A 57,671-nucleotide genomic window follows, 5' to 3' on the forward strand; every position below is an offset into this window, starting at 1 on the left:
CAGCGGTTAGTAACGGATCACGATAGTTATAGTAAGACGAGCGTTTAAATCAGTGTGGACGTTTATAAAAGGGTGCGGCTACCACCTCGGCGCGCAGGCGCTTGCCACGAATCTCGACCTCCAGCGGCGTGGATAGGGAACTAAAACGACTGTCCACCAGAGCCAAACCCAGATTACGTTTTAAGGTGGGCGACTGGGTTCCCGTTGTGACCTCGCCGATGTGCTGTCCTTCCGCGAACACGGGGTAATGGGCACGCGGTATGCCACGGTCAAGCATTTCCAGCCCGATCAGCTTGCGCGGAATGCCTTGTTCTTTCTGGCGTTGCAGAGCCTCTCTGCCGATAAAATCTCCCTTATTCAGCTTGACGAAGAAGCCTAAACCAGCTTCCAGCGGTGAAATCGTGGCGGACAGCTCCTGTCCGTACAGCGGCAGCCGCGCCTCGAAACGCAGTGTATCCCGGGCTCCAAGTCCGGCGGGAACCAGACCATACGGCTCACCGATGCGAAGCAATCCGTCCCACACTGCCGGTGCATTCGCAGCAGGTACGTAAAATTCAAAGCCGTCTTCCCCCGTGTATCCGGTGCGGGAGACGAGCGCTTTTGCTCCGAATAATTGCACATCCTCGCTGAATCGGAAGGAAGCCAGCTTTGTAATGTCCGTGTCTGTCACGGCTGCGGCAATACGTGCAGCTTCAGGTCCTTGCAACGCCAGCAGTGCCACCGCATCTGATATGTTTTCCAGATGAACGGATGCAGGCGCATGGCGAAGCAGCCAATCCCAATCCTTATCGATGTTGGAGGCATTCACAACGAGCATGTAACGCTCCGGCCCTTTGTAGTAGACAAGGAGGTCGTCTACTACACCTCCATCCGGGTAACACAGGAGCGAATATTGGGCCTGGCCCGGCTCCAATTGGCTGACATCGTTCGTCGTCACCTGTTGCAGAAATGCTTCGGCTTCCTGGCCCTCGACCAAGAATTCACCCATATGCGATACATCGAATAATCCTGCACGTTGCCGGACGGCCTCATGTTCCTTTTGAATGCCACTGAACTGTACAGGCAGCTCCCAGCCGCCAAAATCAATGCAACGAACCCCCGACAGCGTGCTGTAGGATGAATGCAGCGGCGTTTTTCGCAAGTTAGTCATTTTTCCACTCCTATCCGGTGTGATCGGCTAAACAAAAAAGACAGGCCGAAAAAAACGTATGGACGGCAGTCCACACACTTTTTTTCAGCTCTGTCCTTGATACCTGAGAGTTACCCCGGTGTGTACCGGGTTTCCCCTTGGGTGATCCGCCTGTATGGCGAATGCTCTCCAGAGATGCGTCCGGCAGAGGTCCTTTTGCCTGAGAGATTCACCTGCGGTGCAGGTTTACTCCTTCGGCGCTGCCTCTGGATCAGCTATACGTTATCCGGTCCTGCCGGTTGGTTACAGCTAGATCCGACTCGCTTGCTGCCTTGTTTTACAGGTGGCAACAGCGATGCGAGTGTTGACAGTCTCTCCCTCCACGTTCATCCGCGTTTACAATTATCGGGTGTTTCCAAAAGCACTTGTTATAACCCATTAATACGCAAATTTATTCGAAATGTCAACAAAAATGTCATGAAAAACATTATTAAAAACATTTTATTCATAAATAAGGATATGTAAGCGTTTGTTATAATCTGTCGTATTTTTAGTTAGAAAGATATATGGAGTAATGTGAAATATTTTTGTTAGTATTATTGACATGATAGTTCTAGTTGTCATAATCTTAACCTGTCATAGACGGGTAGGCAAAACGATGTAATCCATATGAAAGCGAGGCGGAGCAGGATGAGTGAAGTGAAGCAGCAATTGTGGTACACGGAAGAACATGAATGGGTTCAGCGCACAGAGGATGGAACGGTACGAATCGGTATTACGGACTTTGCACAGCATCAACTGGGCGATATCGTTTTTGTGGAGCTGCCTGGGGAGGGAGCAACGATTGAGCAGGGGGCGGAGATTGGTACTATTGAATCGGTAAAGACAGTATCCGACCTGTTCGCTCCAGTAACGGGAACGGTGTTGAAGGTGAATGAAGCGCTGGAAGGTACGCCTGAGCTGGTAAACGAATCGCCCTACGAAAAAGGCTGGATGATCGAAGTGAAGATTGGGGAAGATCTGGAGGGAGCATTAAGCAAGCTGCTGTCTGCGGATCAGTACGAGCAGTTGACTGCCAATGAGTAATAATGGGGCAATGTAGATTGGATAATTGAATAAGGGCGGCGTTTGTCCGCTCGATTTTGTATAAAAATAGTCGCGATGAATTGGCATAGCGGCTATTTTTTGCTGTCTTTTTTGGCAAGCGTAATTACGTTCTTTTCTCTTTTTTAGAGGATAGATCTCATACATAAATTGTACCGATGACAGGATGGTTTTTCGACTAAATACTCATGTTACAGACCAAATTAAGAGGAATTATGCAGAATGATTTCGCGCCTGTTTATCTTAAATTTAAATGTTGTCATCAACGTTCATGACGAAAGTACGTTTTCATTTCGTTGATGAAGATAGCGTTGTCATTTAGTATGAATTTTAAGAAAAGGTAGTGATGCTTTTTACCTATAAGGAGGATATGAATATGAGCACAGTGGACACAAAGTCCAGTTCAAACGGAGGAGCGCGCGTTGCCGTACAGCGTTTTGGCCGTTTTCTCAGTGGTATGGTTATGCCCAATATGGGGGCCTTTATCGCATGGGGATTGATCACGGCACTCTTTATTCCGACCGGATGGTTCCCAAATGAGGGGTTTGCACAACTGGTTGATCCGATGAAAAATTATTTGCTGCCGCTGCTGATCGGTTATACAGGTGGCACAATGATTCACGGACAGCGCGGAGGTGTGATCGGGGCCATTATGACGATGGGTGTCATTGTCGGGGCGGACATTCCGATGTTTCTCGGCGCGATGATAGCTGGTCCGCTGGCTGCATGGATATTGAAGAAATTCGACAAAGCGATTGACGGCAAAGTTAAATCAGGCTTTGAAATGCTGGTCAATAACTTCTCGGCAGGGATTATCGGGGCGATTTTAGCGTTGCTTGCCCATGTGGCAATCGGCCCGGTAGTACAAATCATCAGTCAAGTGTTGTCAGCAGGGGTACAGTTCCTCGTGAACGCAGGGCTGTTGCCGCTCGTCAATCTCATTATTGAGCCCGGAAAAGTATTGTTTTTAAACAACGCGCTGAACCACGGAGTATTGAGTCCGATTGCGCTGGAGGAAGCTTCAAGAACAGGCAAATCCGTTTTGTTCATGCTGGAATCCAACCCTGGACCGGGGCTCGGTATTTTGCTGGCCTACTGCCTGTTTGGTAAAGGTTCTGCGAAGTCGTCGGCTCCCGGTGCGGTCATCATTCACTTTTTCGGCGGGATTCATGAAATTTATTTCCCTTATATTTTGATGAAGCCGATTCTGATTCTTGCTGCTATAGCAGGGGGCGTAGTGGGAACGTTCTGTTTCATGCTGACAGGTGCCGGACTGGTTGCAGCTCCTTCACCGGGTAGTATCATTGCTTATTTCCTGATGACGCCAAAAGGTGGATATTTGCCAATGCTGAGCGGTGTGATCGCTGCTGCGGTCGTATCGTTTGCTGTTGCTGCTGTGTTACTCAAGACAGGTAAGCAAAAAGAAGAGGATCTTGAGGAAGCGGCATCCCGCATGAAGGATATGAAAACTCAAAGCAAGGGTGCAAGCGAAAACGCTACTGTAACGGAAGATAACGGCGAAGCTGATCGTGCTGCGGAGATTGCCGAAGTTCAAACGGTCAAGGATAAATCAGATGTGAACAAGATCGTCTTTTCCTGTGATGCAGGTATGGGCTCAAGCGCTATGGGCGCCTCGATTTTACGCAAAAAAATGAAGCAGGCGGGTGTGGACGTTACGGTAACGAACACGGCAATCAGTGAGATTCCGCAGGATGCAGATATTGTCATTACGCAAAAAACGTTGACAGACCGGGCTAAAACGGTAGCTCCGAATGCCGAGCACATTTCCATTGACAATTTCCTGAAGAGCCCTGAATACGAAGCGCTGGTGGAACGTCTGAAATCCGATTCTTAATCCACCGTAGTAGTCAGGCCGCCTGTGTGCAGTAGGTATTCTGCGGAGGGGATGAGCTTGGGAAGGAACGGTATGCGCTTATGAATATTACGAAACGACAACGTGACATCGTGGAATATCTTCTGGAGCAGTCCAAAGAGGTAACTGCCGGGGAAATTGCCGAGAAGATCAATGTCAGCACAAGGACGGTTCACCGGGAACTCAGTGCAGTCGAGCATTGGTTAGCGGCTCATGAGGTAAAGCTGGAGAAAAAATCAGGGATTGGAATCTATGTGGATGCCGACTCAGATCAGCTTGTATGTCTGCGGGAGCAATTGATGCATACGAAGTCGGACGAATATTCGGCTGAGGAAAGAAAGATCGTGGTTCTCTGTATGCTGCTGGATACACAGGAGCCGATCAAGCTGTTGGCGCTGGCTTCTGATTTGAAGGTCACGGTAACTACTGTCAGTCATGATCTGGACGAATTGCAAGACTGGATCGGGGAACGGGGACTCGTGCTTGTGCGCAGACGCGGGTACGGCGTCGAGATTACAGGCAGGGAGACAGACAAAAGACGGGCGATTTCCGAGCTGGCTCTCGAAAATTTGGACGAATCGGATCTGTTTTCCGGCCGGGAAGAACCCCGCCCCTTTACGCGTGTCGCCGATAAGCTGCTGGAGATGATTGGCAGAGAGAACCTGCTGACCGTGGAAAATGCCCTCTGGCAGCCCCATGAGAAATGGCTGGAAAACATGGTGGAAAGCAAATATATGGAGCTGCTGATTCAAATTTGCGTTTCGTTGGCACGTTTGCGACTCGGATACGTTGTGGATCATCGTCTCTCGTATTCGAAAACGGATTCGGATGAGAATGTCGTGCTGCGTACAGCTATGGTGAAACGCATATGCACAGAGTTGTCAGAGGCGCTGGATATTGATTTTCCGGAGCCGGAACGATCTTATTTCAGACTGCTGTTCCGTGATGCCGAGGATCATTCTACCCGGCTGCTGCCGTTGGATGATCTCGTACTGCTGGAGTCGGTTCATGAGTTGATTCGTCGTGTAGAGGAAGAGACAGACACGCCATTGGCAGAGGATCGTGTTCTGCGTGAAGGGCTGATTGCCCATATGGCTCCGGTACTCAAACGCTTGAAGGAAGGCAGATCCATCCGTAATCCCCTGCTCCAGCAAATCCGCAAGGATTACGGCAGCTTGTTCGACTCGGTGAAGAAGGCTGCGGCGGACATGACAGAAATGGAAGTGCCGGATGAAGAGATCGGATTTCTCGTCATGCATTTCGGCGCTTCGCTGGAGCGGCTGCGACAATTGCGGCGGGAGGTGCGGGCCATCGTCGTCTGCACGAGCGGCATTGGATCATCCAGGCTACTGGCAACAAGGCTCGCCAAGGAGCTGCCACAGATCAAAATCGTGGATAGGGCCTCATGGTACGAGGCGGCGCGGATTCCGAAAGAGGATTATGATCTGATCATTTCGACGGTGGAGCTACCGCTTGAACCGGATCGTTACCTCAAGATCAGCCCGTTGCTGACGCAGGAGGAGAGTGACCGCCTGCGTCATTTTATCCAGCATATTACACTCAAGCATCCCCATAATCAGCAGCAGGAGCAGGCCGTTCAGCCCGGTCAGGGCATGGAGTGGCTTACCGGGCTGCGGAAAAGTCTCGAGGAAATTGTACACATTGTGCAGCAATTTCAAGTGTATCCGCTGGAAAATCAGAGGATGGATATGCGGGCTACCGTACAGGCTATCTGCATGCTGGAGGCGGGGCGGGGGAACGTCACAGAGCCTACTGCCATTGCTGCACAGCTCATGGAAAGAGAGCGCCAGGGGAGTCAGGTTATCCCTGATACCTCCATTGCTTTAGTCCATACGCGTAGCCGCTATATCCGCCAGCCTTCGCTTACCTTGTATAAGCTGGCAGAGCCACTGCTGGGGGATGCAGGCGAACAGGTAGATTGCGTGCTGCTTATGCTGGGACCTCGCGAGCTGCCGAGAGAAAGCTTGGAGGTATTGAGCGAGATTAGTGCATTACTGTTGCAGGAAGACATGGTTACGCTACTGGAACACGGCAGCCGTGAGCATATTGTCAATTATATATCAAGTGAACTGGCTGAATTTTTTCACAGTAAATTAGGGACAGGGAGGAACCTACCGTGAGCATTATGACGATAGATAAAGTAAAAATGAACGCAACCGCCAAAGACAAATACGAGGCGATTCGCATGGCCGGACAAATCCTGCTGGATGCCGGACATATTACAAGTGAGTACATTGACAAGATGCTGGAACGCGAGGAGATCGTGTCTACCTATATCGGGAACGGGCTGGCTATTCCACACGGCACGAAGGAATCCAAGACGTTCATTCAATCGACTGGCATCTCGATCATTCAGTTCCCGCAAGGTGTAGATTTTGGGGAAGAAAAAGCATACATGGTGATCGGCATCGCAGCACAAGGCGGCGATCATATGGAGATTTTGACGAGTATCGCTGTGGTGTGTGCGGAGGAAGAAAATATGGAGAAACTTCGCAACGCGGTGACCCCTCAGAAAATTATGGATCTGTTCGAAAGCGAGATGGAACTATGAGAGCCGTTCACTTTGGAGCAGGAAATATCGGTCGCGGCTTTATCGGATTGATTCTGTCGCGTGCAGGCTATGAGGTTGTCTTTTCGGATGTTAACGACACCCTTGTATCCGAGTTACGCCGCCGCAAGCAATACACTGTAGAGCTGGCGAATGATACCAAGGATACGGAGATGGTCACGAATGTAACCGCGATTGACGGCAAAGATGCAGGGGCTGTAGCAGACGCGGTAGACCACGCTGATTTGGTAACGACCGCAGTGGGTGTCAGCATCCTCAAGCATATCGCGGCAGGCATTGCCGAGGGGATTAAGAGGCGGATAGAGCGCGGCGCAGCGCCGCTACATGTGATCGCCTGCGAAAATGCAATCGGAGGCAGCGCTCAACTGAAAGAGCATGTTTTTGCGCTACTGGATGAGGCGACTTGTGCCAAGGCAGAGGCTTCGGTGTATTTTCCAAATGCTGCTGTAGACCGGATTGTGCCGATCCAGCATCATGAGGACCCGTTGCATGTGCAGGTAGAGCCCTTTTACGAGTGGGTGGTGGATCGTTCGCAAATGGCCCCTGACCATGAAGAGATTGAAGGTATCCTATACGTACAGGATCTGGAGCCTTATATTGAACGCAAGCTGTTCACGGTGAATACGGGGCATTGTGTGGCGGCCTATCTTGGCTATAACGCGGGTTATGCTACCATTCAGGAAGCCATGAAGGATAACAAGGTGGTGGATTCGATACAAGGGGCACTGGAGGAAACAGGGGCGGTGCTTGTAAAGCGCTTCGGTTTGGATCAGGGGGAGCATAAGAAGTACATCTCCAAAATTTTGGATCGCTTCCGCAACCCTAATCTGACAGACGAGGTCACTCGGGTCGGACGTTCGCCGTTACGGAAACTGTCTCCCAATGACCGTCTTGTACGTCCGGCACTGCAAGCGGAGGAGTATGGCATCCCGACGGATCATCTGGCGTTAGGAATGGCTGCTGCCTGTAAATTTGATATTGCGGAGGACCCCGAGGCAGTCGAGCTCCGGAAGGTGATCCGCAGCGAAGGACTGGGTGTGGCGCTGACACGCTATACATCCATACCGGCAGATCACCCGCTACACCGGCAGGTAATGGAGCAATATGATATTATAAGTTCATAAAACAACGAAATAACGCGCGTTATTTTCGATAATCCTCTTGAAGACAAACATCCACATCCACATTAACGTGTTCTGTAGGGATGTGCTTCAAGAGGATTTTTATATGCGTGATTTACATCACATAACAACCTGTCTAAATTGGTTATATTGATAATGATTATCATTATCTACAAAATGGAGTCATCATCATATCTATTTAGGGAGGATTACAGTGAAACCGATCTATGTTACCTTAGGGTTTCTATTTTTGGCGCTTGGAGTGATTGGTGTGGTAGTACCGTTGCTGCCGACTACGCCGTTTTTGCTGCTGGCAGCCTTTTTCTTTATGCGGGGGTCTGAACGGATTCACCAATGGTTTTCGAATACCTCTTTGTATCATAAGTATCTGGAAAGCTTCGTCCAAACGAGATCGTTGAAGCTGTCCACGAAAATCACCACTCTGGGATTGGCGTCAGCCATGCTCATTACCGGCTTTATTTTAACCCCCCCAGTGTGGGCCAAAGTGATTATCGCGTTGGTCATCCTCTTCAAATATTATTACTTTATATTCCGGGTCGGAACGGTGAGAGGCACTACAGGGGAAACTCCATCCCCAACTCCATCTGTAGCTGCACTTGCTGATACCACGAAGAAAAGGACTAAAATGGTCGACAGCCGTCTGCTCGGTCTGGTGGAGCATTCCCGAAAATATATCGTTTTGGGTGTGCTTGTGCAGTGGATCGGTCTTTTGGGCAGTATAGCCGCTGTTTTGTCCATGTCCTTTGTTTTGCAACAGGCATGGACGGGACAAGTTACCCGTAAGCTGATTCTATCTGTGACGGCCATTGTCATTGCTGCGATTGCAGTCCGATGCTTGTGCAATTATGCAGCCAGTATGCTGTCCTATCGGGCCTCCGTGAATGCCAAAAAAACGCTGCGCTCGCAAATTTACGGCAAGCTGCTGAAGCTGGGGCCGGCGTATACGGATCATACCTCCACGTCGGGGGTTATTCAGGTTGCTGTAGAAGGAGTGGAGCAGCTTGAAACCTATTTTGGCAGATACATGCCCCAGCTATTTTACAGTCTGCTTGCACCCGTAACGTTGTTCATCACACTATCCTTTGTCAGCTTCAAGGCTGCCATTATTCTGTTGATCTGCGTTCCGCTGATTCCGGTGTCGATTATAGTCATTATGAGAATGGCTAAAAAGCTGTTTCGAAAATATTGGGGCAGCTATGTCAATCTGGGCCACAGCTTTTTGGAAAATGTACAGGGCCTGACCACGCTTAAAATATACGGGACAGACCAGGAGAAACATCAGGAAATGAACACGGCTGCCGAGGATTTTCGCAAAATGACAATGAAAGTACTGACCATGCAACTTAACTCGGTGGCAGTCATGGACCTTATCGCATTTGGCGGTGCCGCTGCTGGTGTTCTGGTCGCAGTGAGCGAATATTCGGCTGGTCATATCGGCTTGGCGGGAGCGCTGATTATTGTGCTGCTATCGGCGGAGTTTTTCATCCCGTTGCGCCTGCTGGGCTCTTACTTTCATATCGCCATGAACGGGATGGCAGCGAGTGACAAAATATTTCAAATTCTGAGTACAGAGGAACTGGTACAAGGAAAAGAAAGCATCAAGACTACCGATATTCGACTGGATCAGGTGAATTTTGCCTACGACGAAAGGGACACCCTGCGAAATATATCTATGGAAATTCCTCAGGGCAGTTTTGTTTCCATTGTCGGGGAATCTGGCTCTGGTAAAAGTACAGTAGCCGGATTAATCGTTGGTCATCATGAGGGTTATCAAGGAAGTCTGACCGTTGGAGGAACCGAGCTTGCCGCCATTTCAGAAGAAAGCCGCATGCGGCATATGACCTGGATCGGTTTCAACAGCTATATTTTCAAGGGCACGGTCGAAGCTAATTTGAAAATGGGCAATGAGCACGCGAATGAGGAACAAATGCTGGAAGCCTTGCGGCAGGTGAAGCTGTATGACTTTGTTCTCTCGCAAGGAGGACTGGAAGTAGAACTGGAGGAGCAGGGAGCGAACCTGTCAGGGGGACAGCGCCAACGGCTAGCGCTGGCAAGAGCGCTGCTGCATGATAGTAGCGTGTACATTTTTGATGAGGCTACCTCTAACATAGACAGTGAGAGCGAGGAAGGTATTATGGAGGTTATACATGCGTTGGCAGGCAGAAAAACCATTATTCTCATCTCGCATAGACTGGAAAATGTTGTCCAATCCGACCGTATTTATGTGCTGCAAAACGGCTTGGTGGCAGAATCGGGAACGCATCATGAGCTGTTGAGCCAGCAGGGACATTATGCGGAGTTGTATCTCAGTCAACACCGGGTAGAGCAGTTTGTAAAAGGGGGTGCTGTATATGCGTAGACACGGATTACGGATCATGGCCCAATTACTGGTACTGGCCGGGCCTCTTTTACCAGTGCTACTCATAACGATTGTTACAGGAGTGCTTGGATTTGCTTGTGCTATTGGCATTATTGTCTATGGAGCCCTTGCCCTGCTTACAGCAACGGGCATCACGACAGGCTACAGCATGACGTTTCTGCTCACGGCCATCGTGATTTGTGCTGTACTGCGTGGGGTGTTCCGTTATGGCGAGCAAATGAGTGGTCATTACCTCGCCTTCAAACTGCTGGCTGTGCTGCGTGACAAGGTGCTTCAAGCCCTGCGCAGACTGGCGCCAGCCAAGCTCGAAGGCAAGGACGAAGGAAATCTGATCTCGCTGATTACGAGTGATATTGAGCTGTTGGAAGTGTTTTATGCACACACGATAGCGCCTGTTATGATCGGCATCATCACTTCACTGCTAATGGTATTCTTTATCGGTTCTTATGAGCCTCTATTAGGCTGGCTCGCTGCGCTTGCTTACATAACAGTCGGCCTGTTCATTCCCTTGTTAACGTCACGTATGGGCAGACGTCAGGGTATGGAATACCGGAGCAGCTTCGGCAAGCTGAGCAGTTATTTTCTGGATAGTCTGCGTGGTATGAAGGAAATCGTACAATACGGGCGCGGAGAACAACGGCTGGCGGAGATTAACCGTCGCACGGATCAATTGGATGCCAAGCAGAAGAGCTTGAAGCATCATGAAGGCATCACAAGAGCGATAACGGATGCGGCGGTCGTGGGATTTTCATTTCTGATGCTGCTGGCTGGATTGTATGGTATGTCCAAGTTGCAGGTCAGCTTTACAGGGATGCTTGTTTCCGTCATTGCCCTGTTTAGCTCGTTTGGCCCAGTAGTTGCGCTTAGCAATTTATCCAACAATCTGCTTCAAACGCTGGCGAGCGGGGAACGAGTGCTGAGTCTGCTGGAGGAAACCCCGGAGGTCGAGGAAAATTTCGGGGGAATGAGCGTTGCCTTTACCGGGGCGCAGGTGGACAAGATAACTTTTGCGTATGAGGATCAGACGGTGCTGGATAATGTAAGTCTTACCATCCCGCACAAGCGGATTACAGGTATTCAAGGGAAAAGCGGCTCCGGCAAGTCCACTTTGCTCAAGCTGCTGCTGCGATTCAGGGACCCGCAGCAGGGCGGGATTTTGCTGTCTGGACATGATTTGAAGGAAATTGGAACGAAGCATTTGAGAGGTCTGCAAAGCTATGTGGATCAGGATACGTTCCTGTTTGATGATACGATTGCGGCCAATATTAAAATTGGAAAACCTGATGCTACGCATAAGCAGGTTGTGGAAGCAGCCCGCAGGGCGTCGGTGCATGATTTTATTATGACCTTGCCTCAAGGATATGACAGCCGTGTCGGAGAATTGGGGGACAGGCTGTCCGGTGGTGAACGTCAGCGGCTGGGGCTGGCCAGAGCCTTTGTTCATGATGCTCCGCTCCTGCTGCTCGATGAGCCTACCAGCAATTTGGACAGCCTGAACGAAGCGATCATTTTAAAATCGTTAAAGGAACAGCAGCAGGATAAAACAATTGTCCTTGTTTCCCACCGAAGCTCCACCATGCGGATCGCAGACGATCTGTTTCAGATGGATAACCGCAGGCTGTCCTGATTTTTTGGCCGTTTTTAACGTGTATGTGAAGGGTTAAAGGGAATTATTTATGGTGCTTGGAGGGCTGCTGCTGTAGCCTGTTCATAGTTTTGTCATAAAATGGAGTGTGCGTGTGAAATGAAAGCAGCATCCGTATTTGAAATCATCCGACTTTTCAAGCTTGTCTTATTTTGATAGCCTAGTAGGTAAGGATTTTCGCAAAATCCTGAGGTATATTGACAAGTCGTAAACATCATAAATGATGGATGAACAGAGGCTGAAAGCCGATGTACAGAAATGGGTGGTGAACAGGAATGTCTGATTTCAATCAACTCAAGGAGCTTGAGCACACAACATATCCCACATATGAAGGCCATGATTTGGGTCTTACTTATACGCCTGCGGGCAGCATGTTTAAAGTATGGGCACCGACTGCGAAGCAGGTCCATGTAGCGCTGTATGACAACGCTGGATTGTACGACCAAGAAGGTAACGTTCAGGACCATAGCGGTGGCCGGGAATTTCCGATGAGCCGTGATGAGCGTGGTGTATGGTCCGTAGAGCTGGAAGGCGACTGGAACAAGTATTATTACATGTACAGGCTGGAATGGGCAGACCGCACACTTCATTATGCAGCCGACCCTTATGCGACAGCGGTATCAGCCAATGGACAGCGTACGGCAATCGTTGATTTGGCTCAAACCCATCCCGATGGATGGAAAGAGGATGCCGGCCCCACACTTGCCCGGGCTACGGATGCCATTATATATGAGCTTCATGTACGTGATTTTTCAATGGATACACATTTTAATACTGGAGAAAAAGGCTTATCTGCCGCACAAGGACGGTTTGCAGCCTTTACGTATACGGGATTAAAAGATTCGGTGGGCAACAGCATCGGACTGGATCATTTGCTGGAGCTGGGCATTACACATGTCCATCTGCTTCCGGCAGCTGATTTCCATACGGTAAATGATTTTGCGGAACAGGGCACGGAATATAACTGGGGCTATGATCCGCAGCATTATAATGTGCCGGAGGGATCTTATTCTTCCAATCCGGCTGACCCGGAGGCACGAATACGGGAGTTGAAGCAACTGGTGCAATCCCTGCATACTGCTGGCATCGGTGTCATTATGGACGTCGTGTACAACCATACTTTCTCGGTGGAAAAAGGGCCGTTCGACCCTGTTGTACCGGGTTACTATTACCGTACGGATGAGCATGGTCAGCTTTCCAACGGCTCGGGTGTGGGTAATGAGGTGGCAAGCGAACGCCCCATGGTTCGCAAGTATATCAAGGATTCACTGCGCTATTGGGCAGAAGAATATCATATAGACGGCTTCCGTTTTGATCTGATGGCACTGATTGATACGCCGACTATGGAGCAGCTTACACAGGAGCTTCGCTCTGAGGTTCGTCCTGATCTGCTTATCTATGGAGAGCCTTGGACGGGGGGAGAATCCCCGCAGCCTTTGCTGACGTTAAAAGGAACACAACGGGACAAAGGCTTTGCCGTCTTCAATGACAACTATCGTTCTGCTATTAAGGGTGACAGTGATGGTACCGCAAGTGGCTTTGCCACGGGGGCATGGGATCAGGAGGAACTGGTGCTTAAAGGTGTTTTTGGAGCTATTCATGATTTTACAGCCCAACCTTCGGAAACGGTCAATTATGTCACGGCTCACGATAATCTCAATCTGTGGGATAAAATTTTGACGGTGCGACATTTGCGGGAACACTGCGGTTTTCCTCAATGGGAGCAGGGTCAGCCGCAGGATGGGAGAGCGGCCGAACAAGCCGTGGCGGAAGCAGACCCGTACCGGGAAGTGAATGAGCATGACTTGCTGGAGAATGAAACCGTACGCAAATCCTTGCTGGCAAACGGCATGGTGCTGACCTCCCAGGGCATTCCCTTTATCCATGCAGGTGATGAACTGTTGCGCTCCAAATATGGAGACCATAATAGCTACCGTAGTGTGGATGTGGTGAATGCTATTCGCTGGGAGAACAAGGCGAGATTTCGTCCCGTATTTGATTACTATCAGGGATTAATTGCTTTACGGCGCAGTCATCCGGCATTCCGGATGGATCATCGGGAGCTGGTGGAGCAGCATATGGAAGTGCTGCACAGCAGCGGGCATGTGGTAGCTTTTGCATTGAGGCACCATGCTAACGGCGATGCCTGGAATCAGATTGTGGTGATTTATAACGGCTCGGATACGGAGCAGACGATACTGCTGCCTGCGGAATCGGATCGCTGGCATGTCGTTGTGGATGCTCACGGGGCTGGAAATGAGATACGGTATGAAGTAGCAGGCCATCGTGTGACCGTTTCGCGCTGGTCGATGATGGTACTCTATGATCAGGAGGAACCCGCTCAGCCATCCTTTTTGACCGGACAGGATCAGACTAACGAGCTGGCGGAGAACGGATTGGAAGGTTCGGATAAGGGAACAGACCAAGAAATCGCAGGTCACTACGAAGAAGCGGCGTTGTATCGCACCATTGAGTTGATTTACGAGCGTGCGGATCGACAATATTCCGGTTGGAATGTGTGGGTATGGGGCACCGGATGCCGGGACGGACATGTAGAATTGAGTGAATTGGATGACGGTCGCGCAGTAGCGCGTATTCAAGTGGCTCCTCATGTGCGGCGGATCGGCTACATCATCCGTCTCAATCAGTGGGATGCCAAGGATATTGAGGCCGATCGGTATATTGATGTAGACCTGAACCGATCTGTGATGCAGGTATTGATTCACAGTGGCAGAGAAGAATATTTGCTGTTGGTCAACGACAACCGGGCAGGATAGCTTTCTAGGGTTGGTTGTCTTTCGTACATTGAATAGCATTTTTCGATTATTTCGAGAGATGCTATTTTTTTATGCAAACGTGTGTCATTTTCAGAAAAAAGGGGTAATATAGAATTATGGACTTGTTTGATTTTGCCAGCTTGCTGGCTTACACCTTGTAGTACGACTGGTAAACAGGCAAGATTCTTGAGGAATAATCATTTGTAAGGTAACCTGAAGGAGGTTGTATATCATGAGTTCTAATGGAGGAAGTATTCAACTGACCGCCCAGCCGAGAACAGAGAAGAAGGGTTCGGCACTTCGTGGATTGAGGTTAAAAGGACGGATTCCAGCTGTGGTTTACGGCTCTGAGCTTGAAGGAACCCCTGTACATGTCGATACCAAAGAATTTAATAAAGTAGTCAGAACCGGACGTTCGGAGGTGTTCAACCTCACCGTAGAGGGTGGAGAAACCATTCCGGTCATCATTAAGGATTATCAGCAACGTGACAACCAGTGGTTGCATGCCGATTTTTTGAAAATTTCCAAAAACAAGCCGCTTCGCGTGCGTGTTTCTATTGATTATCAGGGTACACCTGTAGGTACAAAAACGGGCGGTATTCTGCAAATTCAGGAAAACGAAGTCGAAGTCGAGGGTCTTCCTGCTGACCTGCCATCTACCATTGAGGTGGATGTATCCGCACTGGATGTCGGTGACAAGCTGAGCGCGAGCGACCTGAAACTTCCTAAAGGAGTAACGTTGCACGTTCCTGAGGAAGAGTTGCTTGCTTCCATTATCGTTCCGCGTGCGGTTGAGGTGGAAAATGCTGCTGTGGCAGGTGATGCAACTGCAACAGAAGGTACAGAACAGGCTTCCGAAAACAAGGAATCCTGATGCTGTAGGTCATCGGATAGATGAGTGTCTTCCTGCTGAAGACGGCTATTTAAAGATAAATCTAAAATCGCTCCCTGATCAGGGGGGCGATTTTTTGCGTTTAAATATGTCCCGGCACTATCTAATCCCTCGATGTGTGTGTCTAATGGAGTAGGTTTTGTCGTTGCAGCAGTTATGACGATTTTGAATATTAAAAGCTTTATCATCAGGCTAATGAGCCAGGGAATATCGCTATCAAGCGGTAATCCCCGGTTTTTTACTGCTGTATGAAGGAGAGGGGAAATGGAGAGCGTATTTCTAAAAGCTATAATTTGATGGAAGTTGATGGTATAATTTGTGGCAGTTTAAATGCTTCGTATATAGGGGGGAATGACCATGATCATAGGAAAGCAAGCGCCCAAACTAAAGGCTGGAGACGAGATACGCATTCTTTCGCCGTCCAGAAGTTTGTCTATCGTTTCTGAGAAAAATCGTCTAATTGCCCAGCAAAAGCTGGAGCAACTCGGATTTACGGTGAGCTTTTCGCAACATGTGCTGGAAAGCGACGATTTTACATCTTCCTCAATAGAATCCAGAGTGGCAGATTTGCACGAAGCTTTTGCCGATCCGAAGGTGAAGGGCATTTTGACTGCCATTGGAGGGTATAATGCTAATCAGCTCCTTGCCCACCTTGACTATGAACTGATTGGCGCTCATCCTAAACGGTTATGTGGTTATTCGGATATTACTGCTTTAAGTCATGCTATATATGCAAAAACGGGACTTATCACGTATGCAGGGCCTCATTTTTTGACATTTGGCATGCAGCAAGGGAATGAATATACGACAGCGTATTTTCAAAGGATGATGTTGGAAGAGGGCAGTATTCAAATCCAGTCTTCGCCAGAGTGGAGTGACGATACATGGTATTTGGATCAGGATCAACGAATCTTTCACCGCAATGTCGGGCCTTATGCGATTCACGAAGGAGAAGCATACGGTACGATTGTGGGTGGAAACCTGTGTACCCTGAATTTATTGCAGGGAACCCCGTATATGCCGAGTCTGGAAGGAACGATTCTATTGGTTGAGGATGATTATGAAAGCTCTCCTGCTACGTTTGATCGAGATTTGCAATCATTGCTGCACCAGCCGGGATTCGATCAGGTGAGAGGAATCATCATCGGACGTTTTCAGCAGGCATCTCATATGACGGAAAAATTGCTGAGGCAAATCATTAGCTCGAAAAAGGAACTGGCCTCTATTCCGGTGATCGCAGATGCCGATTTCGGACACACCACACCGCAATTTACATATCCGATTGGCGGGAAGGCGAGTATTCGTGCCCGGAATGGCATGATTGATCTTGAAATATGTGAATAGTGAGAGTGGTACAAGGCTTGATGAATGGGTTTATATTTGGGAGGAACGCATGTGAACGGCTTTTTGGAAATGCTGATGCAGCTATTTGAACGCGCAGCGTTGTTGCTGATTTGTCTATTTTTTATTACCCGTATTCCCCGGTTTAAGGAGACCTTGCAAAAGAACAGTCATTCCCCGGCAGAGCTGACGCTATTAACGATGATTTTTTGCATGTTTGCGCTGTTTGGCACGTATACCGGGATCGAAGTGGAAGGATCGCTCGTCAATGTCCGGATTATTGCGATTATGGCGGGTGGCATCTTATTTGGACCGTGGGTCGGGATTATTACGGGTATTGTATCGGGTATTCACCGTTATCTGATTGATATCGGGGGAGTGACCTCAATTCCGTGTCTAATTACGAGTATTCTGGCAGGTGTGGTATCAGGGTACATTGGTCGCCGGGTCGACCGTTCCAAGAGATGGCTGGTCGGCATTGCCGCCGGGATGATCTGCGAAACATTAACGATGCTCCTTATTCTGGTGATGGCAGAACCGTATGAGCTTGGTTTGGATATCGTTTCGAAGATTGGTCTGCCCATGATTATCGGGCAAGTCAGCGTCGGTCTGATCGTTCTGCTGATTCAGAGTGTCGAGGGGGAAAAGGAAAATATCGCAGCCAGACAGGCCAAGCTGGCACTGGATATTGCCAACAAGACGCTGCCTTATTTTCGCTCCATTAATGCCGAATCGCTGCATACCATTTGTTCGATCATTAAGGAGGATATCAAGGCGGACGCAGTGGCGATTACGGATACCAGAGATGTCTTGGCCTACGTCGGTTTTGGCGAGGAACGTTATCACATCGGCGACGAGATCATCAGTGATGTGACCAAATCGACAATACGCAGCGGTAAAATTACCATTCGCAACCATATTGCCGACGATAAAACACCTCAAATCCAGTCTCTGCTCATTATCCCGCTGGAGGAACGGGGAGAGGTGACCGGAACCCTGAAAATTTACTACCGCAAAGCTTATAAAATCACGTATCCGTTGCAAACAATGGCGATTGGCTTGTCCCAAATTATTTCCACATTAATGGAAGTATCGCGTGTGGAGCAAATTAAGGAAGCGGCGAATAAAGCCGAGTTGAAGGCGCTCCAGACTAAAATCAATCCGCATTTTCTGTTCAACGCGCTGAACGCCATTGCCTCTACGACGCGCACCAAGCCGGATAAGGCACGAGAGCTGATTATTAATTTGTCGGGATATCTGCGTTATAATTTGGAGCTGAATGATGATTTGATCGAAATTCATAAGGAGCTTCAGCAGGTGTCTGATTACGTGGAAATTGAAAAAGCCCGCTTCGGCAACCGGCTTCAGGTGGTGTATGTGATGGACGAGGTGTCCGTGCGCATTCCAAGCCTTATCATTCAGCCGCTGGTTGAGAATGCGATTAATCATGGAATTCTCAAGAAAAAGGGACCGGGTACAGTTACCATTTCTGTAAAGGATCGGGGAGAAAAGGTGCGGATTTCTGTGGCAGATACAGGAGTAGGCATACGGGATGATGTCGTGGATAACCTGTATCATGATCGGGTTCCAGCCAAACAAATTGGCTTGTATAATGTGCATAGACGACTCAAGCTCATGTATGGAGAAGGGGTTATTATTCTCAAGCATGAGCAAGGCACCGAAGTTTATTTTGACATACCAAAGGAGCAGTCATGAAGGCCATCATTGTAGAAGATGAAATTCCGGCGCGTGAAGAGCTGGAGTATCTTATTCAGACCCACAGCCATATTGAAGTGACGGACAGCTTTGAGGACGGGCTGGACGTGTTCCGTTTTTTGCAGGACCATGAGACGGACGCTATTTTTCTCGATATTAACATTCCTTCTCTGGACGGGATGCTGCTGGCGCAGAACATTAGCAAATTTGCCAAAAAGCCTTATATTATTTTTACGACCGCCTATAAAGAGCATGCCGCGCAGGCTTTCGAACTGGAGGCATTTGATTACATCCTCAAGCCGTATGATGAAAAACGGATCGCCGCCATGCTGCACAAGCTGGAAAATGCATACGAGCAGCGGAACGTTCAGGTACAGGAGAATGCCCAGCCTGCGCAGCCCCGACCTGCTGAAACCAGCATCGTTAGCGCCCCGGGCCGTATCAATCTGCTGAAAAACGACAAAATCATTGTAACGGATGCCAACGATATTTATTATGCGTGCGCACAGGAAAAGGTCACCCTTGTCTTTACAAGACATGAGGAATACACGATGCCGATGAGCATTTCGGAATTTCATGCCCGACTGCCGCAGCAGGACTTTTTCCGCTGTCACCGATCCTACACGGTTAATCTGTCACAGATCCGTGAAATTGTACCTTGGTTCAATCATACGTACCTCCTGCGCTTGCGCGGTGTGGACGCGGAGATTCCGGTAAGCCGCAGCAAGGCCAAGGAATTTCGGCAAATTATGCGGCTATAAAGGCATTTCATTCCGCTATAGGTGCATTTCATTCCTCAAACGATTTCTGGCTAACATGCAGCGTTATAATGATCCATGTAGAGAGAATCCTTACAGACTTGCTTCTCCCGAGGCGCAAAGCGTACTGGATTCCCGGTCATCATGATAACGAATTGAAGCTATAGAGCCGGAATGAAAAGAGGAGATTCATATGAAAACAAACAGCGGAAACCGTTGGCTGGTCGTGCTTGGAACGATCATCGTCCAAATGGGATTAGGAACGATTTACACATGGAGTTTATTCAATCAACCGTTGGTGGACCGCTTTGGCTGGAATCTCAGCTCGGTTGCCATTACATTTTCGATTACCAGCTTTGCGCTGGCGTTTGCTACATTGTTCGCAGGTAAGCTACAGGATAAATGGGGATTACGTCGTCTGATTTTGTGCGCGGGCGTTGTGTTGGGCGCAGGACTTATACTCAGCTCACAGGTAACTTCCCTGTCCCTGTTGTACATTTTGGCGGGTATTGTTGTAGGATTTGCGGATGGTACGGCTTATATTACATCACTGTCGAATCTGATTAAATGGTTCCCCGAGAGAAAAGGACTCATTTCCGGTATCTCGGTTGGGGCATACGGAACAGGCAGTCTTATATTTAAGTATATCAATGGTTCGTTAATTCAGTCGGTTGGCGTATCGCAGGCGTTTCTGTATTGGGGAATGATCGTGCTGATCATGATTGTGGGCGGTTCCTTCTTGGTACGGGAAGCAGCAGTCGTGAACAAGCCTTCGGTACAAAATGGAGTTGTGCAGCGTGATTACACTGTAAAAGAAATGCTGCGCACCAAGCAGGCTTATCTGTTATTCGTCATGTTCTTTACGGCTTGTATGAGTGGCTTGTATCTGATTGGAGTTGTAAAGGATATCGGCGTACGGATGGCGGGGCTGGATGTAGCCACAGCCGCCAATGCGGTTGCTATGGTCGCTATTTTCAACACGGCGGGTCGGATCATATTAGGTGCGCTGTCGGATAAAGTCGGTCGCCTGAAAGTGGTAGCGGGTGCGCTGTTAACAACAGCGGTCGCAGTTACAGTGCTGAGTCTGGTGCCGCTGAATTACGGTTTGTTCTTTGCCTGTGTAGCAGGGATTGCCTTTTGCTTCGGCGGTAACATTACAGTCTTTCCTGCCATCGTGGCGGATTTCTTCGGTCTAAAAAACCAAAGTAAGAACTACGGTATCGTGTATCAGGGCTTTGGCCTCGGTGCGCTGGCGGGTTCCTTTATCGCAGCCTTGCTTGGCGGATTCATCCCGACCTTTACCACGATTGCTGTACTGTGTGTCGTATCGTTCTTGATTGCACTCACCATCCGTACCCCGGATCAAGGCAATTTACGCAGCCAACGGAAGAAAAATACCAACAGCATGCGCAGCATGAAGCCTGAAACGAAACTGGGTTAAAAGGGATTAAGAACAAAGTACCAGATGAATGCCAAAAGACCTGTCATCATTTCTCTGAGGGAGATTATGGCAGGTTATTTGTTTTTCCATTATTCGATTTTACGGTATAATGAAAAGATATGTAATAAGCCGATATATACAAAAGACATAAGCTAAGAACCTGACAGGAGGACGAGTCATGATCGTGGATACAAGCGGGAGCCTGCTTGCCCGCAATACGAAGCTGCGAAATACATATCAAATTCGAAGCGCCTTGTCCCGCAGTGAGCTGGCCATCGTGTATACGGCAAGGCTGTTGGATAATCGAGAAAAGGTCATTGTTAAGGAGTTTTTTCCGAATGCGCTTGCTTTACGGGGATCGGATCGAAAAACGGTGACTTGCAGTGCATCTATGCAATTCAAATATGTGGAGTTTATGCATTATTTCTTGCGTGAAGGGCAGATGCTCAAGGAATTAAGCCATCCGGGTATTGTCGGTTATATAGATCACTTTGAAGAAAATGGAACCGCTTATCTGGTCATGGAATACTGTGCCGGCAAGACGCTGGACCTGGTGATGAAGGAAGAGGATGCTCCAACGTCTGATCCTGCTTTTTTATATCATTCACTGCTGCCTTTAATTGATGCCATGGAGTATATTCACGACAAAGGCATTATTCATCGGGATATTAAGCCGGGCAACATTATGATCGGGGAGAATGGCAACATCAAGCTGCTTGATTTTGGATCGGCTGTGCATTTTGAAGGCAAAGAGCATCCGATCTTCACCACGGCGGGCTACTCTCCGCTGGAGTTCTACTCTAACCGCTCGCAGCAAGGACCCGTGTCGGATATCTACAGTCTAGCCGCCACGCTGTATTATTGCCGAAAAGGATCACCTCCACCGGATGTGCCGGGCAGATTGTTTGCAGATCAGGCTGACCGGATTCAGATCGAAAATGCAGGTCTTTCCCTGCTGCCGTATGTGATTCGGCGTGGTCTGGAAGTACAGGCGAACAAGCGTTGCCGCTCGCTTAGATGGTTTAAGGCCGCACTGCGTGCGGAATATTGGATAAAAAAAGGGAAGCGCCCTACTCTTACGGTTCGTTAATCGTAAGAGATGGTGCTTCCCTTTTTTTGTTTCCGACGGACGTTATCCATTATCCTGTCGGAGCTTGAATATGATCGGTGTACACGGAGGTATTGGGCTTGATCGCCTTGTACCGCAGCTCGATTTCAGTTACACCGTCCTCGAACGTAATGTAGAGCTTGTCGCTGTACTCCAGCACGGCCTTTTTATTGCGCCCAATTCTGACTTTCCCGTGCTGCAAGGCGCAGCGTGTATCATGTTTGACCACCAGAGTCCCTTTTTTACCTGCGGAAAAGACAATCCGCTCCGCTTCCGGCAGCGGTTCGTGAACGTCAAGCGTACGGAACAACTCCTGCAAGCTGACCTTCCGTCCCGGAAAGGAGGTAAGCGGCCAGGATTTTACCGGAATCTCCTGTCCACTTGCTGTCGCGAGGAAATATCCTTCGATTCTTCCCGCAAACTGCGGTTTTGGCCGCAAGAACCAGTACAGAAGTGCTGCTACTACGATACTAACAGCTACCGTCCATTTGATGGCTGTATACCGGGACTGTACGGAAACGGTCAGCGTAGCGCTACTGGATGCTCCTTCCGAATCGGTAGCGGTAATTTTCAGCTCGGAGTCGCCCGTGTGAAGCCCGGATAACAGCAGATCTGTGCCGTTAATCTCAGCATTCGCCGCATCCCCGGAGGCTCCTGAATCCAACTTATAGATGAGCTTGTCATGATTAGGATCAGCAAAAAATTCGCTTAAACTCCGGCGGGCATCCCCGTCTTCCTTCACCAGACGAATCGTCAGGTCCTTTAAAGCCTGCGGTGCTGCATTCGCCGCATGGACGGTATGGACTGCTCCCTTGCGATACCATTGCGGGCTGTCCAAAGACAACTGCCACGTATAATCTCCCGTTAGAGGGAACGCGTATTCGGTCTGGAAGAATCCTGACTTGTAGGTCATAGGTACCTTTTTGCTTGTACCACCCTTTACGGGTGTAACCATGATATTGGCTTGAAGCGATTTGTATACGGCTTCGTCTGTAAGCTTTTGACCGTCCGGCAGCAACAACTGGGCCTTGAACGGTATGGCTTGTCCTTTAAGTAGCTGCACGGGTTTGTTTCCACTGGCTTGTGTTTCCTTGTTTCCCGTCATGGTAGCCTCGGCTTCCAGTCGATAGCTGCCAAGCAAATTGATTTTGACCAAATCTCCGCGTATGCCCCTCAGTTTCAGCTTGACTTTGCCTGCCTGTGGATGCTCAATTTTTAAAATCGCATATCGACTCGATTTGTACCTGCGGACATTTTCTGAATTGGAATAGAGCTGTGTTTCCTGAAGAGGATGCTCCGACAAAAGCACCAGATTAGCTTCTTCCATGCTGGAGTCCGGTATATCTACTGTTAATTCTTGCATTTCGCCGGTGGTCGTAATCGCCGCGACTGGAACGAGCTTGGAACGAATCTGGCTGGCAAAAATACGGTTCAAAATTTCCGGCAGATCCTCGGCGCTGCTCGTTATAAAAGAGGCTCCTCCCGTTTGCGAAGCGATTCGCTCCAGTTCTTGTCGGTTCACCGTGCCGTCATGATTCAGTCCAATGGTATACACAGGGTATCCTTTGGTCTGTGCAGACTTAATGACGGAGGACACGTCATTACTTGAGTCCCCTTTGGATCGGGAACCGGAAGAGGCTCCAAAATCAGTCTCTCCATCTGATAACAGGATCATAAAAGGCTGACGTCCTTTGGAAGTCCCTGCGGCAAGCAGTTCCGAGCCTTTACGCAATCCAAGTCCCAAATCTGTATAACCGGAACGGTTCAGCGTTCTGATTTCCTGCTGAATTTGTGATTTTTGCGCTGCTACCGCAATAGAAGTCAGCGACTTCGAAGCGACTACATGATGGTTGTAAGCGACGAATCCGACGCGTGTACGGTCTGCATCACTCAAATCCATAAACATATTGATAACTTCGGCCGCAATGCCCTCGGGATCGGTATCCCTCATGGAATAGCTGGTATCCAATACAAAAACGGCATCATAACCTTCGACCGAAACAGTTCCCAAAGATGCGGCATTGGCCTGATTTACAGTCCAAATGACCCCGTTTGAGCCAATTTGAAAAAATAGTACAAAAGTCATAAAAGCAATGATTCCCAATTTCCTCATTCTGAACATAAGCCCCTCCATCGACGAGGCCAATGCGGGCGCGCCCACTCTCCTAATCCTTGGTATATAAGGGATAAAGGATCAAAACAGACTGTTAACCCTCACATTAGCCATGAATTTGATACTTTTACGCTTAACAGAAATATCCAATGGATTTCTATCGGCAAATGAGTTCCATTTGTGAATAATTCCCTGAATAAACAGGTCTAACATATCATGAAAATTACGTATTTACGCATAAAATGAGTCGAATTGCCCTGTTTCAATCTGGGGCTACAGAAATTGACAAAACTAACGGGTACTTTGTATGATAGCTCTCGTATCAACGGCAAAAAATGGGATAACAGTAGGATCACGGAATAACAGAATCGCAATTTTCCTTGTTACCTGAACGATATATCTCCGTTTGTTAATTTTGCCATTAAAAGTTAAACGAACGCTTCGGACTGATTTTCGAGGTTACATGCCTGTACTGCGTATAGCAGTATGAGCCGAATCCTTTGGCCAATTTGAATGTTATGTAGGGGGGAGGAGGCAAAAGAACTAAGCGTGGAAACCCGATTGCTCTAAATTGGACATCCCGTGTCCGTGTATGGGGCTTTCGACGTATATCCATACTTTAATTCGTTTGCCGACAGCGATGGAAATCATTTATCAAACAAACCGGACAATGCTTTTTGAAGAAATCAACCCGGAAAAGCTGGACCTGATCACAATTGTAGGTGATGTGAAGGGCATTGACAGCTTGAGTGATGAGAAAATCAAGGAAATTAACCAGCACCTTCTGGTGCGCAGCTTCGACGAATTTTTGGATAAATTTTCGCCGACTGTGTATTCGTTTTTTAACGCGGCTAATCAAAAAGTGGTCTATACCCTCAAAAAGCCGGAAGGGATTGATGAGGACAGCATTTCTGAAATTCGTGTGAACCAAAGTAATGATTTTCTGAAAATGTTGTTTACGCTCATCGATACCAAGCGCAGCCAAGGAATCACAAACGTGGATTTCAAGTTTGAAAATCTGCTGGATATGATTTCTCCGAAAAAGGTTATGGACGATATTCGCCAAGTCCGCAAAGAAATTCACTATATGTATGGTGAATATGACAAGCTGGATGATGGCGATCCGAAGAAACTCGACATGGGCGACAAGCTGAATGGCATGTTCGAGGAAGCAAGCCAGAACTATAACAACGTTATGGCGATGCTGCCATTGGCGATTGAGGATATCAAAACCCGCCTTTTGCTCGGTGGTGCCCAGGAGGAAAACTCCGGTGAGCTGATCCAGGTGGGTATGCTTTCTATTGGGGAAAGCGGCGAGCTGAAAATTATTGAAGCACCGAAGAGTGACAGCACCGAGCTGATGCTGCTGGACGAGAACAGCACGGGCGATTTGTCACAGGTGTTCGAGGAAGATTACAACTCGATTACCGATACGCCTTCCGACTATGTGAAGGATTTGGTGGTTCGCACATTTGTGCCGCTGCCGGCTGTTCAGACCAAGGTTGATACAGCAGTTGAAGTTCAGAACTACAACACGTATCTGGAGTTCTATAAAAATGCCAAGGATGATTTCGTAAAGGCGGTTAAGCCGCTTGTGGAAAAAATCCTCGGTGTCAAAATGTTCTTCGATCAATATGCAACGAAGAGCAAAGGTATGTTGCCGACCATGCTGGTGGCAAATAACAAGCTGGACATGCTGGTGAAAAGCAGCAATATCCCGCGTCTGGAAACATACCTGAACACCGTGAATGCCAAAAATGAATTCAGCGACACGATCTGGTTCGGTATCGTTCCATCCGTCGAGCTGGAAGCAGCCGGTAAGGTGAAGGTTTCACGTGAACGCTTTAAGGGCAACGAGAAGGTCGTTAAGCAGGGCGGGAATTCTATGGAATCGCTCTCGATGCTGCTGCAAGTTGTGAAGGATTACAAAATTCAAATGTTCTTTAATTTTGAATCCGGTGAAGAAACGACTTTCAACAGTATGGCGACAGCAGGTATCGACAAATATGTCGACAAATGCGCCAGTCTCGTTCGCAGAGAATACAGCGAATTTGCGATTCCTTGTGTACCGAACTTCACGATTATTCCGAAGGACAAATCGGGTGTCATTATCGACAGCAAAATGCTACAGACCGAAAGCGGTGTGCAGCTCTCCAAGGAGAAAGAGGATATTCTCAAGCTGTGGATCGAAGGCGTTTATGTGGGTGCAGCCTACGTTGCCGCTGGTTTGGTCGCTTCTTATCAGTGTCCTGAATACCTGCGTGAGACGTTCAAAACGGTCAACAAAAACTTCCCTGGCGTACGCTTTGACATTGAAGCGGGAGACAACAGTCTGCGCACGGTGACGACGATGGCCAAGGAAATCACCGGGTTCACCAACACGATCAAGGATGCCATCAACCGTAAAAACTTCGGCTTTGTATTCTCATCCGAGAATGCTCAGATTCAGGATAAGGATATCCGCCGGATTACCGTCTACAAGGCGAGAAGCATGGCGATGTCTGAGGACGGCTTTGACTCCATCTACAAGACGCTGGTCAGCACGTACATTGAACGTATTTTGCGCTACCAGACAGGAGACTTCAAGCACGAAAATATCGTCCGCTTCTTCAGTAACAATCCGAGCAGCCAAAAGAGTAAGTGGCTGGGCAGCAGAGGATCTGTGAACTCGATCATTCAGGACGGAGACGATATGAGCTTCATTATTGATGAGAAAAGCAATATGTGCCATATCGATCTGGTCTTCAACGGCAATGTGAAGAACCTGGAAGTCATGATTACTAAAGGAACCAGCTCGGTCAAATCATGATCCGAGCGCTACGAAAGATGTTAGAGGCGATTCTATCCAGAACCGCTTTTATACATAAATTGCGGAGAAGCCCTGCTTCTCCCGCCATCATATTACCTAATTTCAAGGAGGCAACACACATGGGATTCAGACTGAAAGTTGAAGGACAAGAAACAATCGAGCTGGGCTTGGATAACATCCAAACGGTTATTTATGACACCGATACACCGGACGACTCCAATGCACGTTCCACTGACGTAGGCTCCACGCTGCGCATCAGCGGTAAAATTATCACAGCCGTAGACGGCGACAGCGCGGATGACACGCTGAAACTGGCTTTGTGGTCCCTGGTTCCTGCTGAAAAAGCAGACAGCTACCGTAAAGTAACACTGGAAGTTATCGCAGCTGACCAAGTTGTGCGTAAAATCCACTTCCCGAACGCATTCGTTGTAGATTACAACGAGCATTTCGGTGACACAGAAGGTGTAGGTGCATTTACACTCTACATCAAACAAAAGAAAGACAAAACCGAGCTGGCTACCATCGACGGCGGATATCCGGTTTAAGTTTGACGTCCTGACGTTAAGCGCAGCTTGAACACACACTCACTCCACGTGCAAGCGTAGGGTGGATCAATATTAAGAGGCCCCCGGGTCTCTTAATATTTGTTTTTTTCGGAGAGGGGAACATCACACAATGACCAACTATTATGAGCTGCTCGGTGTCAGCCGGGATGCTTCGGAGACAGAGATTAAGCAGGCTTACCGCAAACTGGCCAAAAAGTATCATCCGGATACCAACCAGGGAAGCGAGGAGGCAACACGCAAGTTCAAGCTGATTCACGAGGCTTACAATACCTTGCGTGACGAAGCATTGCGGCAGGCATACGATGCCGAGCTCATCCGAAAAACAGAGGGAGCTGGCGGACCGCAGCAAGAGAGAGGAAGAGGGTCAGCGTCTTCCAGCGGTGCGCGCACGGCAGCCAAAGGGTTTAATCCGGCTGATATAGGAACTGATTTTGAGCAATTTTTCGGTTTTCATCCGAAAACGAAGGAAGGCTCACCGGGGAAAAAAACGAAAAAATCCGGTGATCCGACGGATACCTCGGCGATGTTTAATCAGTTTTTCGGTATTCGTAAAAAGTGATGATTTCAGGATAGAAACGGGGGAAGCAAGCAGTGAAAACGGCGCAGAACAGATGGGTTTTCATCATAGATGTTGCCATGTTCGGGCTGATGCTGGCGATCGCCTTTTATATGTTTAGTCGTACAGGCTATAGCGGTTTGAAAACCGTGGTCGTGATAGGTATCGGAATCGGCGTGCTTGTATACATATTGCGTAATCTGGTGTCAGTTGAACGTGTGGTGAAGCCAAAGACACAGCGCAATCGGATTGCCAAGCTGGTACTGATGGATGAAGAGGGCGAGTCCATTAAAGAATGGTATATCGAAGGCGAAACTTCGCTCCTGATCGGCAAAACAACGGGTCGCTCCGAGGCGGATATTGATTTGGCAGGCACAGATTATGCATCTCTTGTAAGCGTGGAGCATGCGGTGCTCAACCGGGTGAACAGCGACTGGTTTGTGGAGGATGTGGATTCCGGTAACGGTACCGGGCTGCGACCTGCAAATGAAAGTGTAACCAAGAAGCTGGAAAGCGGTGAGCCATACCGGATTTACACAGGTGATTTATTATATATCGCCAATACGAGACTGCTCGTGAAATAGCTGAAAAGACAATCATGACAATGGGGGAAGGAACCGATTATGAGTTTGACAAGATGCCCGAACGGACACATGTTCAGTACACGAAAGCACGGAAATACGTGTCCTTATTGTAATACGGTGGTAAATGTAGCCGCACCCAAAAGTGTTGAACCAACGGCAAAAACTAACGGTGCGGGAGACGATGACAGAACGATGCCGTATTTGGGCGAAACCACGGGGATTCACCCGGTAACCGGATGGCTGGTATGCATCGAAGGTGCGCAGGTGGGTCAGGACTACCGCATTATGGCTGAGAAAAACTTTATTGGACGCGCCGAGGAAATGCATGTCCGTATTATTGGTGATAACACGATTTCCCGCAGAAATCATGCGGTCATTGTGTATGATCCGAAGAAGCGTAATTTCTACTTGCTGCCGGGGGATTCGTCAGGTTTGGCGTACCACAATAACGAGGCGGTATATTCACCAGCAGAGCTGGCTGCTTATGACGTGATTCAACTGGGACACAGCAAATTTATCTTTATCCCGCTGTGCGGTGCCCATTTTGAGTGGGATAACGAAAACTAGGACGGAAGTGGCATGGTGCAGGGAGGTAACGAAATGCAGCCTTATTTTGTTGTATGCGGAGCTGCGGTGCTATTCGCTGTTCTTCTCGTGATCCGCATGCGGCTGACGCGAAGTCCCGGCAGCCGTACCGTGAGTGGAATTGAGATCGGAAATGGTCAAACGATCGGGAGCCGAAGCGAGCAGGACGATTATTTTGCAAGTATGACAACACCTGTCGGTACGCTGGCGGTTGTCGCAGACGGCATCAGCGGGCTGGCTAATGGACGCATGTCCAGTACATTGGCGGTGACGACCTTTACGAAGGCGTTCGCCAAGCTGGAGGATACGTCGAACCTGAACGGATATTTTGCAGAAACGGCAACTCAGAGCAATCGCGGTATTTTGCAAAATTTGAATGGGCAGGGTGGAGGAACGACGCTGGCGGCGGTTATCATTTGCGGCTATCAGTTGTATTACGGAGCGGTGGGCGATAGCCTGATTACGATTTACCGTAACGGTCATTTTCAGAGCGTCAATTCCAAGCATACGGCGGAAACCTTGCTGGAGGAACGGGTGCTGGCTGGGCAAATGACCACGGAAGAGGCCAAAACGAGTCCGGTTCGCAATCAATTGGTCAATTATTTGGGCTATGAGGGCTTTGAGAGCATGGAGCTTGGTGCGGCGCCGATTCGCCTGTACGCAGGCGATCATGTTCTGTTGTGCAGCGATGGAATTCAGGAGGCACTGACGGAGATTGAGCTGGAAGAGATCATGCGCAAGGGTGGAACACCGCAGGAAATGGCGGAAGCGATGATCGATACGATTAATGATAAAGGCTTTAAAAGTCAGGATAACGCGACAGTGGTTATGTTGGCGATAGGATGAAACCAGAAAGACGGGGGTAGCGATGCGCAAGGACAACAGCGATTTTAGTACCGCCTTTGTGTCGGAAGCGGGCTCTTACATAGACAACCGGGACTATTTTGCATTCATGGAGACGGACGATATGGCCTGTTATGTCCTCGCAGACGGTCTGGATTCAGATCAAGAGCTGCGCAGCGCAGAAATGGTTGTCAAAACGGTGCTGGAAAACTTCATGGAGAAGCCTTCCATGTCCAAGCGTCGCCTGATGAGAGACCTGCGTGAAGCGCAGGAATGGCTGCAATTCGAAAGCCGCCGTGTGCGGCTCAAGGCCAGTCTGCTGATGGTGGTGACCAACTACAACAAAATGGTATACGTTTCGTGCGGTAATGTGCGGCTGTATCATTTTCGCAATGGACGGCTTAATTTTCGCAGTAAGGATCATAGCTTGGCTCAGTCATTGGCGGATGACGGACGTATTCCCGACGAAGCGACCAGCACGCACGAGGAACGGGGCAATCTGCTGGAATACCTGGGAAATCCGAATGGAGTTCATGCCCATGTTGCCAAAAAGACGCAGCTTGCAGATGGAGATGTAATGCTGCTTGCCACATCCGGGATGTGGGAAGATGTTGAGCTGGCGGAAATGCTGGGTGCGCTGGAGGAAGCAAAGGACCCGGTCATGCTGACGGATACGCTGGAAGAGGTTCTGCTGAGCAAGCAGCGCCGGGCGGTGAACAATTATACGGCTGCCGCCATCTATGTGAACAAAATTTTTCAGGAAAAGCCTAAAAACCGTCGCAAGCTGATCAAACGGATTTTGATAGCGTTGCTTGCCTTTGTGATCGTAGGCGGGGGAGCGTGGATTACCCTGGCCCGTATGGCTGCGAACAAGGCCGCTGCGCTGGAAACGATGGTCGAATCGGCTCAGGCCGCGGATGATTATGCCAGGGCAGGAGATTATGCGAAGGCGCTCAAGTCCTACAGTGAAGCGAAAAACGCGGCAGTTAAAATTAACGATAAGATTCACAAGCGACTGTATACGGCAGAGCAGAAAGTATCTCAACTCATGGTTGACGGGGACGGATATGTGGAAAAAGCAGACTTTACCAAAGCCGAAGCCAGCTACGATAAAGCGCGGAAAAGTGCCGGTCTGTACCCGCCGTTTAATGTGAAGGATATTGAGAAAAAAATCGACCAGCTGGACAGCTATGCCGAAACGGCGAGCTGGATGAAGGATGGGGATCTGAAATTTCAGGGCGGCGATTACACGAGTGCGCTCAAGCTGTATACGAAGGCGAATAAAGCTGCGATGGAATCCGGCTATACATCTGCGCAAAAAGAGCTGGAGAAGAAGATTACCGAGACCAATGATAAAATGACGGCCATCCAGCAGCAGCTCAAGGAAATTCAGGCTGGCAAGCTACAGGCCAGAGGGGATCGGCTAATGAAGGATCTCGATTATGAAGGAGCCATTGACGCTTATAGCGGAGCACAGGAGATTTATCAGGAAATCGGTAAGCTTGAAAGCGTACTGGCACTGGAGCGGAGTATTGCGAAGGCAGAGGAGAAACAGAGCGCGGATCAGCAGAAAAATGGTCAGCTTGCTGCTGGAGCGGGACTATCTGACGGAGCGCTGAACGATACAGGCACCGGGGACGTAGCGGACGAAGCTGCTACTGCTGTGCCCCCTGCTACAGCATCGCAAACCAAGGCTGCGGCAGCTACGGGTAATGCTGCAACAATGAAATCAGCGGATACAGCAGCCGCGAAGAAGGAAGCTTCTTCAACTGCCAAGAGCGGCAGTACGAGTGATGGGAATGCCTCTTCGACGAAGGCACCCGCCAGCAAGGAGCAAGGAACTGCTGATTCCGCTTCCAAAGAAGCGGGTGCGTCTGATTCAGGCAGTCAGAATCAGGCGGCTGCGAACGGAAGTTGAGGTTTTCATGTTCAATGAATGCTGGAGCCGGGAAGGAGTGAGACGTCGTGAAAGAGCTGGTGCAGGACCGTTTGAGCAAGATGGACGATTTGGAGCAGAGACGTTTGCTTAAAAATATGATGGCGGGGGTGTTTATGAACCTCGTCGAATATCAGGAAGAAATGACCCGCCAGCTGGAACGGCGGGTATTTGAGGAAATTGAGAATACGGAAGAGAAGTTTGACGTGTACGTGTCATTGACATCACGTGAGGACTATGATCCGATTCATGAATTTTTATATCCGGTGTTGCCGTCAGATACTAAGGACAAGGTGATGGATATCAGCCGTGTGGCAGAGGTCGTTCGGGAAGGCGGAGCGTTGCCGCTTTTCACCCTTTTTTTGGAGATGGAGACCGAGCAGATCACCGCGCTTGTACGCAGCAAACGGGTTTTCGGAGGAACATTGGTAACGGAAACCGGAAGCTATCCGATTCGTTTTCGTCTGGAACACAACCGTTCTTATATTTTAGAGATTGAGAAGCTATATCTTATGTTCATGCAAAATGGCATGCCGTGGAAGACCATTAATCATCCGTATGCTTATAAATTCGTCGATTGTGTACTGGTTGGAGGAGAAGGCGAGCCTGACGCTGATGAGGAAATTCACGAAATTACGATCTCATTGGAGGAATTCGACGTTTTTAAGAAGGTGGATGTTTTTCCACTTTGGAACATTGAACGACTGTCTCTGAAAAACAGTGGTTTCCCAATACCGGCTATAGATCATGTGAACTATGAGCATGTGCTTCCTTTACGTAAAACAGGACCTGAGCACGGCTACCTGATTGACGGAGTGGAAGGCGATATTCGGTATATCAAGCGCACGGAAGAGGAACTGACGATTGTCACGCCTCGTGATAAGTCCGGTGAATGGAATGTGTTAAAGGTTACGAAGCCCGTCCTGACGCGACTTAGTCGTCAGACCTATCCGGTGTTGTCCAATCGGCGGCAGGACAGCTTTTTGGGCCGCTATGCAGGCAAACAGGCTGTGATCGTTCGAGCCAAAGCTGAGATTACGCGCATTGTACATTCTTTTGAAGCTGCACAGGGATTGGAATTGGAGCGTGTGGACATTTGGGGAGGCACAGGCAGAAATGATGTGAGCAAGCTTTTATCCAAATCCCAGACGTATCCGTTAAATCCGTTTGTCAGTGACAACGTGCGGACGGAGGAAGGCAAGCAGACCATGCGATTGGGGTTCAGACACGGTTCTGCGGAAGCTTCGTCAACATTTCCTGCATACATTTTATCCGACTTGATGAGCTTTCTGGTGTCGGAAGTGCAAATGTATTTCCCGGAGTACAAGTGTGAAGGAGAATGGCTGTGAATTACGTCTGGGATTTGCTTATGCGCGCAAAGGAACAGGAGTTAGATGTTAACAGCTTCCGGTTTGTACCCGCTGTCAGCTATTCCCCGTATATGGAGCTGAGTCTGACCGAGCTGAATACATCTGAGCTGGAGCAGGTGGTGGAAATCAATCCATACTACCGCTTTTATTCTATTTTTCGGGACCTGTTTCCGCCGGATGCTGAGGAGTACCTGGAGCTGAGAGAATCACTGTTCGATATTATGATACATTTTCTGGCAGAAACTGATTTGTATCAGGGCATGAATCGGCGGGAGTACCATATCCGGTTTGTTCAGCGTGACATCGGGAACGGCATTTTTGGCCCGAAGGTGAGCGAAAGCTTTGCACAGTTAAACCGTGAGGAGCAGGATGCGATTGCCGAAGGATTGCTGCGGCTGTATGAGACGGGGGAAGCTGTACATCTGCTAAAAGAAACGATGCGCCGCGTATTTCACCGTTCGATCATTTATACCAATTGTGAGGAAAAGGACGAATTGCTCATCTATATTGGTCAGGAGGAAACGCAGTTATCACGGATCAAAGCGGATTTAATTCTGGACCTGTTTCTTCCGGCGCGTTTTACGATTGAGCTGTATTGGACTCGTCATTTCGGTATTTTGGAGGCAGACCCGACGATGAAAATAGACGCTATTGCCCTCTATTAAGGCCAAATGGCAGAGAAAGGACATGTGAACGATGAACGGACCCTATACATACAGGCTGCTTGACCCGCTCACCGATCGAAAAGGCATTCGCTTCACGGCGAAATACACGCGGGCGGAGCTAGAACAAATGACGACCTTTCAGCTACGCGGAATATGTGATAAGGAGCGTCTGGTCGAGGGCTTTGCTAATCGTCTGGCACATGAAGAACTGATCCGCGTGATTTTGCGGTTTCGGAGTGCAGAGGAGCATCTGCTCATTACCCGGCCCAACCCCGGCGGCTTCGAGCGCATCGAATCGGCATTGCGGCGAAATTGGAATGACCGTCGGCAGGAGAGCGGCGGTATCCGGGTTCCCGCCAAAATTACGCTGTATCAGGGTGTGCGGACAGGCCGTATGGACAATTATCGGATTGAATCCGACCTGCCTTGGCTGAACGCGTCTAATGTGCTTCTAGTGAATGCGGTAGGCGAACTATGCGGTGTTTTGAATTTGGTAAAGGACGAGGGACGGACAGGCGTATATTACCTTTCCCGCCATCTCGACGCTGAACTGCGGGAGACGGCCAACCATAATTACAGTCTGCTGTTTTTGCGAAGACAGGAATCGGAATATTTTTATAACCTCTACTATGGAGATAAGCCAATGCTGCCATTGAAGCTTCAAGGCCAACGTATTCCGGTGGCAGAGCTGATTATTCGCGGTACTGAAACGACAGATGCGGTATTGGCAGTTGATTTTGGTACCTCGAACACCACGGCAGGCGCATATCTGGATAGTTCCTACGTTACTGCCCCAGATGCGGGCATGAGCAGTACGGTACGGCTGAATACGATTAATTATGTGTCCTTCCCCGGCCCGGAGGGAGCGGAGGGGGATTGGATCGAAGTGTTGCCGACCGCCATTCGTGTCGCGGACTGCTCTAACCCGGAGCATATTGTATACGTATTCGGAGAGGAAGCACTGCGTGGAACGGATGTAGCGGGCAGCCAGGCGACGGTACTGCGGGGCATCAAGCGCTGGGTCAATGACTATAAGCGAACTGAGGAATTAATGGATTCCGAGGGGAATACGGCGACCGCTTCCCGCAGCGAAATTTTGGCGGCTTTTATCCGCTATGTGATTGCGACAGCCGAACAGCAATTCAAGTGCCGGTTTCGTAACCTGCATTTTTCGGCACCCGTCAAGCTACAGCCGCAGTTTATCGAGATGTTTAGCGATATTTTGCCGGATTACCGGATTGAAGCAGAGGACGCGCTGGATGAAGGGCTGGCTGTGCTGTACAACACGCTGGCAGACCAGATGGAACGAGGGACGTTTGCGGACGGTGAGGAATATCAGGCCCTTGTTATTGATTGCGGTGGAGGTACAACGGATTTGTCATCCTGTCGATTCCGCATTGAGGATGGACGCATTGCCTATAAGCTTGATATTCACACCACATATGAAAATGGGGATACCAATTTTGGCGGAAACAATCTGACCTATCGGATTATGCAGTTCATGAAAATCGTGTTTGCAGGCTATTATGCAGCGGAAACGCGATTGCCTGACACCGATATTGATGCCTTGATCGGCATTCCTTCAGGGGATTTGTACCGCCATGTGGATGAGTTTGGCGTAGATGCTGTGTATGCGGGACTGGAGGAACGTTATCGAGAGGCAGAGGCCATCTTGCCTACGGCGTTCAAACAGTATGAGCATGCCACACGAGATGAATATCAGCGGGTGCTGAGCAATTTTCATCTATTATGGAGCGCGGCGGAAAATATGAAAAAGGAATTTTTCTTACGCACAGGTATCCTGCGCAGCCGCTTCGAATCCGAACAGGTATTTTCAGCCGAAAGTGACCTGAACATTGCGGTGATGGATCGTTGGCTGGTTTCAGTTATCGAAAATGGACGTTTTCGTGATGAATACGGTTTGCCTGATGTGGTGTTCAATATCCGTGAAATACAGCAGCTTCTCAAGGGGGATATCTATAATATTGTACGCAAGTTTCTGGATGATTTTTATCAGGAGGGGCGCTTGCAGGATTATTCGATTATCAAGCTGACCGGGCAGTCCTGCCGAATTGACGTATTTCGCGAGGCGCTCAAGGAATTTGTACCGGGGCGCAGCATTGAGTTCCGTCAGAAGGCGGAAGACCTGAGCCGAGTGCCTGAGCTGAAAATGGCCTGTCTGCGCGGCGCTATCCGTTATCTGAACGCCAAAAAAATGGGCACGATTGAGCCTGTCATTACCAATCATATTCCGGCCATTCCGTACACCGTCAGTGCATGGACGCATACGGGGCGCGAGAAGGAACTGATTGCGAGCTTGGAGAGCAACCGGGTGCGCGGCTCTATTTCCAGGCCATCCCATGCGGCCGAGGTGGAATTTTTTCTGACAGCGAACGGCGGCAAGCTGCGTCAGCGCCATGTATACCGCAGTCGGCCAGAAGCCTTTGAGCCGATGCCGTATGAGGAAATCGCCGTGCTGTACGGGCGGGATATTCCGCAGGATGATACCGACTCTATTCGCAACGGCGAGACGAAATATTTCGTTTTTGCAGGCGACAGCCGTTGGGGCTTTTATGTGGTGCCGATTACCCGCCGGGATGAATTGCTGCATCTGGGACCCAAACGATTTTTTGCCTTCGAAAACGATCTCTCCGAGCTGGATTTCTTTGACGGTACGAAGTAAGACAACAAGAAAAATATACAACATTGGGAGGCAACAGCATGCTGTACGCAGGTTTTTGGAAACGGGTTTTGGCGAGTATTATTGACAATCTGTTGATGTGGTTCGTGTTTATGATTCTGGGTCTGATCTGGTTTGTGATTCAAGCCATTGGGGACTGGGGGTCTTCTTCGGCAGAAACCTCTTTACTCACAGACGGATCGCCCCCTATTTTTACAATGAAGATGGTTGGACAGACTTTGCTTAATTGGGGTGCGATGTGGCTGTATCACGCGATTATGGAATCTTCCAAATGCAAAGCCTCGGTGGGCAAGCTGGCTCTCGGGATCGTCGTGGTAGATGAGTTTAACCAGAAGCTCAGCTTTGGACGTGCCAGTGCCCGCCATTGGAGTAAGTTTATATCCGCTATCATTCTGTGCATCGGCTTTATCATGACCGCTTTCACGGCCCAAAAACAAGCCCTTCACGATCTGATCGCTCGTACCTACGTCGTGGACAAACGTGAACTGAATCATATCCTGCGTGAGCAGGCCGAGCGGGGAGCCGGGATGTAAAGGTAGATAAATAGATCTTAAAATCCTAATGAATCGCAGTTTTCAATCAGGGGGAGCACGATGGATATACGCAGATTTTTAGAAAAGAATTTTCGCCTGTTTACTGGATTACTCGGAGGAAGTAAAGCTCAGCCCACCGATGATGGAGTTACTGTTCCGCCTCCTGCGCCCGGTGTGAATCGGCTGTCTGTTCCCCTGAATAAAGAAGAATTGTGAAAGGAGGGAAACCATGTTAACCCATATCGTTCCGAAGTTTGAGAAAGGCCGTATTCTTAAAACCGAGATGCTGGAAAATCTGCGAGATTATCCTCGCAGTTTTCTGGATATCCGGTATCAGGATTATTCGGATGGCATTATTACCGGGATGAACGTCACTGTCGGGGAGCATACGCTGACCATTGGCAGAGGCATTGTAAAGCACAAGGGCAGGCTGTACCTGCTGGAGCAAGAGCAGGAAGTGCCATATAAGGCTATGGGGCGGCTGTCGGTGTTGAAGCTGCTATTTATGGAACAAACGGATCGACCGGATTTCACTGTTCATTATGCGGATATTGTGCTGGAGGATGAGCCAGAGCTGGGTCTGGATGAGCTGGAGCTGGGCAGGTTTAAGCTCAAAGATGGAGCCGTGCTTCGCTCGGATTATCAGGATTTTGCTGATATGGCTACCGAATTCAATACATGGAGCGATATCCATGCTCCCTTTGCAGGCTTGCATCAAAGTACATTGCGCCCGGAAACGATGCGGTATTTTGCATCCGAGCTGCTTAAAAGTGGCGCAACCGATCCGATGGATTGTATGTTTGCGCTCATGTGCCTGAACCTGGAAGCCGTGGACAGAGAATCTATCCAGCATTACATTGCAAACCGAAGCGGTGCGGAATACAGAGACTATTCCCAGGTACAGCTACACAGACAGTTAGTTCTTATTCTGGAAGGCGCTGGACGAGGGAAACGTACAGCAGGTCGCTGGCAAAGCGGCGGAGCCGGACGGATGATTGTGGATTAGTCTGTATGCGAAGGAAAATTTCCGAAAATTTTAACTTGGCATCATCAGGATCCAGGAAAAATGCAAATAGTTGATGATAACGGTAAATTCTTTATTCAAACCTGAGTAGTCTCAAAATTCGACAAGCCCCCAATATGGAAGTAGGATGCTTTAACGTACCCTTTTAAACAAAAATTTACATATGTCCAAAAGTAGGAATAAAGTCACTGAGACTATAGGCACTGTTTTGATGAATTGAAACTTCCCTTATTTGCGAAAAATCGACATTTATTTTGACAGAGGTACATGTGTTGGAGGGAGTTATTAGTAAATGGAGTTGCCGTATCAACGAACTAGGCCCCGTGAATCAGCTGTTTTTTGTTTAATTTACTTGTTACAATAAAACCATTAAACGACCGTATCCTTTTGATATACAATTCCGTCTACCTCAATGAAACACTCAAACTCAAATGGACTGAACAAAGGGGGGCCCCAAATATGGCCTTTGTGATATCCGAACGGATGAAAAATGAATCTTCCCACACTAAGGGGAATGAACCATTCCAAAAAGTACTTCCTGCGTTGTACCGCTACTGTCTTTCGTTGACAGGCTCGATATGGGATGCCGGGGATTTGGCGCAGGCGACTTTCCTGCATATGCTGCAATCTGAGAAAAAACTGCATGAACTGGAGAATGGCGAGGCTTATTTAATCCGTTCCGCACGTAATCGATGGATTGATGACGCAGGAGACGCACAACGCTGGATTACGCTTGGTTTGAACGATATGGCTGAGCCAATAGCGGTTGCCGGATCAGTGCTATATCAGAGCTTTTATTCTTCCGGCGCTCAAATGAACTCTAATCCTTCCCATGGCATGCAGGCTAGGATGGCCGCTTAACAAGAGGGGAGTTTTGGAAAATGAGTACCATTCCTTATGTAATTGAGCAAACGAACCGCGGAGAGCGAAGCTATGATATTTATTCGCGGCTATTAAAGGATCGTATCATTATGGTGTCGGGCGAGATTGAGGATCATATGGCAAATGTTATTGTAGCGCAACTGCTGCATCTTACCGCCGAGGATTCCGAGAAGGACATACAGATGTATATTAACAGTCCGGGCGGGTCCATTTCAGCGGGGTTTGCCATTTATGATACGATGCAATTTGTGAAAAATGATATATCTACCCTATGCACAGGCATGGCGGCAAGCTTTGGTACGATTTTGCTGACCGGAGGTACAAAGGGCAAGCGGATGGCGCTGCCCAACAGTGAAATTATGATTCACCAGCCGCTGGGCGGAGCCAAGGGCCAAGCTTCGGATGTGCTGATTTACGCCGAGCGTCTGATCAAGAGCCGGAAACAGTTGAACCGTATTTTGGCAGATCATACTGGGCAACCGCTGGAGCGTGTGGAAAAAGATACTGACAGAGATCACTTCCTTACGGCTGAGGAAGCGGTAGCATATGGCTTGGTGGATCAAATCGTTACTCGCATCTAGCTTTTATTGAAAATTTTATGTGATCCCTCGCTAATTCTGAAAAAATTCAAGGTTTGTTCATTGCAATTGATGAGTAATAGGTTTATAATTTCAAACGGATTCAAAGGGCTTATCCCGGGAATTCATCCCATCTGAGCCTGCGTATGCATGCTCAAATAAGAATTAAGCGAGGGATTTACAATGAAAACCTGCTGCACTATCCAGGTAGACGAAGACAGTTTAGTTATTGATTTGCCAGAAGAAGGAACCACGCTGGATTCCCTGCTCGGTGATATTGAGAGCTGTGGAGGAAGTGAAGAGCCTTGGCTGCAACTAATCGACAAGGTAATGGGCAACTCATCTGAGACTATACTGACGGGTCAAGTGACGGATGGCGGCGATACGAAGGAAGATCAGACGACCAAAGAACCTCAGGCAACCGCTCAGGGGTAATAGGCAGATCATACGTTAATACGATTTTTTAACACGATACGATTCACATACATGATCATGTATAAGACTGCTATACCGGGCCGAAGGGCGTCGGGAAGCAGTCTTTTTTTAGCATGATAGAAAGTTGAAATTCTCTCTCTATCCGCTAAAATTCGTCAAATTTTGCAGTCCGCAGATGAGTCTTTTGTCCCTCCTGCTCTCTGCAATAGCAAACGTAATGGCAAACATCCCGAAACCGTGACTTCCTGTTCATTTTCCACCATAAGGTCGAAATATAACATGGAACTAACTATAATAGTAGTAACATCCATATACAGGTAAGTGACACCTAATGTTGGACCTGATCCTCTTGCTGTATAAAGGAAGGGAGCAAAAAGGCGGAGAACAACGTACTGATAAGCTTATCCACTTTATTAAAAGGAAGGAATGTGTAAATGATGAATGGGCAATGGGTCCTGCCAAGGATCGCAAAAAGAGTAGCGGTGATGTTAACGGCGGTATTACTGTTGACGTTAACGAACGGATTTAACTGGAATGAGCAGACCGCAGAGGCTGCCAGTATAACTCCTGTGGAGCGTTACGGACAACTTTCAGTGAAGAATGGTAAGCTGGTGGATAAAACCGGGAAGCCTGTACAGCTCAAAGGGATCAGCTCTCATGGTGTCCAATGGTTTGGGGATCTGGTGAATGAGGACTCGATGAAATGGCTGCGGGACGACTGGGGCATTTCCGTGTTCCGGGTTGCGCTATACACTGAGGAAGACGGTTATATTGCCAATCCTTCATTAAAAAATAAAGTGAAGGAAGCCATTGAAGCAGCACAGAAACTGGGTCTGTACGTCATTATCGACTGGCATATTCTCTCGGATGGTGATCCGAACATTCATAAAAATCAAGCCAAGGCTTTCTTTAATGAATTTGCAACTCAGTACGGGAATTTGCCAAACGTGATCTACGAGCTTGCCAACGAACCGAACGGGAACGTGAACTGGAACAACCAAATTCGTCCTTATGCGTTGGAGGTATCCCAGGTTATTCGAGCCAAGGACCCGGACAATATTATTATTGCGGGTACAGGCATGTGGAGTCAGGATGTACACGATGCAGCAGATAACCCACTTCCAGACAAAAATACGCTGTACACCGTGCATTTCTATGCGGGTACGCACGGACAATACCTGCGGGATCGCGTCGATTACGCGCTGAACAAGGGCGTGGGCATATTTGCTACGGAATGGGGAACCAGTGATGCTTCGGGTAACGGGGGGCCGTTCCTGAATGAGTCTAAGGTATGGACAGATTTTCTGGCTAGTCGTGGAATCAGTTGGGCAAACTGGTCGTTGGCCGATAAAAATGAAACCTCTGCTGCGCTTTTACCTGGCGCTAACCGTAAAGGGGGATGGCCTGATTCACAATTGTCGGCTTCCGGTAAATTCGTAAAACAAGCCATTCTGGAAGGCTCCAACAACAATACTGGAGGCGACAATAACGGTGGTGACAGTGGCGAAGATGGTAACAATGGTGGGAATAACAGTGGTGGAAACAACGGCGGCGATAACGGCAACGGAGGAAGCACACCAGGCGGGGACGATCAAGGGATTGTGCTTCAGTATCGCACCGGAGACACGAATACCAAGGATAACGCAATCCGCCCTGAATTTAATATCAAAAACACAGGGAAAACAGCTGTCAAGCTGAGTGATTTGAAAATTCGCTACTATTACACAGATGAAAGCAAACAGGGTCAGCAATTTTTTGTAGACTGGGCCAAGGTTGGAAATGAAAAGGTAAAAGCGACTTTTGTAACATTGCCAGAGCCGAAGGCCAAGGCTGATAAATATGTGGAAATTTCATTTAATGATGGAACAGGTACTATTCAGCCCGGCGGGGAAAGCGGAGAAATTCACCCCCGTATCCATGCTGGGAACTGGAGCAATTTTGATGAAACCAACGATTATTCGTATGGTGCCAGCCAAACTGCCTTCGCAAACTGGGACCGTGCAACCGTTTATCAACAGGGCAAGCTGGTATGGGGTATAGAGCCTTAAGGCACAACAGGGATCATGCCCGGAATGAGTAAAGAACATGGGACTTTTGGGTCCATACTTTTCAATATTGGATTATAGAGTATGCGCTTTTGGTATATGGGTACTGGAACTTTAGGAGGGCGATTTCAGAACTTTGGTTCCGGTGTTCATACTACTAAAGTACCATATGATATTCGACTTTAGTGGTTCTTGAACTACTTCTATAGCACAGAGGGCTTGGTCCTAATGGACCGTCCCTTAACAAAGAACCCCCGTGTTTGCCATTACAGGCAGGCGGGGGTTCTTTGCGTTTTCAAATATCGGTGTTTCTAGGTTCAATCGTGTTTAAGCTAAATCAAAAGCTTTGGCCAGCAGACGATAGGACTGAACGCGCTTATCAAAGTCATGAATGGATGAGACAACTAGCAGCTCATCGGTACGATACTGCTCAGCCAAGCGTAGTAATTGCTCCTTACACTGATCGGGTGTACCGACAACGCGCCATGATGCTGACTGACGCAGTCGCTCGCGATCAAACTCCGTGTACGGATAGGACAGCGCTGTTTTCACTGATGGCAGTGAAGTCATTTCTTTGCCTTGCATGAGCAACAGGAAAAACAAGCTGGCGCTGGAAGCCAACTGTTCGGCTTCTTCTGTAGTTTCAGCGCATGATACAGTAACTGCCGCCATGGAGCGGGGTTTATCGCCCAGGATGGAAGGCTGATACTGATCGTGGTAACGTGCGGTAGCTTCCACCCCACCCGGTGTGCCGAAAAATTGGGCAAAAGCATAGGATGCACCCATCATCGCGGCTAATCTTGCGCTTTCTCCACTGGAACCGAGCAGCCACAGCTCAGGAATAGTCGAAATCGTCGGTGCCGCATGAAGCCCGGCAAACCGATGGTCGGCAGGCACGGAATCATGGAAATAATCAATTATATCGAGAATCTGTTGTGGATATTGCTCGACGGATTGGTACTTACCTTCCTGCAAGGCACGTGTAGCAAGCGGCAAACCGCCGGGAGCACGTCCCAGCCCCAGATCAATTCGGCCTGGATGAAGCGCCTCCAGCAGCCGGAAATTCTCAGCGACTTTATATGCGCTGTAGTGGGGCAGCATAATACCGCCTGAGCCGACGCGAATACGTGATGTATTCGCAGCCAAATGTGCGATCAGCACCTCAGGGCTGGAGTGTGCAAGCATTTTGGACGCATGATGCTCGGACACCCAATAACGGCTATACCCCAGCTTGTCGGCTTCACGCGCTAACGCAGTTGTATGGGATAAGGCATCCTGAGCAGTACCGCCTTCAGGAATATGAGACTGGTCCAGTATACCCAGTTTAAGCATTTTGCAATCACCTCTTACACAACTGTATCAGACACAACTCATTTGGTCAAAACTTGAAATTGGATGGTTTGGTGTTAAAGTTGAATCGGTTGGAGTTTAGGAATCTTTTCGTTATAATGAAGGAAGTGCAGGATGAGAGAACATCCTTGCTTTTGGAAAGGGGAACGAACGTGTGTTAAGAACACCTTTGGGGCGTGTCCGGCTCATGCTCTGGATTCAAGGTATAGCGTATTTGGCGATATTATTCACCCATCAGCCGCTGCAAGCTGCGGGCATGACCCAGACGGTCATGGTGATCGGTAACATATACCGGATCAGCTTTCTGCTGCTCCTTGTCGCTTTGATCTATGGTAAAACAGCGCTGAATTGGTCCCTCCGGCGGCCTTTATTCATTATATTTGCATCCTTCATTCCTTTTGGCCTGATCATTATGGATTGGGTGTGGGTGAGGAAATGGACAGGGGATTCGGCAGCAGAACAGCGAGCCGCATCGTAATATTTTAGTATAGGCCGAGTGTGATTTCGAGGATTGCTCCTTGAACCCCACAAGCGGGACTAGCCCTGGTGCAGCAGAGAAGAGAGCATTGCGCAGTTTGACGCGTGGTGTTCTTTTTTTGTGCACCGGAAGCTAATTTAATTGAATGCGTTCATTAAAAATTCAGCAGTTTTACGTCTTTGAAAGCCTTCCACCCAATGTCCCGTAAATGGATAAACTTCAATTGTTTTAGGTGATTCAATGCGATTATAAGCAGCAAAAATCGTCTCTGGCATGCAAACAGTATCCTTAAGTCCGACTGATACCATCACTGGAATACGAATGCGATGAGCAAGATTCATGACGTCAAAATAACTTAATGTATGTAGCACCTGCTCCAAATGCTCCGGGAATCGGTTTGCGAATTCGGCAGCTTCCGTCAGCGAACTGGTAGAATTCATCATACCAAAATCCATATGGCACATATTAGGAATGTCAGCTACCGTAACAGCAGCTTTATCACTGAGAGCACCCACCATTAGTGCAAGCCCGCCGCCCTGGCTGGCCCCAGAGATTGCAATTTTGCTCGCATCCACATCCGGCTGCTCCGCCACCCAATCCACCGCTCTGAGGGCATCTGTCGTTATCGTTTTGTAGTAGCAAGTATCTTTATCCAAAATCCCTTTTGTTACCCAGCCTTTAACCGTACCATGAGGATCGTCCAAACGGTCTCCTGTTTCACCACCCTGACCACGTACATCTACGGCAAATACAGCAAAGCCAAGCATCAGCCAGGACGAGTAATCCTCAGGATAGCCCTTGCCCCCTGTGTAGCCATGGAAAAGGACAATACACGGCAGCTTTTGATTACCGGCAAATTGGGGACGTATATACCATGCATGCAGCGGCGTATCATCCACACCTTCAAAGGTAACCCGTGAGGCATGAATATGAGGATACGGCGTTTCCACTGGTGTTTTGAACGCGCGCACGGGCTTAGCCTGTACATCTTCCAGTGTTTTGTCCCAGAACAGCTCGATATCCTTAGGGGCGGTAAGATCCGGCTGATACTGCTTCAATTCGGCAATTCTTTTGTCAATGATATTCATAGTAAAAAAATCCTCCTTCATATAGAACGAGTATCTACTCAAGCTTTCCCCGGTAAAGTAGACTCTTCCAGCGCTCTTAGCCGCTCAAATGCTTCTTCGTTTGTGCTTCCGCACGTATCTTCATCAGCATGAAATCCACTGCATACTGCTGGACGCTCAGGTTTGCCAAACAATCGGCAGCGGTAATCCGTAGTGAGCTGAGGGCAAGGGACACCAGCCGGTTTTCCATCGGGCATGCCGGGAATAGGGGATGAAATCGTAATAGCAATACAGCACGCGGCACATCCGACACGACACTCCAGTTGGGGTCACTCCTTAACATCTGTTATTTTTGAAATGTATGCATGAAGCGACTTCAATGAAGCCATAATGTGAGGATGGCACAAAAAAAGCAGGAACACAAGGATAACTGTATTTTATACACGCTTTGCACACAAGGGTTATAAATAGGGAGGTAGGCACGTAGGATGGTATCAAGCTCCTAAGTCATTGTTCTGTTCATTAGGTAATATTAACCATTTGTGCTCAGTGTGTTCAAAAGGAGTTCGAGTGGTTAATAATAGAACACAACGATAAAAACTTAAACGAGGTGAAGTAAAATGAGTTGGTTATGGGCATTGATTGTTGGAGGTATTATTGGTTGGTTGGCAGGAGTTATCGCAGGTCGTGATGTTCCGGGTGGCGTGATTGGTAACATCATCGCTGGTTTTATCGGTGCATGGTTGGGTGGTTTGATCCTGGGCGACTGGGGTCCTGAAATCGGATCGTTCTACATCGTCCCTGCATTAATTGGTGCGATTGTGCTGGTTGTTATCGTAAGCTTGATCTTCCGTTCCATTGGACGGAGCAGGGGCTAACACATAAAACATCGATTCCACTAGCCCTTATAGGGCATAAGGGTATCAAATGAAAAGAAGCTGCTTCAGCAAGGTTCACAAATGAACCTGCAGGAGCAGCTTTTTTTATTGAAACCGCCTGATATGAGGCACACATAAAACGCCCAACACGATGCACATGCCAATGGTTGAAAACAGGCCGATGGTGAAGATGCCGCCAAGCTTGTCCGCGATCGCACCCACAGCCAGATAACCTACAGGCAGCAGGGCAAAAGAAAACATCAGATCCAGACTGGCTACACGGCCAAAGGATTCAGCGGGCACCATTTCCTGAAGGCTTGTTTCCCAAATGATCGCAAATATCATAATGCCGAACCCTTCAAGCATCATGCTCATAATCAGCCCCGGCATCCAGGTGACTACAGACAACAATAGTAAAGCAAGCCCGCTGACAAAAGCCCCGAAGTAAGCGAGCAGACCGCGATGCTTCCAATGCTTGCGAGACCCGTATACAAAGGCACCCAGCATAGCTCCAACGCCGCTACTTGCCATCGCAACGCCATACACGACTGAACTGTAGCTATGATGAACCTTGAACAGCCACGGAATGAGTACCGCAATAATACCGGAGTAACAAATATTAATGAAGGAAAAAGCCAGAATCGTAATCCACAGCCACGGATGACTTTTAAGAATCGTAAAGCCCGCAATAAAATCTTTGAGAAAATGCTGACCTTCCTGATCCTGTTGTTCTGCATTTGCCTGGCGCTTACCGATGAGCGAGGCTAAATGACTGCTCAGCATCCAGAAGCAGGCAAAAGATATCAGATAGGAGATAGAATCCAGCCCAAAGCCGACTCCTGCTGAAGTAAAGGATACAATGAAGCCGCCCAGTGGAGGCCCGAGCAGACGGACAGCTTGAATACTAATCTGACTGAGCGCGTTAGCCGCATTGCGAATATCCGGCGTAAACACCTGTGCGCGCAAGGCAGAATAAGCCGGATTAAAGATCCCGTCCATCAATCCGTATAAGGCAAGGCCAACGAACAGATACGGCAGTTTCATACCGTCGGTAAACATCAGCACCGCCGCAGCGAACATGAGTACGAAGCGAGCAATGTTCGTGAACAGAAGCAGACGGATTCGGTCGATCCGATCCACGATCATCCCGGCAAAGGGCAGAATAAGCACGTTAGGCAGCATATAGACAGTCATAGCCAGCCCCATGATTGTAGTCGAGCCAGTCAGGGAATAGATAACCAGTGGCAAAATGACGGTGGTAACCGAGGTTCCCAGCATAGCGATCCAATGTCCAAGCCACAGTAGAGTGAACGCTTTGGATTGCCTTAAAGGCGAAGTGAAGGTGGCCCAAGCTGAACGTCTTCCTTCGGGTGAAGCAGAGGATAGGGTTGAATTTTGGGTTTCCATAGTGCCTTCCTTTCATTCAAAGACGAGGTAAATATTACTAATCTTCATATAGAAATCTATTATACGAGACCTCTGACATAAAGGTACAGAAAAAAGTTACTATGAGGATAGATACAATGAATAGTCTGTCTATGAATGAGTCAACCTAGGATAACTTTGAGCCCAGAATGCTATAGCTCACCTTTTGCATAGGGATTATTGGATAAAAGCATTGACGTGTAAAAATGAATGATGTACTATTCAATGAGCCAGCTACGTGCTAGGTTATCAAGAAAAAGGAAAAGAGTGTGGTTAACATGAAAAAATTTAGATTTTTACCAGTCGTACTGATCGTAATGGCTTTGCTGGTTTCGGCCTGCGGCAACAACGACAAAGGTGCTAATTCAAATAATGCTTCTACCGGGGATGCCGGGCCTAATAATGGAAAAGCAGATACAACCGCCACAGCTACTTTGGAATCTGTAAAAGCGAGCGGCAAGCTGCGAATCGGTACGGAAGGTACCTATGCTCCATTTACCTACCATGATGCTGCTGGTAAACTGACAGGCTTCGACGTCGATATTGCGACTGAAGTGAGTAAACGCCTGGGTGTACAACCGGAGTTTATCGAGACGCAATGGGACGGCATATTCGCAGGGTTGAACTCCAAGCGGTTTGACACGGTTTTTAATGAAGTATCCATTACAGATGAGCGCAAGCAAAAATACGATTTTTCCGATCCGTACATTGTCTCCAAGGCAGTGCTGATCGTGAGCGAAGATAATAATGACATCAAAAAGTTTGCTGATCTGAAAGGTAAAAAGGCCGGGCAATCCCTGACCAGCAACCTGACTCAAATCGCAAAGAGCAATGGCGCGGAAATTGTGGCAACGGATGGATTCAATCAGGCGATTGATCTCCTGACATCCAAACGAGTGGATGCAACCGTCAATGATGGTTTGTCCTATCTTGATTTGAAAAAGCAAAAGCCTGACGCTCCCATCAAAAAGGTAGATGAATCTCCAGATGCTTCACACAGCGCGGCTGTTTTTAATAAAGGTAGCGAAGACTTGATCGAGGAAGTCAACAAAGCGCTGGCTGACATGAAGGCTGACGGTACGTACCTGAAAATTTCCGAGAAATATTTTGGAGCCGACGTATCCAAATAACACACGAATAACCGGAGTCTCGCCATGTCGAACCGGACTTTCGCAAACTTATCTTTTTAAAGGATGTCTGCACAATGGATGATCGACAGATACAAATTATTATCGATTCATTACTGCCTCTGCTGAAAGCAGGGGTTTCTTTTACGATTCCGCTCACACTCATCTCCTTTGCTCTGGGCTTGATACTGGCGCTGGTTACGGCGTTGGCTCGATTGTCCAAATGGAGAATACTCAAGCTGATTTCCGGCTTCTATGTGTGGGTGATTCGGGGAACACCGTTGCTGGTGCAATTGTATATTATTTTCTACGGTTTGCCTTCAGTTGGCATTACGCTGGACCCTTTTATAGCTTCAGTGATCGGCTTTACGCTCAGCGTGGGGGCTTATGGCTCTGAAATTATGCGTGCGGCAATTATATCCATTCAGGAAGGCCAGTGGGAGGCGGGATATTCCTTGGGGATGACGCGCTGGCAAGTGCTGCGGCGTATCGTGCTTCCACAAGCAGCCCGTGTGTCCGTACCGCCGTTAGCGAATTCTTTCATCAGTTTGGTAAAGGATACTTCGCTGGCTGCGACCATCACCTATGTGGAAATGTTCAGAACAGCTAACCAGATTGTAGCCACCACGTATGAACCGTTATTGGTGTATACCGAGGCGGGGGTTATTTATCTGCTGTTTAGCACCGTCTTGACCGTGCTGCAAAATTACCTGGAGAAGCGGTTGAGCCGTTTTTCCGTCAGATAAAGGAGATTGTACCGGTGATCCAAATTCGGAATATACACAAGTCGTTCGGTTCGCTGGAAGTGCTTAAGGGTGTTAATGTGACGTTGGATAAAGGGAAGGTGCTGGTGATCATCGGCCCGTCCGGCTCTGGGAAAACAACGCTTTTGCGCTGTCTGAATTTGCTGGAGGTTCCTGATCTTGGCGAAATTCAGGTGGGGGATATTGCACTGAATTTTGCCAAAGGAACGAAGCTGCGGCAGGAAAGCATCTTGGCGCTGCGCAAGCGAACGGGTATGGTGTTTCAATCCTACAACCTGTTCCCGCATATGACAGCAGTTCAAAACGTAATGGAGGGCCAAGTCACCGTTCAAAAGAAAAACAAGGACGAGGCACGCAAACGCGCATTGGAGCTGCTTAAAAAGGTGGGACTGGCGGACAAAGCGGAATCCTATCCCCATCAGTTGTCGGGCGGACAGCAACAGCGGGTCGGTATTGCCCGGGCAATGGCGGTCGAGCCTGAGGTGCTATTGTTCGACGAGCCGACCTCCGCGCTTGATCCCGAGTTGGTAGGCGAGGTGCTCAAGGTCATGAAGCAACTGGCTGCCGAAGGCATGACCATGGTCATTGTCACCCATGAAATGAAGTTCGCCGCCGAGGTCGCGGACCATGTGATTTTGATGGATCAGGGCGTGATTGTGGAGCAGGGTTCACCTCATGAGGTGCTTGAACGCCCGACCAGTCCACGAGCTATTCAGTTTTTAAATCGATTGAGTGGGGAAGCGGAATAAAGGGAATTACAGTATTTATTAAAATAAGCGATTAGACTGAATAAAAAGGCAGCTACAGCCGGGGGCATTGAAAAATAAAGCCTCGCACCCGTAGCTGCCTTTTGCTCATCAGTTGTCCTCTTTTATTTCATTTTTAATGTAAGCAAAAAAGTAATCAAAAGAATACAACAGCCTGCTATGAATGGAGCGAACAGATTTGCATCAAATAAAAATCCCGCTAAAGTAGGGCCTAAAATATTTCCGACACTCATATAGGCATTATTCATACCAGCTACATATCCTTGCTCATTCCCTGCCATCTTCGATAATTGTGTATTTAGAGCTGGACGAAGCATAGCTGTGGCAAAGAAAATAAGGGAAGTGACAAGGAAGATACTCCAGAAATCTTTGGCTAAGAGAAATAAAATATAAGCAACAGAGATGAAAAGAAGCGATCCTTTGATCACCCTTTTTTCACCAAACTTATTGATTATTTTAGCAACAACTAATGCTTGCATGCCGACTCCAATCACAGCACCTGCGGTCAGAATGACAGCAATATTTTGCGGTGAGAATTGGAAGCGGTTCGTTACATATAAACCAAGAACAGATTCAAAATTAGCGAGTCCAAAGGTCATCACCATGACAAGTACAAAGAGCATTGTATATTTTGACTTCAACGATCTCGCGTATTGTTTGTAAATAGATTCCTTCAGAATAATTCTTGCCCGCGCTGCTTTCATTTGCTCTTTCGATAAACTTTCAGGCAAACAAATCACTGAAAAAATAACAGCAGCCATAGCAGCACCTGTCGCTGCGTAAAGCGGTACTCTTGTTCCATATCCTGCAAGAAGACCACCCAGTCCAGGTCCAATAACAAATCCGAATGACATGGCTGCGGCTAGCAGGCTATTTCCTTTGGCGCGTTCTTCGGTTGTTGTAATATCCGCTACATATGCCATCATGGGTGGAACAATCAGGGCTGCTGCCACTCCTTCCAGAAGTCTAGAGGTATACAGCATCCACAGCTCATCTCCGATAGCAAAGATAAATTTAGCTACAGCAAAAACAATGACACCTACAACGATAAAAACTTTTCTCCCATATCGATCAGACAGTTGTCCAGTTATTGGAGAGAGTAGGAATTGTGTCATGCCATAGGCTGCTACTAATAATCCTATCGATTGCCCACTGGCTCCAAACTCAATGATCAGTTCTGGCAGGATGGGAGTAATTAAACCAACGCCCACCATAACGATGAAGATATTAATCATTAGGATTCCAAGTATTCTTTTCATGCAAAAAACCTCCTTATCCATTGGTTTCTGGATAGGAGGTAGACGTACGAACAAGAAGATACACTGCTCCCGTCAAAGAAGCAATGCTCTTATCGTTAATACCCAAAGCCTACACTAATCCTATCCAGAAAATTCGTAAGATTACGATTTTTTCTTTGGTGGAATAGGATTAGTAGATCATTGGCTTAAGGTCACCCTTTCGATACTTTATTGTTTATCAACGTAACATAAATTTCTTGATAAGGAAATGAAAGGATAAATCAGAAGAATCCAACGCGTCCTTCGGCCACATTTTTTAACCAGTCCTGCTTACGGCTCTTATCAAGCTCGCCTCGCATACCTTTAATAATCAACTCAATATCTGTTTTTCCACTCTCATGCCATTCCAGTGCAGTGCTGACATACAGCTCTCCGAGCTGGGCCAGGGAGAAGCCGTCAGTCATCGCTGCCGCCTTCTGTGTACCTGTCTCTCCTGCAAAGACAAGGAAGTTGCGCAGCTTGAGATACGCTAATCGCAGCGCTTCGTCAGGCAAACTGATTTCATAGGCGCGATCGAAACGACCTGCCCGGTTCATCAGACCCGGGTCAATTTTTTCGGGATAGTTGGTCGTTCCGATCAGGAAGATACCCTCCTTGGAAGTAGCGCCATCCAGCGTATTCAGGAAAAAGGAACGAACCTCCTGCGGCATGGAATCAATATCCTCAATGACCAGCACCATCGGAGCTAGGCGGGTAGCCGCCTCGAACACCTCTTTGACCGATTCACTGGTTGTATACTCCGTAATTTGCCAGTAGGCGGCCGGACCCGGTACGCTGCTCGCAATAGATTTAACAAGCGTCGTTTTCCCGTTGCCCGGATGGCCATACAGCAGAATACCGCGTTTGTAAGGAATATTATAAGTCTGATAGAAGGTACGATCCGCTTCAAAAAACTGATCGAGTGAACGGAAAATATCGCGCTTGATTTCCGCTTTCAAAATAACGTCATCCCGCGTAATGGCACGGGTAATGGGCTCCGCCTGCCGGGATAATCCGCGGCTTGTGTCCGTAAAGACGGTGACCCGCTTCATATTCTGCTTGCGTTCACGTCCGCGTACCCCCGCGAGGAAGCCTTGCAGTTCCTGATCGCCTGTCGCAAATACGTAATCTTCATTATATACGCCATTTTCACGGAAAAAGGGAACCCGCGCCAGCGCGATGCCCCACTTGGGATAGGCGAATACATTATTACGCATCGACAGGTGCACGCCGTATTCTGGAGTAGGCCCGTCATCGTCATATTGGATGGTGCGTTCCTCCAGGCGATCAAAGACCCGTGCCACATGCTCCAGATCCGAGCTGCCTGAACGAATGTCCTCCTCCAGCAAGTCCCAATACTCAATATTGGGATCGTCGCTGGCATACAGCTCATATTTTACGCCATAGCGATTATATAGGGCTTCACTGATGCCGTCGATCAGACGGGCATAAGCGGCATAGCCGGTAATGCGCCCATCCGTACGTTCATCAAATTTATAAATAGCCGGTGTATCTATACTCAAATTATTTGGCTCCTTTCAGGGCGGCCAGCGGCTTACATTTGGCTACAACGGCTGCGAGTCCTGCCCCGGTGACACTTTCAATAATATCATCTACATTTTTGTAGGCTTGGGGAGATTCGTCGAGAATGCTTTCCAGCGATGACTGATTGACCACAATCTCGTCGTCTGTCCCTATACCAAGTGCTCCGGCAAAATCGTCCACACTTACGAGCCGTTTGGTCGCAGAGCGTGAACGGATACGGCCCGCTCCATGGCAAATGGAGTGGAAGTTATCCTGCCCGCCCGGCAGACCGACCATAATATAGGAGGACGTACCCATAGAGCCGGGAATCAAGGCCGGATGTCCTGTTTCCCGGTAAGGTTTTGGATTGTCGGGATGTCCGGCTGGAAGAGCGCGGGTAGCCCCTTTACGATGCACAAACACGTTACCGTGATCCGGGTGAGATTCCTCCCAACCATAATTGTGCATCAGATCGTACAAGGTGCGCAACTCGCACTTTGTACCAAAGACATCACGGAAGGCTTCACGCACGGAATATGCGATCAAATGTCGGTTCACCACCGCATAGTTCAGCGCCGAGTACATCATATTGATGTAATACGCAGCTTCGGGATGCTCCAGGGGGGCAAATACCAACCTTGGATCAGAAGTTCCAAGCCCAAGGCGACCCATTGCTTTGGCAATGGCAGACGAGCTGGTTTGGCTGACCGCTCCACCCCAGGCACGTGATCCGGAGTGGACCATGACGGCAACCTGACCGTCGAACATTCCCCAGGCTTCGGCTATTTCACGGTTGTGCTCGGCAATCTCAATCGCCTGAATTTCAACGAAATGATTGCCTCCACCCAGCGTGCCAAGCTGTCGGTGAGCCCGGTGCCACGTGCGATCTTCGACAAGATTGAGTACCTCCTCATCAAATGAGAACTTACTGTGTTCTACATGGGTGAGTGAGGTTGACTTTTTAGGCGTGTAGCTGTCTGGAATATATTTATTGGGTAACCCATGCAGGCCCTTGCGTACAATATGCTCCAGCCGGATATCTGAATAATGTCCCCGCTGGTGGGCTTCCATCGGCAAATATTTATCAATGGTCTTGACCAGCTTGCGGCGCAGCTTGGTTTCCTTCAAGGCATCCTTGTGCAAATTTGTCAGGTGTACGCGCATGCCGCAGCCGATATCGCTGCCGACGATGGAGGGAGATACATAGCCGTCCTCCATTCCCCATACCGCTGTCGTGCCGATGCAGGTTCCGACGCCTACATGCACATCCGGAGTATAGCCCATATAGCGGATACCGGGAATTTGTAAATTGTTATTAGCCATCTCGAACACCTTGTAATCCAGCGAGGAGAAAAGCTGCTGAGAAGCATATACGGTCAAATCGCCAGCCGGAAGCTTCATAAGATGGCTGTAAGGTCCCTTTTCTAAGAACGAGTCTGTTGTGTGTTGTATATTCATATCGTTGGATAGTTCCCTTCTTCATGTAAATAAGGATTTTGCAAAATCCTGAATTCTAAAAATACATACAAATTAAGCTTTAAAAAAGAAAATAAAAAAAGCCGCAGACTTGTCGTCCACGGCTTCCTGCACCGAAAGTGTCATTACACGTCATGATCTATACATCATTAATACGTAAAATAACCTGTTCTTCCAATAGCATTAAATACAGAAAAAAGCCTGGTTAATCACGCCGTCAGACAGCGCGATGTCACCCATCATGTCGCCCGAACGGGGCCGATGAGACGAGAATTCAAATATGTGGTTTTGTCATACTGCCTGTCTGTCACCATCATGTAAAGCTCAGTCATGTCTGTCGGCCCCCTTTTCTTAAAGTTAATTGCAATGTTAATGGAAACCTGTGGAAGCTGTCAACCCTGAAAAGAGGGAGAATGGAAAGATGTGACTTTAATCATAGTGAAGTGTGAGCTATATCATAGTTCCAATGGCCCGAATCTGTTACTGTCTAAATATTCAAATATTCAGAGATTGTTGATGGTTTACAGGACAATTTTTGTGAGGGGGACGGAGCAAGCATGGAAGGAGATCTCCAGAAGTTTAAGGCCGACTTTTTCAAAGCATTGGCTCACCCTCTGCGCATCCGCATTCTGGAGGTGTTGAGTGAAGGGGAGCGGAACGTAAATGAGCTACAGACTGCGCTCGGTTCCGAAGGCTCTGCTGTATCGCAGCAATTGGCCGTGTTGCGAGCCAAAAATTTGGTGAGCAGCATCAAGGAAGGCACGACGGTCGTTTACTCGTTGCGGGACCCGCTCTTGACGGAACTGCTTGCGGTGGCGCGGCAAATTTTTGACAATCATCTGGTCGAAGCGATCTCGTTGCTGGAGGGTATACGGAACGAGAAGTAATGCTACTACAGAAAAGAAGGGCTACAGAGGATGAAGTGGATGGGAAGGTTTGAGGGATATAACGCAGGAGCTTTGCGAAAGGACCTGATTTCCGGAAGTATCGTGGCAATTGTGGCCATTCCGCTGGGTATGGCGTTTGCCATTGCATCAGGAGTAAAGCCGGAATACGGGCTGTATACGACCATTGTGGCAGGAGTTTTGGTTTCACTGTTAGGAGGGTCCAAATTTCAGATTGGCGGACCTACGGGCGCTTTTATTCCGATTTTGCTGGCTATTGTCATGCAGTACGGTTATGAGAATTTGCTCATAGCCGGTTTTATGGCGGGGATTATGCTCATCTTAATGGGCGTGCTGAGGCTAGGCGCGTTAATTAAGTTTATCCCCAAGCCAGTAACGATTGGCTTTACGGCGGGCATTGCCGTGACGATTTTCAGCGGTCAGATTGCTAACTTTCTCGGCTTGCGCGGAGTAGAGCGGCATGAAACGTTTCTGCCTTCTATGGCAGAGCTGGTCCATCGCCTGCCTTCACTGAATGTGTACAGTATTCTGACGGCGTGTATCTGTCTTGCCGCCCTCATTCTGGTGCCTAAAAAATGGCCCAAGGTACCCGGTTCACTCGTGGGCCTGCTCTTATCCACGCTGGTGGCAGCCTGGCTTTTTCCGGGTCAGGTGGCAACGATCGGCTCCGCATACGGCGCAATTCCGGCATCTCTGCCTGAGCTGCATGTTCCAGGCGTGACCTGGGACCTAATTGTGAAGCTGCTGCCGCCCGCACTTGTTATCGCAATGCTGGGAGCTATCGAATCACTGCTTTCGGCGGTGGTTGCGGACGGCATGACGGGAGCCCGGCATAACAGCAATCGTGAGCTGGTTGGACAGGGTATTGCCAACTTGCTCACACCGCTATTTGGCGGCATTCCTGCGACGGGGGCGATTGCGCGCACAGCCACAAATATCCGCAGTGGTGCCGTGTCTCCCATGTCGGGTATTGTACACGGCTTGGTTGTGCTGCTTATTCTGGTGGTTTTTGCTCCGTATGCATCCAATATTCCGCTGGCGAGTATGGCTCCGGTGTTGATGGTGGTCGCCTGGAATATGAGCGAGCGCAAACATTTTGCACACATCCTCAAGACACGGACAGCCGACTCTATCGTACTGGTTGTCACCTTTTTGCTGACGGTATTTACGACGCTGACCACGGCTGTTGAAGTAGGTCTGATTCTGGCGGTCGTGCTGTTCGTCAAGCGTATGAGCAGTACACTTTCAGTGGATAAGGTGTTACCCGATCCTTCTGTCAAGCATGAAAAAGTCGGCGCGCATATGGTTACAGATCAGCATGATTGCCCGCAGGTGGCGATTTATAGTGTGGAAGGCCCTCTATTTTTTGGTGCCGCTTCGGCATTGGAAAATTCGGAGATGGGAGGTCAGGCTAACCGCCAGCAAGGGATTTTGCTGCTGCGTATGGGTAAGGTTCCCTTTATGGATATGACAGGAGAATCTAACTTTACCACATTGATTCAGAAATATCGGAAATCCGGTGGAACGGTGCTTGTTTCCGGCCTTCAGCCGCAGCCTCTGGCATTACTTCACAAAACCGGATGTTACGACATGATCGGACATAATCATTTTTTCGAGCATACAGGAGAAGCCCTCACGGCAGCCATAACACTGGTGGATCGGGATACATGTCGTGGGTGCAGCCAAATGGCTTTTCGGGAATGTGCTGCTCTATGCGGCAGATCGAAAGCACTATCAAAACCATCCATTTCGGATGGAGCTGTTCCGGCTCCCATACCTGTAAACAGCGGCAGATAGCCCTCTCTGAACTCTTCTATTGGAGTGCAGAACGAATGCCGAAAAATCTCTTTTATTTTTACGATTAGCAGTGCACCCTCAAGATTAGCACCTGCTCGTAAAAACGGAAGAGGTTTTTTGCTTTTCTAAGAAAAAGGGAAAAAATTCAAAAAAATGCTTGTATATCTGTTTTTATGACATTATACTAGATTCAAAAGATACCATTTGTATCATTCTTTTGTTTTAATTTGGTTTTTAATGCACAGATATTAAACCCCTCGATAACTTCTAGCTTCCTACCCTACTTTTTCTTCACGTTTTTCTCTCACTTTTTCCAAAGCGATATAAGCTGAATTTTAAAAATTTACATGGGAACGAAGTTGGCAGAATGGTGCTGTACGAGCATCAGCGGTCACCTTTGCCCAAAGGATTACTGTTTCTTTCGGTCCTGCCCTCTTGGTTGTTCACCACAGAATCATGACCTATGGATTCCATGCTAGAATCTATATTTTTTGAAGGAGGTGAGGACCAAAGGCTATTTTGTGAGCTTTTCACGCGGATGTCGGCAGGTTGTTCTTGAGAACTACAAAACCAAGTAAAGGGAGATGGAAAGTATTGATTAAGTCGAAAAATATCAAAAGGACGCTATCGGCTAGTTTTACTGCTTTTCTTGCTTTTTCTCTGATTTCTCCGGTGTACGGAGATGCGAGCACAACCACCGCGGCAGGAGCTTCGA

Annotated in this window: 48 protein-coding genes and 2 riboswitches (1 of these 50 only partly in view); of the genes, 39 read left to right on the plus strand and 9 right to left on the minus strand. The window is 48.5% G+C overall.

Annotated features, from left to right (window positions below):
• Positions 1-49: 49 nt before the first annotated feature.
• Positions 50-1,150, minus strand: a complete 1,101-nt coding sequence (gene gcvT, locus E0698_RS14565; RefSeq protein WP_192512012.1) for a glycine cleavage system aminomethyltransferase GcvT — start codon at positions 1,148-1,150, stop codon at positions 50-52.
• An 80-nt stretch (positions 1,151-1,230) separates the two neighbouring features.
• A riboswitch (glycine riboswitch) is annotated at positions 1,231-1,327 on the minus strand.
• A riboswitch (glycine riboswitch) is annotated at positions 1,328-1,519 on the minus strand. It abuts the riboswitch before it with no gap.
• A gap of 300 nt (positions 1,520-1,819) precedes the next feature.
• On the opposite strand from gcvT, the gene gcvH reads away from it, so the two are divergent.
• The 14 genes from gcvH (at position 1,820) to E0698_RS14635 (ending at position 21,878) form a co-directional block, all read left to right on the plus strand.
• Positions 1,820-2,215, plus strand: coding sequence for a glycine cleavage system protein GcvH (gene gcvH, locus E0698_RS14570; RefSeq protein ID WP_192512013.1), 396 nt, complete (start codon positions 1,820-1,822; stop codon positions 2,213-2,215).
• Between the two features lie 394 nt (positions 2,216-2,609).
• Positions 2,610-4,088: a PTS mannitol transporter subunit IICB gene (locus E0698_RS14575; RefSeq protein WP_192512014.1), complete on the plus strand. Its 1,479-nt coding sequence runs from the start codon at positions 2,610-2,612 to the stop codon at positions 4,086-4,088.
• Between the two features lie 80 nt (positions 4,089-4,168).
• Positions 4,169-6,247: a BglG family transcription antiterminator gene (locus E0698_RS14580; RefSeq protein ID WP_192512015.1), complete on the plus strand. Its 2,079-nt coding sequence runs from the start codon at positions 4,169-4,171 to the stop codon at positions 6,245-6,247.
• The gene (locus E0698_RS14585; RefSeq protein WP_192512016.1) at positions 6,244-6,678 is read left to right on the plus strand and encodes a PTS sugar transporter subunit IIA; all 435 of its coding nucleotides are present in this window, start codon (positions 6,244-6,246) and stop codon (positions 6,676-6,678) included. The genes E0698_RS14580 and E0698_RS14585 overlap by 4 nt, the downstream gene beginning before the upstream one ends.
• Complete coding sequence (locus E0698_RS14590; RefSeq protein WP_192512017.1) at positions 6,675-7,820, plus strand: mannitol-1-phosphate 5-dehydrogenase; 1,146 nt, start codon at positions 6,675-6,677, stop codon at positions 7,818-7,820. Before E0698_RS14585 ends, E0698_RS14590 begins: the two co-directional genes overlap by 4 nt.
• Positions 7,821-8,031: 211 nt before the next feature.
• On the plus strand, positions 8,032-10,197 hold the full coding sequence (locus E0698_RS27490; protein ID WP_192512018.1) for a DUF454 family protein: 2,166 nt from the start codon (positions 8,032-8,034) through the stop codon (positions 10,195-10,197).
• Positions 10,190-11,845 carry an amino acid ABC transporter ATP-binding/permease protein gene (locus E0698_RS14600; RefSeq protein WP_192512019.1) on the plus strand — a complete coding sequence of 552 codons (1,656 nt, stop codon included), beginning with the start codon at positions 10,190-10,192 and terminating at the stop codon, positions 11,843-11,845. Before E0698_RS27490 ends, E0698_RS14600 begins: the two co-directional genes overlap by 8 nt.
• A 293-nt stretch (positions 11,846-12,138) precedes the next feature.
• On the plus strand, positions 12,139-14,640 hold the full coding sequence (gene pulA, locus E0698_RS14605; protein ID WP_192512020.1) for a type I pullulanase: 2,502 nt from the start codon (positions 12,139-12,141) through the stop codon (positions 14,638-14,640).
• A gap of 232 nt (positions 14,641-14,872) precedes the next feature.
• Positions 14,873-15,514 carry a 50S ribosomal protein L25 gene (locus E0698_RS14610; RefSeq protein ID WP_149093729.1) on the plus strand — a complete coding sequence of 214 codons (642 nt, stop codon included), beginning with the start codon at positions 14,873-14,875 and terminating at the stop codon, positions 15,512-15,514.
• 375 nt (positions 15,515-15,889) lie between these two features.
• Entirely contained in the window at positions 15,890-16,876 is a 987-nt protein-coding gene (locus E0698_RS14615; protein WP_192512021.1) for a S66 family peptidase, read from the plus strand.
• Positions 16,877-16,927: 51 nt separating this feature from the next.
• On the plus strand, positions 16,928-18,589 hold the full coding sequence (locus E0698_RS14620) for a sensor histidine kinase (RefSeq protein ID WP_337916271.1): 1,662 nt from the start codon (positions 16,928-16,930) through the stop codon (positions 18,587-18,589).
• On the plus strand, positions 18,586-19,350 hold the full coding sequence (locus tag E0698_RS14625; protein ID WP_192512022.1) for a LytR/AlgR family response regulator transcription factor: 765 nt from the start codon (positions 18,586-18,588) through the stop codon (positions 19,348-19,350). The genes E0698_RS14620 and E0698_RS14625 overlap by 4 nt, the downstream gene beginning before the upstream one ends.
• 190 nt (positions 19,351-19,540) lie before the next feature.
• Entirely contained in the window at positions 19,541-20,788 is a 1,248-nt protein-coding gene (locus tag E0698_RS14630) for an L-lactate MFS transporter (protein WP_192512023.1), read from the plus strand.
• A gap of 178 nt (positions 20,789-20,966) precedes the next feature.
• On the plus strand, positions 20,967-21,878 hold the full coding sequence (locus tag E0698_RS14635) for a serine/threonine protein kinase (RefSeq protein WP_134913195.1): 912 nt from the start codon (positions 20,967-20,969) through the stop codon (positions 21,876-21,878).
• Between the two features lie 49 nt (positions 21,879-21,927).
• Here the strand turns inward: E0698_RS14635 and E0698_RS14640 are convergent, their stop codons facing one another.
• Positions 21,928-24,018, minus strand: coding sequence for a VWA domain-containing protein (locus E0698_RS14640; RefSeq protein ID WP_238354000.1), 2,091 nt, complete (start codon positions 24,016-24,018; stop codon positions 21,928-21,930).
• A gap of 631 nt (positions 24,019-24,649) precedes the next feature.
• On the opposite strand from E0698_RS14640, the gene E0698_RS14645 reads away from it, so the two are divergent.
• From E0698_RS14645 to E0698_RS14725, 17 genes are all read left to right on the plus strand, one after another.
• On the plus strand, positions 24,650-26,818 hold the full coding sequence (locus E0698_RS14645) for a transcriptional regulator (RefSeq protein WP_149093953.1): 2,169 nt from the start codon (positions 24,650-24,652) through the stop codon (positions 26,816-26,818).
• 119 nt (positions 26,819-26,937) lie between these two features.
• Positions 26,938-27,363 (plus strand): hypothetical protein, encoded by a 426-nt coding sequence (locus tag E0698_RS14650; RefSeq protein WP_013311475.1) that lies wholly within the window; start codon positions 26,938-26,940, stop codon positions 27,361-27,363.
• Positions 27,364-27,493: 130 nt separating this feature from the next.
• The gene (locus E0698_RS14655; protein ID WP_044647230.1) at positions 27,494-27,943 is read left to right on the plus strand and encodes a J domain-containing protein; all 450 of its coding nucleotides are present in this window, start codon (positions 27,494-27,496) and stop codon (positions 27,941-27,943) included.
• Positions 27,944-27,975: 32 nt separating this feature from the next.
• Positions 27,976-28,524, plus strand: coding sequence for an FHA domain-containing protein (locus E0698_RS14660; protein WP_192512024.1), 549 nt, complete (start codon positions 27,976-27,978; stop codon positions 28,522-28,524).
• 39 nt (positions 28,525-28,563) lie between these two features.
• Positions 28,564-29,091: an FHA domain-containing protein gene (locus E0698_RS14665; protein WP_044647232.1), complete on the plus strand. Its 528-nt coding sequence runs from the start codon at positions 28,564-28,566 to the stop codon at positions 29,089-29,091.
• Between the two features lie 33 nt (positions 29,092-29,124).
• The gene (locus E0698_RS14670; RefSeq protein ID WP_192512025.1) at positions 29,125-29,955 is read left to right on the plus strand and encodes a PP2C family protein-serine/threonine phosphatase; all 831 of its coding nucleotides are present in this window, start codon (positions 29,125-29,127) and stop codon (positions 29,953-29,955) included.
• Between the two features lie 22 nt (positions 29,956-29,977).
• Positions 29,978-31,870: a PP2C family protein-serine/threonine phosphatase gene (locus E0698_RS14675; protein ID WP_192512026.1), complete on the plus strand. Its 1,893-nt coding sequence runs from the start codon at positions 29,978-29,980 to the stop codon at positions 31,868-31,870.
• 47 nt (positions 31,871-31,917) lie between these two features.
• Positions 31,918-33,237, plus strand: coding sequence for a normocyte-binding protein (locus E0698_RS14680; RefSeq protein WP_192512027.1), 1,320 nt, complete (start codon positions 31,918-31,920; stop codon positions 33,235-33,237).
• Positions 33,234-33,923: a hypothetical protein gene (locus E0698_RS14685; protein WP_025685512.1), complete on the plus strand. Its 690-nt coding sequence runs from the start codon at positions 33,234-33,236 to the stop codon at positions 33,921-33,923. Before E0698_RS14680 ends, E0698_RS14685 begins: the two co-directional genes overlap by 4 nt.
• A 31-nt stretch (positions 33,924-33,954) precedes the next feature.
• On the plus strand, positions 33,955-36,606 hold the full coding sequence (locus E0698_RS14690) for a molecular chaperone (RefSeq protein ID WP_192512028.1): 2,652 nt from the start codon (positions 33,955-33,957) through the stop codon (positions 36,604-36,606).
• Positions 36,607-36,644: 38 nt separating this feature from the next.
• Positions 36,645-37,157, plus strand: coding sequence for an RDD family protein (locus tag E0698_RS14695; protein WP_192512029.1), 513 nt, complete (start codon positions 36,645-36,647; stop codon positions 37,155-37,157).
• Positions 37,158-37,217: 60 nt separating this feature from the next.
• Positions 37,218-37,373, plus strand: a complete 156-nt coding sequence (locus E0698_RS14700; RefSeq protein ID WP_170970890.1) for a hypothetical protein — start codon at positions 37,218-37,220, stop codon at positions 37,371-37,373.
• Between the two features lie 13 nt (positions 37,374-37,386).
• Complete coding sequence (locus tag E0698_RS14705; RefSeq protein ID WP_192512030.1) at positions 37,387-38,163, plus strand: DNA and RNA helicase; 777 nt, start codon at positions 37,387-37,389, stop codon at positions 38,161-38,163.
• Between the two features lie 477 nt (positions 38,164-38,640).
• A complete protein-coding gene (locus E0698_RS14710) occupies positions 38,641-39,042 on the plus strand; it encodes an RNA polymerase sigma factor (RefSeq protein ID WP_192512031.1) in 402 nt (133 codons plus the stop codon).
• Between the two features lie 20 nt (positions 39,043-39,062).
• A complete protein-coding gene (gene clpP / locus E0698_RS14715; protein ID WP_192512032.1) occupies positions 39,063-39,644 on the plus strand; it encodes an ATP-dependent Clp endopeptidase proteolytic subunit ClpP in 582 nt (193 codons plus the stop codon).
• Positions 39,645-39,824: 180 nt separating this feature from the next.
• Positions 39,825-40,076 (plus strand): hypothetical protein, encoded by a 252-nt coding sequence (locus E0698_RS14720; protein WP_134913203.1) that lies wholly within the window; start codon positions 39,825-39,827, stop codon positions 40,074-40,076.
• Positions 40,077-40,510: 434 nt separating this feature from the next.
• A complete protein-coding gene (locus tag E0698_RS14725; RefSeq protein WP_192512033.1) occupies positions 40,511-42,124 on the plus strand; it encodes a cellulase family glycosylhydrolase in 1,614 nt (537 codons plus the stop codon).
• A gap of 324 nt (positions 42,125-42,448) precedes the next feature.
• Here E0698_RS14725 and E0698_RS14730 read toward each other — a convergent pair whose 3' ends face one another.
• Positions 42,449-43,453, minus strand: a complete 1,005-nt coding sequence (locus tag E0698_RS14730; RefSeq protein ID WP_192512034.1) for an LLM class flavin-dependent oxidoreductase — start codon at positions 43,451-43,453, stop codon at positions 42,449-42,451.
• Between the two features lie 172 nt (positions 43,454-43,625).
• Here E0698_RS14730 and E0698_RS14735 point away from each other — a divergent pair, with 172 nt between their 5' ends.
• On the plus strand, positions 43,626-43,949 hold the full coding sequence (locus E0698_RS14735) for a DUF3817 domain-containing protein (protein ID WP_134913206.1): 324 nt from the start codon (positions 43,626-43,628) through the stop codon (positions 43,947-43,949).
• Positions 43,950-44,086: 137 nt separating this feature from the next.
• Here E0698_RS14735 and E0698_RS14740 read toward each other — a convergent pair whose 3' ends face one another.
• Together E0698_RS14740 and E0698_RS26885 are read right to left on the minus strand one after the other, a co-directional pair.
• Positions 44,087-45,037: an acetylxylan esterase gene (locus tag E0698_RS14740; protein ID WP_192512035.1), complete on the minus strand. Its 951-nt coding sequence runs from the start codon at positions 45,035-45,037 to the stop codon at positions 44,087-44,089.
• 38 nt (positions 45,038-45,075) lie between these two features.
• Positions 45,076-45,339, minus strand: a complete 264-nt coding sequence (locus E0698_RS26885) for a YkgJ family cysteine cluster protein (RefSeq protein ID WP_134914591.1) — start codon at positions 45,337-45,339, stop codon at positions 45,076-45,078.
• Between the two features lie 297 nt (positions 45,340-45,636).
• On the opposite strand from E0698_RS26885, the gene E0698_RS14750 reads away from it, so the two are divergent.
• Positions 45,637-45,894, plus strand: a complete 258-nt coding sequence (locus E0698_RS14750; RefSeq protein ID WP_134913208.1) for a GlsB/YeaQ/YmgE family stress response membrane protein — start codon at positions 45,637-45,639, stop codon at positions 45,892-45,894.
• Between the two features lie 105 nt (positions 45,895-45,999).
• Here the strand turns inward: E0698_RS14750 and E0698_RS14755 are convergent, their stop codons facing one another.
• Entirely contained in the window at positions 46,000-47,301 is a 1,302-nt protein-coding gene (locus E0698_RS14755; RefSeq protein ID WP_192512036.1) for an MFS transporter, read from the minus strand.
• A 296-nt stretch (positions 47,302-47,597) separates the two neighbouring features.
• Here E0698_RS14755 and E0698_RS14760 point away from each other — a divergent pair, with 296 nt between their 5' ends.
• The 3 genes from E0698_RS14760 to E0698_RS14770 all read left to right on the plus strand — a co-directional run bounded on the left by E0698_RS14760 (position 47,598) and on the right by E0698_RS14770 (position 49,959).
• The gene (locus E0698_RS14760) at positions 47,598-48,449 is read left to right on the plus strand and encodes an amino acid ABC transporter substrate-binding protein (RefSeq protein ID WP_192512037.1); all 852 of its coding nucleotides are present in this window, start codon (positions 47,598-47,600) and stop codon (positions 48,447-48,449) included.
• Positions 48,450-48,523: 74 nt separating this feature from the next.
• Entirely contained in the window at positions 48,524-49,192 is a 669-nt protein-coding gene (locus tag E0698_RS14765; protein ID WP_134913211.1) for an amino acid ABC transporter permease, read from the plus strand.
• A 14-nt stretch (positions 49,193-49,206) separates the two neighbouring features.
• Entirely contained in the window at positions 49,207-49,959 is a 753-nt protein-coding gene (locus tag E0698_RS14770; RefSeq protein WP_134913212.1) for an amino acid ABC transporter ATP-binding protein, read from the plus strand.
• 122 nt (positions 49,960-50,081) lie between these two features.
• On the opposite strand, the gene E0698_RS14775 is transcribed toward E0698_RS14770, so the two are convergent.
• The 3 genes from E0698_RS14775 to E0698_RS14785 all read right to left on the minus strand — a co-directional run bounded on the left by E0698_RS14775 (position 50,082) and on the right by E0698_RS14785 (position 54,236).
• On the minus strand, positions 50,082-51,236 hold the full coding sequence (locus E0698_RS14775; RefSeq protein ID WP_192512038.1) for an MFS transporter: 1,155 nt from the start codon (positions 51,234-51,236) through the stop codon (positions 50,082-50,084).
• A 260-nt stretch (positions 51,237-51,496) separates the two neighbouring features.
• On the minus strand, positions 51,497-52,777 hold the full coding sequence (locus E0698_RS14780; protein WP_192512039.1) for an AAA family ATPase: 1,281 nt from the start codon (positions 52,775-52,777) through the stop codon (positions 51,497-51,499).
• Position 52,778: 1 nt separating this feature from the next.
• Complete coding sequence (locus tag E0698_RS14785; protein WP_192512040.1) at positions 52,779-54,236, minus strand: RtcB family protein; 1,458 nt, start codon at positions 54,234-54,236, stop codon at positions 52,779-52,781.
• Between the two features lie 575 nt (positions 54,237-54,811).
• On the opposite strand from E0698_RS14785, the gene E0698_RS14790 reads away from it, so the two are divergent.
• The 3 genes from E0698_RS14790 to E0698_RS14800 form a co-directional block, all read left to right on the plus strand.
• Positions 54,812-55,141: an ArsR/SmtB family transcription factor gene (locus E0698_RS14790; RefSeq protein ID WP_014282840.1), complete on the plus strand. Its 330-nt coding sequence runs from the start codon at positions 54,812-54,814 to the stop codon at positions 55,139-55,141.
• 30 nt (positions 55,142-55,171) lie between these two features.
• Complete coding sequence (locus E0698_RS14795) at positions 55,172-56,956, plus strand: SulP family inorganic anion transporter (protein ID WP_192512041.1); 1,785 nt, start codon at positions 55,172-55,174, stop codon at positions 56,954-56,956.
• Positions 56,957-57,550: 594 nt separating this feature from the next.
• A protein-coding gene (locus E0698_RS14800) for a S8 family serine peptidase (protein WP_192512042.1) crosses the window boundary here: on the plus strand, positions 57,551-57,671 show its 5' portion. It continues 1,505 nt past the right edge of the window; only the first 121 of its 1,626 coding nucleotides appear in the window; the start codon lies at positions 57,551-57,553; its stop codon lies beyond the right edge, outside the window.

This window comes from Paenibacillus sp. 23TSA30-6, assembly GCF_014858585.1.
Taxonomy (GTDB): Bacteria; Bacillota; Bacilli; order Paenibacillales; family Paenibacillaceae; genus Paenibacillus.

Coding starts and splice junctions, on each gene's coding strand:
- gcvT (WP_192512012.1), bottom strand. CDS start 1,150: ATGACTAACTTGCGAAAAACGCCGCTGCATTCATCCTACAGCACGCTG.
- gcvH (WP_192512013.1), top strand. CDS start 1,820: ATGAGTGAAGTGAAGCAGCAATTGTGGTACACGGAAGAACATGAATGG.
- E0698_RS14575 (WP_192512014.1), top strand. CDS start 2,610: ATGAGCACAGTGGACACAAAGTCCAGTTCAAACGGAGGAGCGCGCGTT.
- E0698_RS14580 (WP_192512015.1), top strand. CDS start 4,169: ATGAATATTACGAAACGACAACGTGACATCGTGGAATATCTTCTGGAG.
- E0698_RS14590 (WP_192512017.1), top strand. CDS start 6,675: ATGAGAGCCGTTCACTTTGGAGCAGGAAATATCGGTCGCGGCTTTATC.
- E0698_RS14600 (WP_192512019.1), top strand. CDS start 10,190: ATGCGTAGACACGGATTACGGATCATGGCCCAATTACTGGTACTGGCC.
- pulA (WP_192512020.1), top strand. CDS start 12,139: ATGTCTGATTTCAATCAACTCAAGGAGCTTGAGCACACAACATATCCC.
- E0698_RS14610 (WP_149093729.1), top strand. CDS start 14,873: ATGAGTTCTAATGGAGGAAGTATTCAACTGACCGCCCAGCCGAGAACA.
- E0698_RS14615 (WP_192512021.1), top strand. CDS start 15,890: ATGATCATAGGAAAGCAAGCGCCCAAACTAAAGGCTGGAGACGAGATA.
- E0698_RS14625 (WP_192512022.1), top strand. CDS start 18,586: ATGAAGGCCATCATTGTAGAAGATGAAATTCCGGCGCGTGAAGAGCTG.
- E0698_RS14630 (WP_192512023.1), top strand. CDS start 19,541: ATGAAAACAAACAGCGGAAACCGTTGGCTGGTCGTGCTTGGAACGATC.
- E0698_RS14635 (WP_134913195.1), top strand. CDS start 20,967: ATGATCGTGGATACAAGCGGGAGCCTGCTTGCCCGCAATACGAAGCTG.
- E0698_RS14640 (WP_238354000.1), bottom strand. CDS start 24,018: ATGTTCAGAATGAGGAAATTGGGAATCATTGCTTTTATGACTTTTGTA.
- E0698_RS14645 (WP_149093953.1), top strand. CDS start 24,650: ATGGAAATCATTTATCAAACAAACCGGACAATGCTTTTTGAAGAAATC.
- E0698_RS14650 (WP_013311475.1), top strand. CDS start 26,938: ATGGGATTCAGACTGAAAGTTGAAGGACAAGAAACAATCGAGCTGGGC.
- E0698_RS14655 (WP_044647230.1), top strand. CDS start 27,494: ATGACCAACTATTATGAGCTGCTCGGTGTCAGCCGGGATGCTTCGGAG.
- E0698_RS14665 (WP_044647232.1), top strand. CDS start 28,564: ATGAGTTTGACAAGATGCCCGAACGGACACATGTTCAGTACACGAAAG.
- E0698_RS14670 (WP_192512025.1), top strand. CDS start 29,125: ATGCAGCCTTATTTTGTTGTATGCGGAGCTGCGGTGCTATTCGCTGTT.
- E0698_RS14675 (WP_192512026.1), top strand. CDS start 29,978: ATGCGCAAGGACAACAGCGATTTTAGTACCGCCTTTGTGTCGGAAGCG.
- E0698_RS14690 (WP_192512028.1), top strand. CDS start 33,955: ATGAACGGACCCTATACATACAGGCTGCTTGACCCGCTCACCGATCGA.
- E0698_RS14695 (WP_192512029.1), top strand. CDS start 36,645: ATGCTGTACGCAGGTTTTTGGAAACGGGTTTTGGCGAGTATTATTGAC.
- E0698_RS14700 (WP_170970890.1), top strand. CDS start 37,218: ATGGATATACGCAGATTTTTAGAAAAGAATTTTCGCCTGTTTACTGGA.
- E0698_RS14705 (WP_192512030.1), top strand. CDS start 37,387: ATGTTAACCCATATCGTTCCGAAGTTTGAGAAAGGCCGTATTCTTAAA.
- E0698_RS14710 (WP_192512031.1), top strand. CDS start 38,641: ATGGCCTTTGTGATATCCGAACGGATGAAAAATGAATCTTCCCACACT.
- clpP (WP_192512032.1), top strand. CDS start 39,063: ATGAGTACCATTCCTTATGTAATTGAGCAAACGAACCGCGGAGAGCGA.
- E0698_RS14720 (WP_134913203.1), top strand. CDS start 39,825: ATGAAAACCTGCTGCACTATCCAGGTAGACGAAGACAGTTTAGTTATT.
- E0698_RS14725 (WP_192512033.1), top strand. CDS start 40,511: ATGATGAATGGGCAATGGGTCCTGCCAAGGATCGCAAAAAGAGTAGCG.
- E0698_RS14730 (WP_192512034.1), bottom strand. CDS start 43,453: ATGCTTAAACTGGGTATACTGGACCAGTCTCATATTCCTGAAGGCGGT.
- E0698_RS14740 (WP_192512035.1), bottom strand. CDS start 45,037: ATGAATATCATTGACAAAAGAATTGCCGAATTGAAGCAGTATCAGCCG.
- E0698_RS14750 (WP_134913208.1), top strand. CDS start 45,637: ATGAGTTGGTTATGGGCATTGATTGTTGGAGGTATTATTGGTTGGTTG.
- E0698_RS14755 (WP_192512036.1), bottom strand. CDS start 47,301: ATGGAAACCCAAAATTCAACCCTATCCTCTGCTTCACCCGAAGGAAGA.
- E0698_RS14760 (WP_192512037.1), top strand. CDS start 47,598: ATGAAAAAATTTAGATTTTTACCAGTCGTACTGATCGTAATGGCTTTG.
- E0698_RS14765 (WP_134913211.1), top strand. CDS start 48,524: ATGGATGATCGACAGATACAAATTATTATCGATTCATTACTGCCTCTG.
- E0698_RS14775 (WP_192512038.1), bottom strand. CDS start 51,236: ATGAAAAGAATACTTGGAATCCTAATGATTAATATCTTCATCGTTATG.
- E0698_RS14785 (WP_192512040.1), bottom strand. CDS start 54,236: ATGAATATACAACACACAACAGACTCGTTCTTAGAAAAGGGACCTTAC.
- E0698_RS14790 (WP_014282840.1), top strand. CDS start 54,812: ATGGAAGGAGATCTCCAGAAGTTTAAGGCCGACTTTTTCAAAGCATTG.
- E0698_RS14795 (WP_192512041.1), top strand. CDS start 55,172: ATGAAGTGGATGGGAAGGTTTGAGGGATATAACGCAGGAGCTTTGCGA.